We start from the raw sequence: 57,671 nt of genomic DNA on the forward strand, positions 1-57,671 counted from the left end.
CAGGGCCGCCGCACACTCGGCCAACCGCGCCGCGAACACCGGCGACTCCCCAGCCAGCTCCCGGCCCATCCCGATCCACTGCGAGCCCTGGCCGGGGAAGACGAACACCGTCCGCCCGACACCACCCGGAACGACCTGACCGGTCACCACACCGGCAGCCGGCTGACCCGTCGCCACCGACACCAAACCATCGGGATCCGCACCGATCACCACCGCACGGTGATCGAACACCGACCGCGATGTCGCCAGCGACCACGCCACATCCTCAGCAGGCAGTNGCTCCGCAAGCGCCACCGCCGTCCGACCGGAGATCGGCCACACCGGAACACCCGCCGTGAGAACTGACGGCACCACAACCGGAGCCGACACCTCGACGGTAGACGGTGCCTCTTCCAGGATCATGTGCGCGTTGGTGCCACTGATCCCGAACGCCGACACACCAGCACGCCGGGGCCGATCACCAGCCGGCCACTCCCGAGCCTGCGACAACAACTCGACACTGCCCGACGACCAGTCGACATGTGACGACGGCGTCTCGGCGTACAGAGTGCGCGGCAGTTTCCGGTTCTGCAGCGCCATCACCATCTTGATCACACCAGCGACACCCGCCGCCTGCTGCGCATGACCGATATTGGACTTGATCGACCCCAGCCACAACGGCCGATCGGCAGACTTCTCCTGACCGTACGTGGCCAGCAGAGCACCCGCCTCGATCGGATCACCCAACGCGGTGCCGGTGCCGTGCGCCTCCACCACATCCACATCAGCAGCGTTCACCTGCGCGTTCGCCAGAGCCGCACGGATCACACGCTGCTGCGACGGACCGTTCGGCGCCGACAGCCCGTTCGACGCACCATCCTGATTGACCGCGCTACCCCGAATGACAGCGAGAACCTCATGACCGTTGCGCTGCGCGTCGGAGAGCCGCTCCAGCATCACCATGCCGGCACCCTCGGCCATGCCCATGCCGTCCGCACCATCACCGAACGCCCGGCAACGGCCATCCGACGACAACGCCCGCAACCGCGAGAAGCCGACGAACTCGCTCGGATCGGCCATCACCATCACACCGCCGGCCAGCGCCATCGAACACTCGCCACCACGCAGCGCCGACACCGCCTGATGCAACGCGACAAGAGACGAGGAACAGGCGGTGTCCACCGACACCGCCGGACCGACCAGACCCAGGGTGTACGAGATCCGGCCGGACAGCACACTCAACGCGCTTCCGGTGATCAGATGCGCCTGAACGTCCGGCTCCCCACCCACAGCCGCGGCGTAATCAGACGTGGTGGCACCCACGAACACCCCGGTGCCGGACCCCTTCAACGAAGCCGGATCGATACCCGACCGCTCGATCGCCTCCCACGACGTCTCCAACAGCAACCGCTGCTGCGGATCCATCGCCAAGGCCTCACGCGGGCTGATCCCGAAGAACTCCGCATCGAATTCCGCGGCCCCGGTGACGAAGCCGCCCTCGGTCACATACGTCGAGCCCTCGACATCCGGATCGGCGTCGAACAGCGCCGCCGCGTCCCAGCCACGATCCGCCGGGAAACCCGAGATCGCGTCACCACCCGCGACGAGCAGGTCCCACAACTCCTCCGGAGTGCTCACCCCACCCGGATACCGGCACGCCATGCCCACGATCGCGATCGGCTCCGACGGGGCAGCCGCGGTCACCGACGTGACCTGTCGCGAGGTGGCACCCAGCAGCCGGGTCAGGATCTCCTCGGCCAGAGCCGTCGGATTGGGGTAGTCGAAGACGACGGTGGCCGGTAGCCGTACCCCGGTCGCGGTGTTCAATCGGCCCCGCAGCTCGACGGCGGTCAGCGAGTCGAAACCGACGTGCCGGAACGCGCGGTCGGCCGGCACTTCCGCGGCAGATTCGTGCCCCAGGACGGCCGCCGCCAGCGAGCGCACCAACTCGATCACCGTACGCCGCTGTTCGGCCGCCGGCATCGTGGCCAGCCGGGACGCGTACTCGCCGCGGTTCTCCGGCTCCGCGACAGCGCTATCCGTCTCCCGTACCTCGGGAATCGTGTCCAGCAGTGGACGCGGACGGGCCGCGCGGAACACCGGAGCGAACTTCGCCCATTCCACGTCGGCGACCGCGATGAACGTCTCGTCCTGGGTGAGGATCCGCCCCAGGGCCGCCAGCGCCTTGTCGGTGTTCATGAAGTTCATGCCCTGCCGCAGCAGGCTGCTCGGGGTCACCCGGCCGGGCGCCTGGTCCATCGTCGCGTCGACGGCGGCCCAGTCCTGGGAGTTCCAGACACCCCAGGCGATGGACGTCGCGGGCAGACCCCTCGCCCGGCGCTGCTCGGCGAACCCGTCCAGGAAGGCGTTACCCGCGGCGTAGGCGCCGTGATCGTTACTGCCCCAGGTCGCCGAGATCGACGAGAACAGCACGAACTCGTCGACATCGATACCGGCGGTGGCCTGATCGAGATGTACGGCCCCGGCGGCCTTGGCGCCCATCGCGTCGGCCAGGTCCGCACGGCTGGTGTCCTCCACCCGGGCCAGCGATGCGAGGGTGGCGGCGTGGATCACCGTCGACAGTCCGGGCCCGGTCTCCCCGATCCCGGACACCATCCCGGCCACCTGCTCGTACACACCGAGGTCGCAGCTGATCAGCTCGACATCGGTGCCGGCGTGCGCGATCGATGCCGCCAGGCCGGCCGCACCGGGGGCGGACGGGCCGGACCGGGAGGTCAGCACGAGTCGGGGGGTGTCCTGTTCGGCGAGCCACCTCGCCACGTACGCACCGACGGATCCGGTGGCGCCGGTCAGCAGTACCGTCCCGCGGGGTGACCACCGCTGACGTTCGGTAGCCGGCGCGGCCTCGGCCCGGATCAGGCGCCGGACCAGCGCGCCGGGTTCCCGCAGCGCGATCTGGTCCTCGTGGTGCCCGCGCGCGAGGACGGCGGTCAGCCGGCTACCGGTCCGTGCGTCGAACTCGGTGGGCAGGTCGATCAGCCCACCCCAGAACTCGGGGTGTTCCAGCCCGACGGCCCGGCCCAGTCCCCACACCGCGCTCTGCGCCGGGCTGATCGCCGTGCCGTCGCCGTCGCCACTGCGCACGGCGCCTCGTGTCAGCAGCCAGAGGGGCGCGGTGGAGGATGCCCGGTGCAGCGCGTGGACGAGGTCGAGCGTCGTCGCCGTGCCGCTCGGCACCCACGGGTGGCCGGGATCCGGGGTCTCGTCCAGAGCCAGCAACGACAGCACGCCGGTAGCGGTCGCCAGCACGGATTCGTCGAGGTCGCCGGGGCCCGCCGCGGTGACGATCGTGGCGCCGGCACGGGTCAGCGCGCCGGCGATCGCGGGTGTCTCGGGTGTGTCGCCCAGCAGCAGCCAGGTTCCGGAGAGCGCGGGTGTGGCCGGGCCGAGGTCCATCGGCTGCCAGGTGACGCGGTAGCGCCAGTCGTCCAGGGTGCGGGTGGCCGGCGCGGCGGCCTGTCGTGCCTCGGTCCAGAAATGGCGTCGCTGGAACGCGTACGTCGGTAGACCGACCGTTCTCCCCCCGCCCAGCACCAACGACCAGTCGACGGCGACGCCGTTGACGAACGCCTCAGCGAACGACGCCATCAGACGCCGCGCGCCACCGTCATCACGACGAAGACTGCCCACCGTGACAGCGGCGTCGACAGCCTGGATCAAGACGGGATGCGGGGAGACCTCAACGAAGACGCCGTGACCGGAATCGGTCAGCACCCTCACAGCCCTGTCGAACTCTACGGTCTCCCGCAGCGAGGAGTACCAGTAGCCGGCATCCAGTTCCGGACCGGCCAGCCAGTCTCCGCTCAGCGCCGACACCATCGGGATCTCCGCCGGGCCAGGCACGATCCCGTCCAGCACGGTCAGGATCTCGTCCCGCAGCTGCTCGACCTGCGGACCATGCGACGCGTAATCCACCGGGATCAACCGGGTCCGCACCGCATCACCGCAGGCGGTCTCAAGCTCCCGCAACGCCGAAGGCTCACCCGACACCACCGTCGCCGACGGACCATTCACCGCCGCGATCGACAGAAGATCACCAAAGGAGGCGATCCTGCCCCGGACCGCGTCCACCGACTCCGCGATCGACAGCATCCCGCCATGACCCGCCAGAGCCGTCAAAGCCCGGCTGCGCAAAGCGACAACCTTGGCCGCGTCCTCCAACGAAAGGATCCCCGCCACCGCAGCTGCGGCGATCTCACCCTGCGAATGACCCACTACGGCATCTGGCTCGACACCGGCGGCACGCCACACCGCGGCGAGGGAAACCATCACCGCCCAAAGTGCCGGCTGGACCACGTCAGCGGACTCAAAACCATGACGACCAGCCAGTACGTCATCCAGTCGCCAGTCCACGAACGGCTCCAAAGCCGCCCCACACTCAGCCAACCGCGCCGCGAACACCGGCGACGACTCCGCCAACTCCCGGCCCATCCCGATCCACTGCGAGCCCTGACCCGGGAACACGAAGACGGTGCTCCCGGCAGCGCCCGAGGTGACCGCGCCGGTCACCACGCCGGCGGCGGGCTGCCCGGTGGCCACCGATGCCAGACCGGCCAGCAACTCGTCACGGCCGGCACCGACGACCACCGCACGGTGATCGAACGCCGACCGGGTCGTCGCCAGCGACCACGCGACATCCCCGGCCGCGAGTTCCGGCCGGGCCACCACGTGCTCGCGCAGCCGGCCGGCCTGCTCCGCCAGGGCCGCCCCGGTACGGCCGGAGACCAGCCACGCCGGCAGGTCCGCGGCCAGCACCGGCGGCGTACCGGCGGGGGTGGTCGTCTCGGCGGTTTCGGGGGCCTCTTCCAGGATGACGTGCGCGTTGGTGCCGCTGACTCCGAAGGAGGAGACGGCGGCCCGGCGCGGGCGGCCGGATTCGGGCCAGGGGGTGGCCTCGGTGAGCAGGCGCACGTGCCCGGACTCCCAGTCCACCTGTGGTGTCGGCGCGTCGACGTGGAGGGTCCGGGGCAGCCGGCCGTGGCGCATGGCCTCGACCATCTTGATGATGCCGGCGACTCCGGCGGCCGCCTGGGTGTGGCCGATGTTCGCCTTGATCGAGCCGAGCAGCAGGGGCCGGTCCGCGCCGTGTTCCTGGCCGTAGGTGGCCAGCAGGGCCTGGGCCTCGATCGGGTCGCCCAGGGTGGTGCCGGTGCCGTGTGCCTCGACCGCGTCGATGTCGGCCGCGGTCAGTCCGGCGCCGGCCAGGGCCTCCCGGATCACCCGGCGCTGGGCCGGGCCGCTCGGCGCGGTCAGCCCGTTGGACGCGCCGTCCTGGTTGACGGCCGAGCCGCGGATCAGCGCGAGCACCGGGTGGCCGTTGCGGCGGGCGTCCGAGAGGCGTTCCAGCAGCAGGATTCCGGCGCCTTCGGCCCAGCCGGTGCCGTCGGCGGCGGCGGCGAAGGAGCGGCAGCGTCCGTCGGGTGAGAGGCCGCGTTGTTCGCTGAACTCGATGAACGTCTCGGGTGTGGCCATGACGCTGATGCCGCCGGCGAGGGCCAGTCCGCATTCTCCGGTGCGCAGGGCGTGTGACGCCCATTGGAGGGCGACCAGGGAGGAGGAGCAGGCGGTGTCCACGGTGACGGCGGGGCCTTCGAGGCCGAGGGTGTAGGCGACGCGGCCGGAGACGAGGCTGCCGTCGCTGCTCGTCGCGCCGTAGTCGTGGTACATGGATCCGGCGAAGACGCCGGTGCGGCTGCCGCGCAGGGTGTTCGGGTCGATGCCCGCGCGTTCGATCACCTCCCAGGTGATCTCCAGGAGGAGTCGCTGTTGGGGGTCCATGGTCCGGGCTTCGCGGGGGCTGATCCGGAAGAACTCGGGATCGAACCGGCCGGCGTCGTACAGGAAGCCGCCCTGGCGGACGTAGCTCTTGCCGGGCGTGCCCGGCTCGGGGTCGTAGAAGGTGTCCGGATTCCAGCCGCGGTCGGCCGGGAACGGGCCGATGGCGTCGCGGCCCTGGTCGACGAGGGTCCACAGCTCTTCGGCGGTGGTGACGCCGCCGGGGAATCGGCAGGCCATGCCGATGATGGCGATCGGTTCGGAGGTGACGTCGGCGGCGGCGCGCAGGCTCTTGATGTCTCGGCGCAGACGCTCGTTCTCGACGAGCGAGCCGCGGAGCGCTTTGATGATCTCTTCGGCCTTGGCATCCATCGCCGTGTCAGCCTCCGTTCGGGTTCGTGGTCGGCGCGCCGGGGGCGCGGAGAGAGTCGAGAAAGGCGCCGAGCACCTCGGCGAAGCGTTCCGGTTCCTCGAACTGCGGGGCGTGGCTGGAGTTCTCGAGGAGTTCCCAGCGGGCGTTCGGGATGAGGTCGTGGAACGGCTGGACGGTGACCGGGGTGGCCTCGTCGTGGCGGCCGGAGACGATCAGGGTGGGCACGCTGATGTGGGGCAGGTCGTCGATGACCGACCAGTCGCGCAGGCTGCCGATGACGTGGAACTCGTTCGGGCCGTTCATCGCGTGGTAGACGGCCGGGTTCGCGTTCATCTCGACGAAGGTGGCCATCAGGGGCGCCGGCAGAGGGTCGAGGCGGCAGAAGTGCCGGCCGTAGAAGACGAGCATCGCCTCGGTGTACTCGTCGCTGTCGAAGGTGCCGGCGGCCTCGTGGCGTCGCAGGGTCTCGTCGACTCCGGGCGGGAGCTGCGCGCGCAGGACGTCCATCTCGGCGCGCCAGAGCCGGTACGAGGCGGGGGCGTTGGCGATCACCAGGCCGCGGAGTCCGGGTGGGCGGTGCGAGGCGTGCCGTGCCGCGAGCATCCCGCCCCAGGACTGGCCGAGGAGCACGTAGTCGTCGGCGACGCCGAGTCGCTGGAGCAGGTTGTCCAGCTCGTCGAGGAAGAGTTGCGGGGTCCAGAAGCCGGGGTCGGCGTCCGGCAGGTGGGTCGATCCCCCGTTGCCGATCTGGTCGTAGTGCACCACGGCGGTGCCGTGTTGGGCGAGAGCGGCCAGAGGGAGCAGGTAGTCGTGGGTGGCTCCGGGCCCGCCGTGGACGACGACCAGGGTGGGCCGGCCGGCTCGCGGGTGCCCGGTGACGCGGTACCAGGTCGCGTACTGCCGGAAGGGCACGGTGCCTCTGGCCGTGGGCGGGAAGGTCCTGTGCACGGTCATGTCAGGCCACGCGGAGTCGAGTCGTTTGCAAAACCACCCCAGGTCGAGAGGTCGCGTGGGGTGTCGGTGCACCCTCGATTACTTGGAACGAACGATAGGCAGCGGTGAAATCGTCACCAACCCCTGATCCCCCCTAGCCCGACCCCTTACCTTCGGCCGCGGATTGGAAAGCCATTTGCCACAAGGAATGGCGTGGGTCGTCATCACCGGGGAAGAAGGAATGGCGACGAGATCCGGCGCCGGCGCCGGATCAGCGGAGTGAATACTCAAAAAATCGGATAATTCACCCCTCGTCGGCATTCCTTTGTCCGGAACACCGCCCGCCCTGGTCACCCGGAGTGACCAGGGTTCGCACCCGCGAAATACCCTCAAAAACTGGGAACTAACTGAGAAACTGAGAGCTGACTGGGAGATCATCAATCAATCCAGTCAATGCACGTAAACACTTCGTCCGGATTGGACTCAGCGCTTGACCATGGCAGCGAATGACCGTTAACGTCACGGCGATTAAGGACCCTACGGGGGAGGTCCGCAGTGCTCGTAGAACGCTCGAAATTGCTGGCAGATCTCAGCGAACTACTGGTCCGGTCAACACGAAACAGGGGTGTCGTCGCCGCCATCAGCGGATCCACTGCGGTGGGCAAGACCACCGTCCTCAGCACTCTGGCCAGCCGGGCGTCGATGGCGGGCAGCATGGTGCTCAGCGTCGTCAACGCGCCGCACGACCGCGGCCATCCGTTCAGCGGGCTCGCCCAGCTCTTCCACGGGCTGCACGCGCACAAACTGGAGAACGGCGTCGCCGGTGCCGACATCCCCAGCGGCATCCATCTGGACGGTTCGGTGGAGATGGGCGCCCCGCCGCACCCCTCGACCACGATCCAGGACCGCCTGGCCGCCGTCGCCCAGCACACCCACCGGGTCGTCGCCGAGCTGGCCGCCGAACGAAGTCTGCTGATCACCGTCGACGACATCCAGCACGCCGACGAGGCCACGCTCTACTGCCTGCGCTACCTGGCCCAGCGGCTGACCCAGCCGTCGGTCACACTGATGATGACCCGCGGTCCCCTGCTGCTCGACGAGCCGGCGCCGCGCATCCTCGACGACCTCATCCACCAGACCAGCGTCCGGCGTTTCCAGCTGCACCAGCTCTCCGCCGAGGGGACCCGGAAGCTGGCGGAGAGCCTGAGCACCTCCGCCCTGCCCGAGCACTTCATGACCGAGGTCCATCGGCTGAGCCAGGGCAATCCACGGCTCGTCGAAGCCCTCGTCGAGGACTTCAACCTGCGCGCCGCCTCGGACCAGGTGACCTGCGGCGACGACTCGGCGATCCACCCCGGCCTCACCGACGACCTGTCCACCGGGCCGGTATTCCAGCAGGAGGTCCTCAGCTGTGTGCACCGGCTGGGCCCGTACGCGGTCCGGGTGGCCCGCTGCGTGGCGCTGCTGGGCGGCGCGGCCACCCCCCTGTTGTTGAGCCAGCTGAGCGGGATCAACAAGGAACTGGTCGAACGCTGCCGGGAACTGCTCACCAGCATCGGTGTGGTGGACGCCCGCCTACGGCATCCCAGCATGGGCCAGGCGCTGCTGCACGAGATGCCTCACGACGAGCTGGCCGACCTCCGGCACCGCGCGGCCGCCCTGCTGTACGACGACGGGGCCCCGCCCCGGGCCGTCGCGGCACACCTGCTCAACTCCGGCCCGCTGCACGAGGAGTGGGTCGTGCCGGTCCTGCAGGACGCCGCACAGCACGCGCTTATGGAGGGCGAGGTCAGCCTTGCCCTGAAGTGCCTGAAACTGGCCCGGGAGTCCAGTTCGGACGAGACCGAGCGCGTCTCGGTGATGTCGCGGTACGCCCTGGGCCAGTGGCAGCTCAAACCCGGTCATTCGGCCCAGCACTTCCTGCGGCTGAAACAGCCGATCACCGCGGGCAAGCTGCCCGGTGGGGACGCGCTGCGGATGGCCGAGGGGATGATGTTCCACCTCCACTTCGACGACGCCCTGGAGATCGTCCACCACGAACACGACGACCACGAGGGCACCCGGACGGCGCTGCACGGCACCCGGCAGCTGATGTCCGCGGAGTTCCCCGGGCTGCTCGAACGGCCTCGCCGGCCGGTGCCCGAGGTACGGCCGTCGGCGACCTCGCCGTCGGACGTGCGTGCCCTGCTCGCCATGACACTCGCCATGGAGCGGGGTTCGGACGAGGAGGCCGTCGACCTGGCCGAGCAGGTGCTACGCAGCAGCCACTCCCCCGAGCCGTGGAAACTGAACGGGCTTCCGGCCGCGCTCACCGCGCTCTGTTACGCCGACGAGCTGGAACCGGCCCGCAAGTGGTACAAGACCATCATGGCCGACTCCCGGACGTACGACGCGCCCGCGGAGCTGGGACTGCTGGAGTGTGTCGGCGCGCTGATCTCGCTGCGGCTCGGTCAGCTGCCCAGGGCGGTGCAGCAGGCCCAGTCGGCGCGCACCCGGTTGTCCGGACGCAGCTGGAACATCGGAAGCGCCATGGCGGTGGCGTTGCAGGTCGAGTCACTGACCGCGATGGGCGACCACGAGGCGGTGGTCAAGCTGCTCGCGGCGGAACCCCCGCAGGCGCTGTTCCTGACCCGGGCCGGGCTGCATTATCTGTACGCGCGGGGCCGGCACCACCTGGCGACCGGCAAGACGAGCATGGCGCTCACCGACTTCCTGGGCTGCGGCACGCTGATGCAGCGGTGGAAGGTCGACACGCCCACGCTGGCGCCGTGGCGGCTGGGAGCGGCCGAGGCCTGGATGCGGCTGGGCAACCCGGACCGCGCGGCACAGTTGCTGGAGAAGCAGCGGGCGGCGCACCCGACCGGGCTGACCCGGTCCCGGGGGATGACCCTGCACGCCCTGGCCCGGTTGCAGCCGATCCGCAAGCAACCACCGGTGCTCCTGGACGCGTACACCTGCCTGGAGGCGAGCGGCGCCTGGCACGAGGCCGCCGGTGTGCTCGCCGACCTGAGCCGCGCCTATCAGGAGATGGGTGAGACGGTGGTCGCGCGGCAGACGTCGCAGCGGGCGTGGCGGCTGGCCAAGAGTTGCGGTGCCGAGTTGCTGTGCCAGTCCCTGCAGCCGACCCGGGTGTCGCCGGCCAGCGAGCCCAGGGATACGGCCGGGCCGGGTGAGGGCCAGAACGTCGATCAGCACGACTTCGCGGGGCTGAGCAAGTCCGAGCGGCGGGTGGCCATTCTGGTCACGCAGGGGTACAGCAACCGGGAGATCGCCGATCGGCTGTTCATCACCGTCAGCACGGTGGAGCAGCACCTGACCCGGGTCTACCGGAAGCTGAATGTCAGGAATCGGGAACAACTGTTGAACGGGGACCGGAACCTGACCGGTGACAACGCCTGGTGAGATGTCGGTGGGCAGGACGGATGAGGTGAGGGGACAATGGTGGCGACTTCCACGATGACCGGAAAGGTCATTCGTTTCGACGAGATTCGCGGGTACGGTTTCGTGGCTCCCGACAATGGGACCGAGGACGTTTTCCTGCACGTCAATGATCTGGCGTTCGACAAACGGTCGCTGAATCAGGGGACGCGGGTGCAGTTCGTGCCGGCGGAGGGCGACCGGGGGCTGAAGGCCACGCACGTGCAGATCATCGAGACGGCCGCCCTGACGGTCCCGGCGGTCCCGGCGGCCCGGCCGGCCTCGTTCTCCGGCGGCACGGCCGACGACGAGCTGTGCGACATCCTGCGCGGCGCCGAACTGCGGGCGGAGATCACCGAGGCGCTGCTGACCTCGGTGCCGACGATGACCGCGGAGCAGATCGTCCGGGCCCGCGACGGCGTGCTGCGGATCGCGCGGTCGCACGGCTGGACCGAGGACTGACCGGACCCGCCGGGCCCGGGGGGGGGGGGGGGGGGGGGGGGGNGGCGAACGGCCGGAGGTGGCATCGCCCACCTCCGGCCGTTCGCCGTCGAGGGGTCAGGCCGGGTCGTCGGCGCGGCCGGCGGCCCGTAGCAGTTCGGCCAGGCTCATGCCGGCGATCTCCGCCGCGCGCTGCTCGAAGTCGCCCCCGGCCCCGGCCGCCTCGGGTTCCCGGTCCCCGGCCGGCTCGGGTTCCCGGTCCGGCGCCGGATCGGCCAGACCCATCTCCGTCAGCAGGTGGTGGGTGAGCGCGAGCGCGTTCGGATGGTCGAACACGAGCGTCGCCGGGAAGCGATCGCCGACCGCCTCGCCGAGGACGTTGCGCAGCCGGACGGCGGCGAGGGAGTCGAAGCCCATGTCCCGGAACGACTGCCCCGGGTCGACGTCGGCGGCACCGGCGAACCCGAGGGTGGCCGCGGTGTGCGTCCGGACCAGGTCCAGCAGCGTCTGCTCGCGGCGGGCCGGGCGGAGCCGGGCCAGCCGGTCCCGTAGGGCCTCGGCGGGTTCGGCCGGGCCGGCGGCCGGATCGACGGTGCGGCGTCCCGGGCCCCGGACCAGATCACGCAGCAGGTAGGGGACGTCGGAGCGGTCCATCCCGGCCAGGTCGAGCGCGATCGGCACCGCCAGCGGTGTGCCGATCGCGCCCGCGGTGTCCATCAGCGCCAGGGCGTGCCCGGTCGCCAGCGGGACCACGCCGTCGCGGCGCTGGACGGCCAGGTCGGCGTCGCTGAGTGTCCCCGTCATGCCGCTGCTCTGCTCCCACATGCCCCAGGCCAGCGATTGTGCGGGCAGTCCCCGGGCCCGGCGGTGCGCGGCCAGGCCGTCCAGGAAGGTGTTCGCCGCGGCGTAGTTGCCCTGGCCTCCGCCGCCGGTGACCCCGGCGGCGGAGGAGAACAGCACGAACGCGGTGAGCGGGTGGCCGGCGGTGAGATCGTGCAGGTTCACCGCGGCGTCGACCTTGGGCCGCAGCACCCCGGCCATCCGCTCCGGTGTCAGCGAGGCGAGGGTGGCGTCGTCCAGGACACCCGCGGTGTGCACGACGCCGGTGAGTGTCCGGCCGGCCAGCGCGGCGGCCAGCGCCGACCGGTCGGCGGCGTCGCACGCCACCACCTCGACGTCGGCGCCCCGCCCGGCCAGGTCGGCGGTGAGTGCCGCGATGCCCGCGGCTCCGGGGCCGCGACGGCTGGTGAGCAGCAGTTTGTTCACCCGGTGTGTGCTGGTCAGGTGCCGGGAGACCAGCCCGCCGAGGGTGCCGGTGCCACCGGTCACCAGAACCGTGCCGGGCCGGTCGCCGAAGCCACCGGCAGGCGGTCCGGACGGCACGCCGGTCACCCGGGACAGGCGCGGGCAGAACGGTGTCCCGGACCGGATCGCGATCTGCGGATGACCGGTGGCCAGGGCCGCGCCGAGCCAGGTGGGGGCGGGCTCGTCGCCGGGGACCGGTTCCGGGCCGGTGGGGTCGAGATCGATCAGCACGATCCGGCCGGGGTTCTCCGTCTGGGCGCTGCGGGCGAGCCCCCAGACGGCGGCGCCGGCCAGGTCGGTGACGTCCTCCCCGGCCACCGACACCGCCCCCCGGGTGACGATCGCGAGGATGCCGGCCCCGGGCCGGTCATCGGCGAGGAAGGACTGCAGCCGGGTGAGCGCCGCGGTGGTCTGGGCGTGGACGGCGGCCACACTGGTGCCGCCGTCGCAGCGGTGCACGACGGTCTCGCGGACCGGGCCGCCGTCCGGTGCGGCCGGAATCCATTCGAGCGCGAACAGGGCGTCGTCGCCGGTGGTGGGCTCCGGCCGTCCGGCGGTGGCCGCGACGGGGCGCAGGACGAGTGACTCGACCGCGGCGACCGGCCGGTTCTCGGAGTCGCTGAGCAGCAGGGCGACCCGGTCGTCACCGAGCCGGGTCATGCGCAGCCGCAGCGCGGCGGCGCCCGAGGCGTACAGGGTGACGCCGGTCCAGGCGAACGGCAGGGTGACCCGGTCCGCGTCGGCGGTGAACAGCGCGGTGGCGTGCAGGGCCGCGTCGAACAGTGCCGGGTGCAGCCCGAACAGCGAGGCCGTGGCCGGATCCGGCAGGGCGATCTCCGCGTACACGGTGTCCCCGCCGGCCCGCCAGGCCGCGCGCAGGCACCGGAACGCCGGGCCGTACCCCAGGCCTTCGCCGGTGAGCCGCTGGTAGAAGCCGGTGAGGTCGACCGGTTCGGCGTCGAGCGGCGGCCAGACCGTGATGTCGGTGGCCGGTTCCGGGCCGCTGTCGGCGAGGGTGCCGGAGGCGTGCCGGGTCCACGGCGTCCCCGCGGCGGCACCGTCCGGCCGGGAATGGATCACGACGGTCCGCCGGTCGGCCGCGACGTGCACCTGGACGGCGACGCCGCCGTGTGCCGGCAGGGTGATCGGGGCCTCCAGGGTCAGGTCCCGCACGGATCCGCGGCCGGCCTCGTCACCGGCCCGGACGGCGAGTTCCACCAGGGCGGTGCCGGGGACGATGACGGCGCCGCCGACGACGTGGTCGGCGAGCCAGGGCTGGCCGGTGGTGGAGAGACGGCCGGTGAGCAGCACCCCGCCGTCGCCGGCGACCGGCACGGCGGCGCCCAGCAGCGGATGGCCGGTGACGACCTGGCCGACCGCCGAGACGTCGCCGGCGGGTGGGGGCGCCGGCAGCCAGTACGTCCGGCGCTGGAACGGGTAGGTCGGCAGGTCGGCGTGGCGGGCGCCGTCGAAGCGGCCGGGCCAGTCCACGCTCGCGTTGTGGACGTACGCCCCGGCCAGCGCGGTGAGGAAGGCGGACAGGTCACCGGCGTCGCGGCGCAGGGTGCCGACGAGGGCGGCGGGTGTGCTGGCCGACTCGGCGGTCTCGCCGAGCCCGACGAGCATCCCGGGGTGCGGGCTGGGCTCGACGAACAGTGTGAAGCCGTCGGCGAGCAGCGCCCGGGTGGTCTCCTCGAAGCGGACGGTCCGGCGCAGGTTCGTGTACCAGTACTCGGCGTCGAGTCCCGCGGTGTCCATCGGCCCGGCGGAGACGGTGGAGTAGAAGGGCACCGGCGAGGTGCGTGGCATCAGCCCGGCCAGCTCGGTGCGCAGCCGGTCGCGGGCTTCGGCGACGAGCGCGGAGTGGGAGGCGTAGTCGACCGGGATGCGGCGGGTCGCGACGCCGGCCGCGTCGAGTTCGGCGCGGACGGCGTCGACGGCGTCGACCGGGCCGGACAGCACGACCGAGCGTGGGCCGTTGACGGCGGCCAGATGCAGCCGGCCACCGGCGTCGGTGAGGTATCGGGAGACCTGCGCGGCCGGCAGCGCCACCGACAGCATGCCGCCCCGGCCGGCGAGTTCGTCGCGGATGATCCGGCTGCGGCGGGCCACCACGAGCGCGCCCTGTTCCAGGGTGAGCGCGCCGGCGACGCACGCGGCGGCGATCTCGCCCTGGGAGTGTCCGACGACGGCGGCCGGTTCGACGCCGGCCGCCCGCCAGGCCTCGGCCAGCGACACCGTCATCGCCCAGAGGGCGGGCTGGACCACGTCGACGCCGTCCAGGGCCGGCGCACCCGGTTCCCCGCGCAGCACGTCGAGCAGATTCCACCCGACGTGCGGCTGGAGCGCCGCGGCGCACGCGGTGAGCCGGCTCGCGAACGCCGGCAGCTGCTCGAACAGCGTGACGCCCATGCCCGGCCACTGGGAGCCCTGACCCGGAAAGACGAACACGGCGCGCCCGTCCCCGCGGGCCTCGCCGGTCACCACGGACGCCGACGCGGCCCCGGCGGCCAGGGCGTCGAGGCCGGCGAGCAGGTCCGCGCGATCGGTGCCGACGACCACGGCACGGTGCCGGAGGGCGGCACGGCCCCGGGCGAGGGTGGCGGCGGCGTCGTATTCGTCGATGCCGGGGTTATCGCGCAGGTGGGCGGCGATCCGTACGGCCTGGGCCCGCAGCGCGACGGGTGAGTCGGCCGAGACGATCAGCGGGAACGCCGGGGGCCGGGCCGGGCGGGTGTCGTCCGGGGCGGCCGGGGGTGCCTCCTCGACGACGATGTGCGCGTTGGTGCCGCTGACACCGAACGAGGAGACACCGGCGCGGCGCGGTCGTCCGTCGTTGGGCCACGGCCGCGCCTCGGTGAGCAGCCGGACGTCGCCCTCTGTCCAGTCGATGTGGGGTGAAGGGGTGTCGGCGTGCAGGGTGCGGGGAAGTGTCGCGTGACGCATCGCCATCACCATCTTGATGATGCCGGCCACCCCGGCCGCGGCCTGGGTGTGCCCGAGGTTCGACTTGATCGATCCGAGCCAGAGCGGGGTGCCCGCCGGCCGGTGCCGGCCGTAGGCGGCCATCAGCGCCTGGACCTCGATGGGGTCGCCGAGGGTGGTGCCCGTGCCGTGGCCCTCGACGGCGTCGACGTCGGCCGGGGTCAGTCCGGCCCGGGTCAGCGCCTGCTGGATGACCCGCTGCTGGGACGGCCCGTTGGGTGCGGTGAGCCCGTTCGACGCGCCGTCCTGGTTGACCGCCGACCCGCGGATCACCGCGAGCACCGGATGTCCCGCGCGGCGGGCGTCGGACAGCCGTTCCAGCAGCAGCAGCCCGGCGCCCTCGGCCCAGCCGGTGCCGTCGGCGGCGGCGCCGTACGCCTTGCAGCGCCCGTCCCCGGCCAGTCCGCGTTGCAGGCTCATCTCGACGAAGGTCTCCGGCGTGGCCATCACGGTGACCCCGCCGGCCAGGGCGAGGGCGCACTCACCGGACCGCAGGGCCTGTGCCGCCCAGTGCAGCGCCACCAGGGAGGAGGAGCAGGCGGTGTCGACGGTGGCGGCCGGGCCCTCCAGCCCGAGGGTGTAGGCGACGCGCCCGGACACGACGCTGCCCATGCCGCCGCGTCCGGCGAACCCGGCGGAGTCCTCCGGCACGTCGGCGGTGCGGCGGGCCCAGTCGTGGTACATGACGCCGGTGAAGACCCCGGTGTCGCTGCCCTTCAGCGACTGCGGGTCGATGGCGGCGCGTTCCAGGGTCTCCCAGGCCAGTTCCAGCAGGAGGCGCTGCTGGGGGTCCATGACCTGTGCCTCCTTGGGGCTGATGCCGAAGAAGGCGGGGTCGAACTCGGCGGCGTCGTGCAGGAAGCCGCCTTCGCGGGTGGAGGTCCGGCCGTGGCGGCCCGGTTCGGCGTCGTAGATCTCGTCGGTGGGCCAGCCCCGGTCGTCCGGGAACGGGGTGATGGCGTCGGTGCCGGCGGCGACCAGCCGCCACAGGTCCTCGGGGCTGGTGACGCCGCCGGGGTAGCGGCAGGCCATCGCGACGATGGCGACGGGTTCGTCGGCGGGCGCCCGCCGGACGGCCGGGGCCGCGACGGCGGTGGTGCCGCCGCGGAGCCGGCCGAGCAGGTGGGTGGCCAGCGCCTGTGGTGTCGGGTGGTCGAAGATCAGGGTGGAGGTGAGGCGCAGCCCGGTCGCCGAGCCGAGGGCGGTGCGCAACTCGACGGCGGCCAGCGAGTCGAATCCCAGTTCGCTGAACGCCCGGCGGGGGTCGACGGCGGTCACGTCGTCGTGGCCGAGGACACCGGCGATCCGGGCGCGGACCACGCCGAGGACGGTGTGTGCCTGTTCGGTCTCGGACTGCCCGGCGATCCGCTGGGCCAGGTCCGGCGCGCCGCCTCCGGCCCGGGTGCCGGCGGTCCGGCGGGTGGACGGGCGGACCAGGCCGCGCAGCACCGGCGGGACACCCTGCGGCCGGGCGCGCAGAGCGGCGGCGTCGATGCGTAACGGCACCAGCGTCGGTACGTCGGTGAGCAGCGCCTGATCGAGCAGGGCCAGGTTGTCCGCGCTGCTGAGCGCCGGCAGCCCGGAGCGTGCGGCGCGCCGTACGGTCAGGTCGTCGAGGCGGGCGCCCATGCCCGCGTCGCCGGCCCACAGATTCCAGGCCAGTGAGGTGGCCCGCAGTCCGTGTGCCACCCGGTGTTCGGCCAGGGCGTCGAGGAACGCGTTGGCGGCGGCGTAGTTGCCCTGCCCGGCCGCCTCCAGGGTGCCGGCGGCGGAGGAGAACAGCACGAACGCCGAGAGCGGCAGGTCGCGGGTCAGCTCGTGCAGGTGCCAGGCGCCGTCGGCCTTGCCGTGGAAGACGGTGTGCACCTGCTCGGGGACGAGTGCCGCCACCAGCCCGTCGTCGACGACACCGGCGGTGTGCACCACGGCGGTGAGCGGGCGGTCGGCGGGGATGGCGTCCAGCACTCCGGCCAGGGCGGTCCGGTCGGCGGTGTCGCAGGCGGTCACGGTCGTCGCGGCGCCCAGTGCCGCCAGTTCGGCGGCCAGCCGGCGGGCGCCGGGGGCGGCGGCGCCGCGACGGCTGGTGAGCAGCAGGTGCCGCACACCGTGCCGGCGCACCAGATGCCGGGCGACCAGGCCGCCGAGCCCGCCGGTGCCGCCGGTGATCAGCACGGTGCCGTGCGGGTTCCAGACGGCGACGCGCGGCTGGTCGGCCACGGGCACCGGCACGAGCCGTGGGACGTACAGGGTGCCGTCGCGCAGCGCGAGTTCCGGCTCCCCGCTGGACAGGGCCGCGAGCTGGTCACGTTCCGGCAGGTCACGGTCGGTGGCCAGGAGCATGACGCGGCCGGGGTGTTCGGTCTGGGCGGCACGCACCAGGGCGTGCACGGGCGCCGTGGTGAGGTCGGTGGCGGCGCCGCGGGTGACGACGGCGAGCGGGACGTCGTCACGCAGCGCGTCCTGGATCAGCCGCAGCACGTGTACGGTCGCCGCGCGGGCGGTGTCGGCCGGGGAGCCGCCGGTTCCGGGCGGGCCGGCGGGCACGTGGGCGATCCGCAGGCCCGCCACGGCTGCGTCCGGCTCGGCCGGGATCGGGATCTCGGTCCAGGCGGTGCGCAGCAGGGTGCCGCCCTGTTCCCCGATCAGCGGGATGCCGGACAGCGGGACGGGCCTCTGGACCAGGGATCGGACCGTGGCGACCGGCGCCCCGGTGGCGTCGGTCAGGTGAAGGGAGACGGCGTCCGGTCCGGCCGGGGCCACCCGGGCGCGGACGGCCGTGGCGCCGGTGGCGTGCAGTTCGACGCCGAGCCAGGCGAACGGGAGCCGCACCTGGCCGTCGTCGGCGGTGGTCTCCAGGGCGTGCAGGGCGGCGTCGAGCAGTGCCGGGTGCAGGCCGAAGCGTTGCGCGCCCACGTCGTCGGCGGTGACCTCGGCGTACACCTCGTCGCCTCGGCGCCAGGCGGCGCGCACCCGCTGGAAGGCCGGCCCGTACGCGTACCCCTGCGCCGCCTGTCGTTCGTAGAGCCCGTCGACGTCGATCGGTTCGGCGCCCGGGGGCGGCCAGGATCGCGGTGTGGGGTCCGGTGCCGGGACCGCCGCACTCCGCTCGGTGAGGATGCCGCCGGCGTGCCGAGTCCAGCCGTCCTCGCTGGTGGCGGGCCGGGAGTGGATGTCCACCGGGCGTACCCCGGAGGTGTCCGCCGGACCGACGGTGACCTGGATCTCGACGCCGCCGGGGTGGGCCAGTGAGAGCGGGGCCTGGAGGGTGAGCTCCTCCAGGACGCCGCAGCCCGCCTCGTCGCCGGCCCGGAGGGCGAGTTCCACCATGGCGGTGCCGGGCAGCAGCACCGCTCCGGCGATGACATGGTCGGCCAGCCACGGATGGGAACGGGTGGACAGCCGGCCGGTGAGCACCAGGGCGCCGGATTCGGCCAGGCTGACGCTGGTGTCCAGCAGCGGGTGCCGGTCGGTGCCGGGTGCCGCCTCGGCGTCCAGCCAGTACCGGCGGCGCTGGAACGGGTAGGTGGGCAGGTCCACCCGGCGGGCTCCGCGGCCGGCGAAGAAGCGGTGCCAGTCGACGGTGACGCCGCGCGCGTGCGCCAGGCCGAGCGCGGTGACGGTCTGGCGTTCCTCGCTGTGCCCGCCGCGCAGCAGGGGGGCGAACACGATGTCGGCGTCGGCGTCGGCCAGGCAGTCCCGGCCGACGGCCGACAGCACGGCGTCGGGGCCGAGTTCCAGGTAGGTGGTGACGCCGTAGGCGTCCATCCAGCGCATGCCGTCGGCGAACCGGACGGCCTCGCGGGCGTGCCGTACCCAGTGACCGGCGTCGAAGGTGGTCACCGGTTCGCCGGTCAGGTTGGACACCACCGGGATACGCGGTGGTTCATGGGTCAGTGTCTCGGCGACCCGGCGGAAGGCGTCGAGCATGGGGTCCATCAGTGCCGAGTGGAAGGCGTGCGAGACGCTCATCCGCCGGGTCTTGCGGCCCCGTTCGGCGAAGTGGGCGGCGACCGCCGTCACCGCGCCGGTGTCGCCGGAGAGCACCACGGCCGACGGCCCGTTCACCGCAGCCAGGTGCACCCGGTCGGTGAGGAGCCCGGCGACCTCCTCCTCGCCGGCCTGCACGGCGATCATCGCACCGCCGGGCGGGAGTTCGTCCATCAGCACGCCGCGGACACCGACCAGCAGGGCCGCGTCGGCCAGCGAGAGGACTCCGGCGGCATGGGCGGCGGCGATCTCGCCGACCGAGTGCCCGGCCAGCACGTCGGGCCGCACCCCCCAGGAGGTGAGCAGCCGGAACAGTGCGGTCTCGACGGCGAAGATCGCGGCCTGGGCGTACCGGGTGCGGTGCAGCAGCGCGGCGAGCGGCGATCCGGGCTCGGCGAACAGCACCTCTCCCAGCGGTTCGTCGAGGTGCAGGTCGAGGTGGTCGGCGGCTTCCTGGAGAGCCTCGGCGAACACCGGGAAGGCCCGGGCGAGCTCGCGGCCCATCCCGGCCCGCTGGCTGCCCTGGCCGGTGAAGAGGAGGGCGGTCCGGCCGGCCGCCAGGGTGGTGCCCCGCGACACCCCGGGCGCCCCGGCGTCGTCGGCCAGGGCGGTGAGGGCGCGGGCCAGTTCGGTGTGGTCGGCGGCGACGACGGTGACCCGGTCGCGCAGCGCGGCCCGGGTGGTGGCGGTGGAGTAGGCGATGTCCAGGAGACTCTCGCCGGCCGTGGCGGTCAGCAGCCGCCGGGCCTGGCCGGCCAGCGCCGGGCCGCCACGGGCCGACAGGACGACCGGCACCGGGCGGGCGGTCGGCCCGGGCTCCGGCGGAGGCGCGGCCCGCGGCGGCTCCTCGATGATGACGTGGGCGTTGGTGCCGCTGACACCGAAGGCCGAGATCCCGGCGCGGCGCGGCCGGTCCCGGCTCTCCCACGGCACCGGTTCGGTGGTGAGCCGGACCGTGCCGTCCGACCAGTCGACGTGCGGGGTCGGCTCGTCGACGTGCAGCGTGCGCGGCAGCACGCGGTGCCGCATCGCCAGCACCATCTTGATGATGCCGGCGGCTCCCGCCGCCGCGCCGGTGTGCCCGATGTTCGACTTCACCGACCCCAACCACAACGGTGTACGGGGGGATCGCCCCCGCCCGTACGCGGCGACCACGGCCCGGCCCTCGATCGGGTCGCCGAGTGTGGTGCCGGTGCCGTGCGCCTCGACCGCGTCGACCTGGTCGGGGGTGAGACGGGCGTCGGCGAGCGCCTGCCGGATGACACGCTGCTGGGCGAGGCCGCTGGGCGCGGTCAGGCCGTTGGAGGCGCCGTCCTGGTTGATGGCCGTGCCCCGGATCACCGCCAGCACCGGATGCCCGTCACGCAGCGCGTCGGAGAGCCGGGCCAGCACGAGCACGCCCGCGCCCTCGGCGAAGCCGGTGCCGTCGGCGGCGGCGGCGAACGCCTTGACCCGGCCGTCCGGGGCCAGGCCACGCTGCCGGCTGAAGGTGGTGAACGTTCCGGGGGTGGCGATCACGGTGACACCCCCGGCCAGGGCCAGGCCGCACTCGCCGCGCTGCAGGGCCCGTACCGCCAGGTGCACCGCGGTCAGCGAGCCGGAGCAGGCGGTGTCGACGGTCAGCGCGGGCCCCTGCAGTCCGAGGACGTAGGAGACCCGGCCGGAGACGACACTGGGCAGGTTGCCCAGCATGACGTAGGCGTCCGGGCCCTCCGGGGCCTTATGGGTACGCGGCCCGTATTCGTGGGGCTCGACGCCGATGAACACGCCCGTGTCGGAGCCGTGCAGGCGGTCCGGGGCGATGCCGGCCCGTTCGATCGCCTCCCAGCTGGTCTCCAGCACCAGGCGCTGCTGCGGGTCCATGGCCAGCGCCTCGCGGGGGTTGATGCCGAAGAAGCCGGCGTCGAAGTCGGCGGCGTCCGGCAGGAATCCACCGCGCCGGACGTAGCTGGTGCCGGTGGTCGCGGGGTCCGGGTCGTAGAGGCGGTCGAGGTCCCAGCCGCGGTCGGCGGGGAAGTCGGAGATGGTGTGCACGCCGTCGGCCAGCAGGCGCCACAGGTCGTCGGGGGACGCCACCCCGCCGGGGTAGCGGCATCCGATGCCGAGGATCGCGATCGGCTCGCCGGCCGTGTCGGCCCGCCCGGCGCCGGCAGCGGCTCCGTCGTCCTCGGGCATGGGGTCCCCGTGCCGCAGGCGGGTCAGGTGGGCGGCCAGAGCCTCCGGGGTGGCGTGGTCGAAGCCGACGGTGACCGGCAGGTCGAGACCGAGTGCGGCGCCGAGCCGCCGCTGGAGCTGGACCAGGCCCAGCGAGTCCAGGCCGGCTTCCTGGAACGGGCGGTCGGCGGCCAGGTCGGCGGTCGCGCCCGGATCGGCGTCGCGCAGGACCTCGGCGGCTTTCACCAGCACCATTTCCAGCATGGCGGTCCTGGAGTCCTGGGTCATGGGGGTACTCCTCGGAGATCGTCAGCGTGGCTTCTTTCTAACAGGGCTCATTCACCTGCCACAAGAAATGCCGATGCCGCACGGTGCGGTTAGGAGGCGTTAGGGGTTCTGCCGTCGAGGCGGCGTTCACAACACTATCCAGAATCGAATTGAGGGTATTCCGCGAAAGCGCGGCGACACCCGATGAAAGGGAAACAGAATGACGAAGGCATCGACGGCTTTTGTCTTTCCCGGAATCGGGCCGATGCGGCTGGACGGCTCGGTGCGCTACCTGACGGCCCATCCGGTGGCGCGCCGGCTCGTTGCCGAGGCGGACCGGGCACTGGGCTATCCGCTGATCGACCGTTATCGCGAGGCGGAGGCCGGCGACGGCGGGGCGTTCCCCGAACCGGCACGGGTCTCGTTCCTGGTATCCTGCCTGGCGCTGGCCGAGAGCGCGAGCGCCGAGCACGGGGAGCCGCCGATCGCGTACGCGGGCGCCAGCTTCGGTGGCACGGCGGCCGCGGTCCGGGCCGGGGCGCTGTCGTTCGCCGAGGCCGTCGTCCTGACCGCCGAGTGGGGCCGCCGCGCGGACGCCTACTTCACCACCGAGCACCGCGACGTCGTCACCCAGTCGTTCGCCCGGGTGCCGGCGAGCCGCCTCGCGGAGATCCGCGGGGAGCTGGACGCGCGCGGTGACTTCAACGAGGTCGCCTGTCAGGTCGACCACGACTTCCACATGCTCACGGTCCGTGCGGGTGTGCTGGACTGGCTGCAGAACCGGCTCCGGGCCGTGGGCGGTCTGCCGCTGTACGTGATGCGGCCCCCGATGCACTCGCCGTCGTTCGGCGCGCTGCGCGCGGAGATCGCGGCGGAGGTGACCGCGGGACTGTCGTTCGCCGACCCGCACACTCCCCTGATCTCCGATCACGACGGCTCGCTGGTGACGACGGCGGCCGGGGTGGAGTCGCTGCTGCTGGACATGGCGACCCGGCCGGTGCGGTGGCCCGCGGTCGCCGGCGCACTCCGTGAGCTGGGCGTCGAGCGGGTGCACATGCTCGGCGAGGACCGGCTGTGGGGCCGGGTGGAGGTCATGACCGAGGCGTTCGACGTGGTCGCCGCCAATCCGGTGACCGCCATGCGGCCGCGCCGCCGCTCACTGATCGCCTAGGCCGGAACATCCCGGGCGCCGGGCCGGCGCGATCGGCCCGGGGTCGTACCGCGATCAACCGATCGATTGATTTTTCCTCGAGCGCGATGGGCGATGTGATGAGCACTGCACGCGACAAGACTTTCGGCATGACCACGACAACGCATCCACGGACCACCCGAGGGCCGGTCATCGAAGTCAAGGACCTCCGCAAATCGTACGGCGGCCGGACCGTCGTCGACGGCGTCTCGTTCACCGTCGAGGAGGGTGAGATCTTCGGCATCCTCGGCCCGAACGGCGCCGGCAAGACCACCACCGTGGAGTGTGTCGAGGGTCTGCGTGTCGCCGACTCCGGCCAGATCCGGGTGGCCGGGCTGGATCCGGTCGCCGACCACGCCGAGGTCACCCAGGTTCTGGGTGTCCAGCTGCAGGAGAGCGCGCTGCAGGCCAAGCTCACCGTGCGCGAGGCGCTGGAGCTGTACTCCGCCTTCTACCCGCGCCCGCTGGACTGGCGTCCGCTGACCGAGCGCCTCGACCTGACCGCCAAGCTCGACACCCGGTTCGGCAAGCTGTCCGGTGGGCAGAAGCAGCGGCTGTTCATCGCGCTCGCTCTGATCGGTTCGCCGCGGGTGGTGGTCCTGGACGAGCTGACCACCGGGCTCGATCCCCGCGCCCGCCGGGACACCTGGTCACTGATCGAGGACGTCCGTGACAGTGGCATCTCGGTCCTTCTGGTCACGCACTTCATGGAAGAGGCCCAGCGGCTGTGCGACCGGATCGCCGTGATCGACAAGGGCCAGGTCACCGCGCTCGACACCCCACAGGGCCTGATCAGCCAGTCGTCGATGTCGACGGTCATCTCGTTCACCCCGTCCCAGCCGATCGAGCAGGAGATCCTGGCGGCACTGCCCGGGCTGGCGACCATCGAGCGCCAGGACGCCCGGATCACACTGCGCGGTACGGAGGAGACCGTCAACGCGGTGATCTCGCTGCTCGCCCACGCGCACATCCTGACCCACCAGTTCCGGGTCACGGACGCGACGCTGGACGACGCCTTCCTCGACCTGACGAAGTCTTGATCACCGCGACCACGCCCGGATCCCCGACAGGAGCAGCCCGATGCCCGAACCAGTGACGACACTCGCCCCGGCCGCTACCGACCGTGGTCCCTCACCCCGCGCCGCGGTGCTGCGTGCCGAGATCACGCTGTTCCGGCGGGACATCTTCAACGTGCTGCTGGCCATCGCCTTCCCGCCGGTGCTGCTGGGCATCCTCGGCGCCATCCCGTCGTTCCGGGAGTCCGTCCCGGAGCTGGACGGCCTGCGGGTCATCGATCTCTACGTGCCGGTGGTCGTGCTGATCTCGCTGGTCACGGCCGCCTTGCTGATCTATCCGCCGATCCTGACCAGTTATCGCGAGCTGGGCATCCTGCGGCGGATGTCCACCACCCCGGTCCGCCCGTCCACCCTGCTCGTCACCCAGATGTGGCTGAACGGGGTGATGGCCCTGATCGCCTCGGTGCTGTCGGTCCTGGTCGGCCGGCTGGTCTTCGACGTGGCCCTGCCTCGCCAGGCCGGCGGGTACGTGCTGGTGCTGGTGCTGGCCGCGGCGGCCAGCCTCGCCCTGGGATCGCTGGTGGCGGCACTGGCCCGCAGCGGCCGGCACGCGTCCGGCATCGGTGTGGCGGTGTACTTCCCCGCGCTGTTCTGCACCGGCCTCTGGATCCCGGTCCGGGTGATGCCCGACGCGCTGGCCACGGTCGTGGAGTTCACCCCGTTCGGGGCGGCCGCCACCGCTCTCGGCCAGGCCGCCGCGGGTGACTGGCCGGCCTGGTCGCACCTGGCCGTGCTGGCGGTGTGGGCGGTGGCCGCCACCGTCGCCGCCGTCCGATGGTTCCGGTGGGAGTAGACACTCGATGATGCAGACTGAGGGCGTGACGATGGCAGTCAGCAAGATCGACCGGCATTGGGACACCGTCCTCAGGTGGCATCCGTACTGTCTGCTGGCGATCAGCGTCCTGCTCGCCGTGGCGGGGCCGGCCCTGACCCCGGGGACCGGCGAACGGTTCGTCGTCGCCACGGCGATCGTCGCGGCGCTCGGTCTGCAACTGTGGTGGGAGCGGGTGGGCCGGGCGCACCGCGGCCCGGACACCGTCTCGGCGACGTATTTCACGCTCCGCTGGGTGATCAGCGTCGTGCTCACCTGGATCAACCCGTTCTTCGCGTTCTACGCGGCCACCGGCTACATCGACAACACCGTCCTGGTCCGCGGCCGGCGGTGGCAGGTGCTGGCGGCCTTCGCCCACTCCCTGCCGCTGGCCGTCGCCCAGGCCGGCGGGGTGCCCCTGCGGGGGTTCCGGGACTGGACCATGTTCCTGGGGCTGCTGCTGGCCAACAACGCGCTGGTGACCCTGATCTCCAACCTCGTGCTGTTCGAGGAGGAGCGGTCCCGGGACCGGGCGGCGACCATCGCCGAGCTGGAGCGCACCAACACCGCCCTGCAACAGGCGATCGACGAGAACGTGAGCCTGCAGGCCCAGCTGCTGCTGCAGGCCCGGGAGGCCGGTGTCGTCGAGGAGCGCCGGCGTCTGGCCGCGGAGATCCACGACACCATCGCCCAGGACCTGACCGGCATCGTCACCCAGCTCCAGGCCGCGGTGACCACCGCCGATCAGCCGGCGGCACGCCGGCACATCGATCTCGCCGCCGAACTGGCCCGGCACAGTCTGGGCGAGGCCCGCCGCTCGGTGCAGAATCTGGCGCCGCTGAGCCTGGCCAACGCCGAACTCCCCCAGGCCCTGCGCACCACCGTGCTGCAGTGGGCCGAGCGCAGCGGCGCCCGCGCCGAGTTCACCCTCACCGGCACGATCGTGGATCTGCACGGCGAGCTCCCCGCCACCATCCTGCGCATCACCCAGGAGGCGTTGACGAACGCCGCCAAACACTCCGGCGCCACCCGGGTCGGCGTCACCCTCAGCTACATGGCCAGCGAGGTCACCCTGGACATCCGGGACGACGGCCGGGGCTTCGACCCGCGGCGGCCGCCGCGACGCGACCGGACCGGCGGCTTCGGCCTGGAGGGGATGCGCAACCGCGCCGAGCGGGTCGGCGGCACCCTGACCGTCGAGTCCGAGCCCGGTTACGGCACCGCGATCTCCACCCGCCTGCCCGTGACCGGCACGCGTCCCGGCGAAGAGTAGGGCACATAGGGGGTGCCGTGCCCGGTGCCCCGAGGCGACGATTCTCCTGTGACCGTTGGTGATCCGACGGCGTCATGGGCGTCCGGGCCCGACCTCCAGCGGGTGCGCCGGCCGGGTGTTCCCGCTCGTCCGCGTCCCGGCGCCAGCACGCCCGGCGGTCAATCCACACGATAAGGAGCAGCCAGTCATGGGGCACCAATTCGCACTGATCCTGGACCGGGAACTCACCGAACAGGAGTCGGTCACGCTCAAGGAGAGGAGCAGCGCCGACCTCACCTTCGCCGGCGCGGCCCTCCCCACCGACGCCAGTGTCGCCGTCACCCGCGTCACCTTCGAGGACGAGGTGACCCCGACCCTCGCCCAGGCCATCGAGGCCGGTTTCGAAGCGGTCAAGGCCATTCCGGACCTCGGCATCCCCGGGCTCAGCGTCCCGGCCCAGCCGGCCGGGACCGACTCCGGTGACGACGCCCGGCCCGCCGAGGAGAAGACCGAGGCCCATTCGTGAACATCTCCCGCGAAGAACTCGTCATCGACGGTCTCAAGCCGATCTCCGAGGCGGAACTGGTCGCCAACTACTCGCCGGAGATGCCGTCCGGCTACGAGGACCCCGCGCAGGAGCGCCGCTACCGCAAGGAACGCCTGGTCGGCGCGCTGCGGCTGTTCGCCGAGTACGGCTTCGACGAGGGGGTCGCCGGGCACATCAGCGCCCGTGACCCGGAGTTCCCCCACCTGTTCTGGGTGAACCCGTTCCTCATCCCGTTCGCGCGGGTGAAGGTCAGTGACCTGTCCCTGGTGGACGAGCACGGCAACGTCCTGAAGGGCAGATACCCGATCGCCAAGCCGGCCTTCGTCATCCACGCCTGCATCCACCGGCTCCGCCCGGACGTGGTGGGCGCCGCGCACGCCCACTCGATCTACGGCAAGGCGCTGTCCGCCACCGACCAGATGATCGAACCGCTCACCCAGGACGCCGCCGTCTTCTACAACGACCAGGCGTCGTTCGACGACTACACCGGCGTGGTGGTCGACCTGGACGAGGGCAACCGGCTCGCCCAAACACTCGGTGACAAGAAGGCCATCATCCTGCGCAACCACGGGCACCTGACGGTCGGCAAGACCGTCGACGCCGCCGCCTACTGGTACATCAACATGGAACGCTCCGCGCAGACCCAGCTCGCGGCGAAGGCGGCCGGCGAGACACGGGAGATGAGCCAGGAGTACGCGAAGCTCACCTACGACCAGACGGGCATGGACGAGGCCGGCTGGTTCCAGTTCCAGCCGCTGTACGACCGCATCGTCCACGAGCAGCCCGACATGCTCGACTGACAGTGATGATCGTGGTGAGCCCTCCCGCCGTGGTCTGACTTCGGGTCCTCGGCACACAGCAGTTCCCGCCACGGCGTACTCCCGGAAGGGTCCGGGCGTACGCCGCCGGGGTGTCGTTTGTGGACCTGAAGTCATCTACCGTGACGGGATGGCTACCATCCGCACCCTGTTCCGTGGTGACGCCGACGCCGACGAACCCGCCGCGCTCATCCCCGGGCTGTTCCTGCTCCGGAATGCCGAGGAGTGGGACTCCCACTGGCGGTTGATGAGCAGAGACCGGGAGCCGGCGCCGGTCTCCTGGGACACCGAGCTGGTCCTGCTGCTGGTGCTGGGGGTGCGGCCGACCACCGGCTACCACGTGACGATCGAGGACGTGGTGGGCCGGGTCCGGCGGCTGGAGGCGCACGCCGTCGAGCAGCGGCCGGGCGGCTTCACCGGCCCGATGCGGACGGTGCCGGTGCACGCGGTCGCCATCCCGGCCGCCGGCGACCGCGACGAGCTGACCCTGATTCAGCGGATCGTCATCACCGGCTGACGGCGCCGAGCATGCCGAGCAGGCGTACGGCGTCCGCGTCCGCACTGTCCGGGGCCGCCCGGTAGACGACGAGCCGCTCGGCCACGGAACCGGCCATCCGCAGATGGGCCACGCACGCCTCGGCGGCCTGCTCCCAGTCGGTGAAGAAGACCCGACCGGCCGGGTCGAGGAACGTCATCCGGGCCAGGTTGGCGGTGTCGGCGAAGTCGGAGTACAGCGCGTCCGCGATCGGGTTGCGGGCCAGCAGGTCCAGCCGCCGGTTGATGATCACGGCGGGCAGGTGCGGCCACCTTCGCGGTGATCAGAACCGACGATCAACGGCCTTGGGAGTACGTCATCTGGCGCCCCGAACATGCCGTCCACGTGCTCGTCGACGGCGTCACCCGGAGCACCGTCCCCACGGTCGGGGCGAGCGCGTCGGTCAGCCCGTACCTCGGCATGTGGGTGGACCGCACCGGCTACCTGCACCAGGAGCTGACCGCCGACGGCCGCTACGACGAGACCCGCGCCGGGCGCAAGCACGCCTACCGGGGCCGCTTCTGGATCACCGGTGATCGCATCGTCTACCTCGACGACCAGGGCTTCTGGGCGTACGGCGAATTCCTCGACGGCATGCCGCACCACGCCGGCTACCGCCTGGAGAAGTGATGAGCATCCTGTTCACCGGTGGCGCCGTGGTCTCGACGTCGAGGTAGCCCTGGCCGGCGACATGTCGGCCCCGAGGGGATACCGGCGTCTCCCGCGGATGCGGCCAGCGCTCACGAACAGATTCGCTGGTCACCATAGGTGACCGCGGCGGCTGCCGTACTGGAACAGGCCGGGTCAGCCGAAGGTCTCCGAGTCGGTGCTCACCAGGGGGCTGGCGTCGCCCACCGCCAGGGTGACCCGGATGAAGTACGGGCCGGGGAACTCCGGGCCCGGCATCGGCACCCAGAACGGGATGCTCGCCGTGTCGTTGTTGCTGGTCGGCACCAGCTGGTAGCCGAGGTCCCGGTTCTGCCAGACCTGCGACAGGCGGACGCCGGACTTCTTACTGACCATCGACCAGTTCAGCCTCACCGACTTCTTCCGCAAGCCTTTGAGGGTCATGTTCGCCATCACCTGGACGCCGTCCTCGGTCTCCGGGACGGGGCGCCGCGGGGCCGGCCGGGTCGTCGGCGCCGAGGACCACGGGGCCGCCCACTTCTTCCTGGGCCGCAGATCCGCGATCGCACCGATCTGGTCCTCCGAGGCGGCTTTCCGGCTGATCGGCTTCTCCGTCCTTCCTGGCCGGACCGGAAGGACGGTCGACCCCGCGATCGTCCCGTTCGGTGCGCCGGGATCCGTGTCCGGACTACACGACGGGGAAGGGGGCGGCGTGGGCGGAGACGCGGTGGAGGAGGACTCGGCGGGCGGCTGCATCGTGGGTTCAGCGGGGCTTTCGCTGGGGTTCGGGGTGGGGATCGAATCGGGCGCCCGCGTGCCCGAGATCTCCGGGACGGCCGTGGGAACCTGTCCGGCTGTGGGAACCGGGCACGAGGACGGGACCGGTGTCGGCGAGGTGTAGGCGACGGGACGGAACACGGGCAGCGCGACCGGGCGGGGATGTGGGGCCTCGAAGGCGGCCACATGCTCGGCGAGTGGCATCCCTTCGACGATCGTGAGCCGTAGCTCGGCGACGTCCTCGACATCGGCCGGCGGGCGCAGCGCCAGCACGGCGGCGATCGCTGCGGCCAGGGCCCCTACCCCGAGCACCCCTTTGTAGAGCAGTTTCGCCCGGTGCCAGCGCCCCGGACTCCTGGGTTCTCCGTCGTCCTCGTTGTCGAGGTCACCGGGCATGACACGCCACCATCCCGCGATAAGGTTTAAACCGGACTTTAGCCCCTAATGGTGCTTTTGGTGGGGAGATCGCCGGTGCGGATCATCGGAGGAGTGATGCGACGTACCCCTATCGGGCTTTCGATCTTTCTTTGCCGGCGCCCCACCGGCCGAGGCGCCGTCCACGTCAGCGGATGCCACTACTCAGCCGGCCAGTGACAGCCGGCCGTTCGCGGAGCTGGAGGAGCGGTTCGGGGGCCGCTCGGGGTCTACGCCGTGGAGCACCGGGAACGGGCGGGAGGTCGCGCACCGGGCCGATGAACGGTTGCGCATGCGTCGACGTTCAAGGCGCTGCCGGCCGCCGCACTGCCGCGCCGCCTGCCCGACGACGAGCTGGACGGGTAGTCCGGTATTCGACATCGGACCTGCGAGAGTTCGTCTTCGGCGACGTGCTGCCCGAGCGGCGCTGTCGGCTGTTCACCACGTTGCCGGCCGGGAACACGACCGGGGATCCGTACGTCCGGGCCGGTGACAAGACCGGCAGTGGGGACTTCGGCACCCGCAACGCCATCGCGGTGGTGTGGCCGCTGGTCATCGCGGTGCAGTCGGATCGAGGGAGGCCCGGCGCGGCCTCCGACGACGAGTTGATCGCCGAGGCCACCCGGGCGGTGCTGAAACAGCTGCGCTGAGTGGGTTACCGGAAGGTGACCGGGTTTCGGAAAAGTGCCTTCTTCCCAGGCCAGCACCGGTCTCTTACGGTTACTGAGGAACCACAAGAGAGGAGATTCGGATGGCTGTGACACTCATCAACCCGCCCGGCCTGCCGGTGGTCGAGGTCTATCACCAGGTGTCGGTGGCCACCGGTTCGAAGCTGGTGCACGTCGCCGGGCAGGTCGCCCGGACCGCGGACGGCACGCTCGTCGGGGAGGGCGACCTGGCCGCGCAGGTCGAGCAGTGCTACGTCAACGTGGCGGCCGCGCTGGCCGGCGCCGGGGCCGGGTTCGACGACGTGGTCAAGCTGACCGTGCACGTCGTCGACTGGCGGCCGGAGAAGATGGGCGCCCTGGTCGAGGGCATCGGCCGGGCCGCGGCCCGGCTCGGGTTCACCGCGGCCCCGCCGGCCTCGCTGTTCGGGATCGTCACCCTGGACGTGCCCGAGCACCTGGTGGAGCTAGAGGTGACGGCCGTCGTCGACTGACCGGCGGGCGGCCTCGATGTGCGGCAGGTACTCCTGGGTCCAGCCGCACATCCCGTCCACCACCGAGCGCAGGGCCTGCCCCGCCTCGGTCAGCTGGTAGTCGACGCGGGGCGGGACGGTCGGGTGCACGGTCCGGGTGATCATGCCGTTGCGTTCCAGCATGCGCAGGTTCTGGGTGAGCATCTTGTGGCTGATCCCGCCGATCTCGTCACGCAGCTCACTGAACCGCATGGTGCGCTGCCCGACGAACTCGATAATTAGCAGCGCCCACTTGTTGGCGATCTCGGAGAAGATCTCCCGGGCCAGTGAGTCGGCGCGGGCCAGGTCGGCGTCGGGCGGCAGCTGGCTGATCTCCTGGCGGGTTCCCACCGGGCCACTCTCCAGCAGTTCCCCGGTCACCGCAAGAGAGCGCGGTGAGCGGGTCGACCCGGGTGCCGATTTCCGGCTCGATCCGAGCCGGAAATCGGCACCCGAACGGAGTGCGGCTGTCAGTCGGCGTACGAGAACTCCGCGTCCGGGCCGCCGTAGACCAGACGGGCGCCGATCCGGTCCGATTCGGTGAACCGCAGTTGCGGGTCGCCGACGTTACGGCCGAGGTAGTGCATCACCGATCTGGGGTCGTACCCGGTCAGCTCGATGACGTGATCCATGTTCTCCGGTGCGAAATCCTCCGGCGTCTCCGGGCGGATGTGCTCGTGCCGGAATCCGAGGGTGTGCCCGAGTTCGTGGCGCATCACCCCGACCGGCGAGAACGGCCCATCGGTGTCGAAGAAGCCGTCGAACGCCCACACCACCCGGCGGTCCAGCGGCTCGTCCGGGAAGAACGCCATCGCCACCGTGGTCCCGCCACCGGCCTGCCGCAGCACCGGGAACGTGACATCACCGAGTTTCAGCCCCTCGTCGGTGTCCTTGGCCGCCACGTGTTCGAACCTGATCCCGCAGATGCTCTGCCAGTCGCTGACCGCCGACGCCATGCCGTCGACCACGGCCCGGTATTCCTGGTCGTTCGGGAACGACGGACGCCATACGACGTACGTCAATGTCTTTCCCGGCCGCCACCGCAACGTCCGGCCGTCCCGCTCGATACCGAGAAGGCCCTGTTTCTCCGCGTCCGGATCGGCCTGCAGCGCCTCGGCGATCTCGATCCGGCGGGCGGCGTAGGAGAGCACGTTCTGTTCGGTGAGGCCGACGTCGCCCTCCACGACGAGCCGTTCGGTGTCGATGCCCAGTCGTTCGCAGATCAGCGGGACGCGGGGTGCCTCCGCGCGGATCCGCTCGACGAGTTCACTGGTCGGGATCATTGACGGCTCCTTCTGGTGACGAGTAAACGGGCGAATTCCGCGCCGGCCGAACGGTCGGCGTCGCGCAACCGCCGGGCCGGGTCGACGTCGTGCGGGGTGTGCTCGCGGGTCATCGCCGCGGCCCGGGTCGATTCGGACGAACGGGTGCCGGCCCGCCGCTGGTCCACGATCCGCCGGGCCAGCAGGGCGTCGAGGCCGCCGGCGGCGTACCGGGCCGGGTCCAGCCGGTAGGCGTGCATCGCCGCGGCGGCCCACACCCGCACGTCGAACCGGACCGGCACCGGGCGGCGCAGCGACTCCTTGCCGCCGACGGTGTGCGCGTCCTTCTCCCGGCCGGCGTCCCAGGGCAGCACCTCGGCCAGGCGTTTCCCGCCCAGCCCGGCCCAGGCGTGGTCCGTCAGCGCGGCAACGACAAGATCCACATCTGCGGCGTACGCGTCCGACGGCCCACCCACCGGCCCATACGTCTCGGCCCAGCCACCCGGCACGGTCAAACCCAGCCGGGTCAGCACCGACGAACACAGGGCGACCCGCAGCACCCGCGTCGGATAACGCCCCGGATTACCGGTTCTGATCGGCGCGTCCCGGATCTCGGCGCGGGTGTCGGCGAGTTCCACGGTGAGCGCGTCCAGATAGGCGGTCCCGGTGGCCAGCACCCCGATCACGTCGGCGAAGACCTCGTCACACCAGGAGATCCAGACCTTCTGCCGTACGCCGTCCGAGATCGCCGCCGACACCACCGACCGGGCCTCGGCCGCCAGCCGCAGGTCCTCGGCCACCACATGCCCGGCCTCGTGTCCGACAAGGGTCAGCTCCGGCATCCGGTTGGCCAGCTCCCACGGCACCCCGATCACCGGAACCGGCAGCCGCTGCAGAGCAGCCTCGAACACCACCAGATCCTTGGCGTCCAGCCCCGGCGGATGCAGCGTCCGCGTCCGGGCCTGCGCGAACGGCGTCCGGTCGGTGCTGTAGAACACCAGCGGCGGCTCCCGCACGTCGGCCGCGCTCAGTGTCCCGGCCGCCGCGTCCAGGAACGGCTGGTAACACGCCCAGGCCAGATCGTCGGCGGCCCCGAGATGGTCGGCGAACGCACCGGTGTCACGCTGGGTGAGCTTGTCCCGGTAGAAGTCCCACACCAGGTGCACGCTGCCCACCCCGCGCCGCAGCGTGGGCAGGTCGTCCACTCCCCCGGCGGCCGCGGTGCCCGGCATCACCTCGGCGAGCATCCCCTCCAGGAAGTCCCCGAGCCGCAGCACCTGCGTGTGGTGCTGCGGCAGATCGCCGTTCTCGGCGGTCCGCTCCCGCCACCATCGCAGGTCCGCACCGAGCCCGGCGGCCCGGTCCCGCAGCCGCCACACCACATCGTCGAAGAGGCTCATGCGGACCCGTCCAACCGGTAGGCACGCCGGGGGTGGCCGGTGCTGACCGCCACCGCGTTGCGCCAGCCGAGCCGGCCGTTCTGGAAGTCCGCGGCGATCTCGGACAGCGTGCTGCCACGGCGCAGATGAGTGATCAGCCGGGTCAGACGGTCCGGGTCGTCGCTGAAGGAGCCGCAGATCACGTCCACGTTCGGGGCACTGGCGACCAGGTGCCAGCAGAACTCGCCGGCCACCATCATCTGCTCGGAGGCGTCGATGTCGCTCTGGGACAACGCCACGTCGAGGATCAGAAGCCGGGGATCGGCGCCGGTCAGGAGCCGGGCCACCGATTCCGCGGGGACGAGTTCCTGATCGGACATCAGTGTGGGAAGACCGCTACGGCTGACCGGAACCGCAACGATATGGATGAGCGACCCCGCCGAGATGCTCAGCCCGTATCCGTGATTGACCTGGATCCCTGTTCCGGCACGATAGGAACTCGCGATCAGGGATCCGGAGAGCTCGGATCTCATGACGACGTCGACATCGACCTGATCCACATGGACCGGCTCCGACGTGCCGGTGCCGGAATGCCGGCGGATCAACGCCCGGTGCTCTCCCGCGATCGCCTCCCACGGCCAGCGGGCCGCGGCGGCGTCGTGCAGCAGGAGATCCATGTGTTCGCCCTCGGCGGCCAGCGCCGCGGCCAGAGGCTCGGGGAACCCCGGTGACCGCAGCAGCAGCCGGGGACCACCGGCGATGTCCTCCGGAGCGACGGTCGCCTGGCTCCGCGGGCTTTCGATCCGCAGCCCCCCGGCCGAGTCAGCTCGGATCGACACCATGCGGGCGCCGTCCTCGGGTACCGGCGGCTTCGGTTGCGGGGTCGTGCCGTGGATCCGGTCGGCGGCCTCGCGGGCGGCCCGCGCGATCGCGTCGTCCGGGTCGTCGTATCCGAGCAGCTCGGCGAGTATCTCCAGGGCCTGTTCGCGGGCGCCGATGACCCGGGCCAGCTCGATCCGGGCCAGCATCAGCACCGCCGGAGCGCCCGGCTCCAGGGCCGTCAGCTCCAACAGCCGCAGATGCTCCCGGGGCACCGTCTCCCACGGCGGCTCGCCGACATCGGTCAGGCCCCGGGCGGCGAGCAGTCGCGGCCCGGCGCCCTGAATGCTCTCCAGGTCGGATGCCAGCCACCGTAGTCGCTGGTCGGAGACGCCCCGCAGCGCGAGCCGGACGACCGCGAGTTCGGCGTCGACCGACGGCGGCGCGGTCTCCAGCCGGGCCCGGATCATCCGGGCCTCGGAGAACGGATCCACCTGGGCGAACAGCCAGGACTCCAGGGCGGCCGCGCGCAGCGACACGACCGGATCGGCGAACGTCCGCAGCCGCAGCAGGTGTGACCGGGCGGTCTGCGGATTGCCGACCCGGGCCAGATACCGGGCGAGCACCAGCCCGGCCTCGATCGCGGTGGTGTTGTCCGGGCCGGCCGCCGCCTGGCTGAGCTGGTCCAGCGCCTCGGCCTGCTGATCGAGCAGGGCGAGGGCCTGGCCCATCAGCAGTGGCCGGGCCGGGTTGCGGGTCCGGTCCGACTGGAGTGCCCGCAGCGCGGCGGTCGGCTCGTACCGCAGCAGGTGTGCTCTGGCCCGCCAGATCCCACCGGCCTCGTGATCGGTGAGCACCTCGCCGGCCCGGCCGAGCGCGATCAGCGTCTGTGCCCGCAGCGCGGCCGACCCGGTGCGGTCCACGACGGCGGCAGCGTCGGTCCAGAGTTCGGCGGCGAGCAGCCCCCGGGTCAGAGCTTTGACCCCGGAGGCACCCGGAGCGTCCTCGGCCAGGCGCCGGGCCACCGCGAGCCCCGACCGCGGCGGTGTGCGCTGGCCGGCCCAGGCGGCGATCAGCGCCAGGCCGGTCCCGGACGACTCATCGTCGAGGGCCTGTCCGAGCAGCTGCCAGGCCTGGTCCGGGTGGCCGCCGGCGTCGGCGAGCGCGGCCCGCAGGAATGTCACCCGGCCGGGTTCACCGGCGGCGACGTCCGCGCCGATCTCGCCCAGGTGGTAGGCGAGGCCGGCCTCGTTGACCGCGGTCCGCTGGCGGTTCGAGCGGTGCACGGCGGCTTCGGCCAGTTCCAGATGGGCGCGGGAGCGGACGGTGCGCGACGGCCCCCGGACGTCGCGGTCCCCGGCCAGGTCGACGATCTCACCGGCCATCGCGATCCGGGCGTCGCGGGAGTCGGCGGCGCGGTCCAGCAGCTCGCCGAAGAGGCGGTCGCCGTCGTGGTCGGCGCCCCGCCACGGCTGGTAGGCGTGGAACAGCACGGCACGCAGCGCCGCCGACCGGGTGGTGCCGCGCGACGACGACGCCACGTACGACCAGTAGCGGTAGGAACGGTGGTGGATGTCGTCGTACGCCGGATGTCCCGCCTCGTGCAGCAGGCGCCGCAGCGGGCGGCGCACGTCGGGGTGGAAGACCACCGCGTCGGGCAGGGTGTCGGCCCGGCTCACCCACGACGAGTGCGCGGTGTAGTCCAGCAGGGTCTCCCAGGCCCGGTCCAGCGCGCCCGGCCCGGTCACCTGGTCGGGCCGTGGCTCCGGCCAGCGGCTGACGTCGGCGGGGGGTGGCGGCAGCGGGTCCCGGCTGGTGTCGTCGTAGCCTCGCCCGCCGGCGGCGAACGCGGTCAGCGCCGGCCAGATCACCTGCTCGACGGCTTCCCGGCTGAGGATCGGCAGCAGCGCGCCCCAGCGCAGCAGCCACTGCACCGGCCCGTCGGCGATCCGGTCGACGACCCGGTCGACCAGGTAGAACAGGTCGACCCGCTGGAACGAGGCGATGGTCTCGGCGGTGACGTCCGGCCGCCCGGTGACGTATTCGGCGAGCAGCGCCAGTTTCATCGGGTTGTCGTGCACCCGCCGCACGATCGCCTCGATGATCTCCGGGTCGCGCACTCCGCCCTGTTCGGACAGGTAGCGGCGGGCCTCGCCGACGGTGAACCCGGGCATCTCCAGGGTGGCCATCTCCCGGCCGACGACGACGGTGGTGCCGCCCATCTGCCGTTTCCGGCCCACGCCGAGCCAGCGCGGGCCGACGCCGGGTGCGCGTTCGCGGCTGCCGCCGGTGACCGGGCGGGAGCCGGTGATGTCGTACCGGCCGGTGATCAGCAGCCGCAGGCCCGGCACCTCGCTGCGCACGTCGCTGAGCGCGGCCAGCACCGAGCCGAGACTGGCGCTGTCGGCGTGCAGCACGTTCTCCACGGTGTCCAGGGCGATCACGACCAGGCCGGTGCCGGCGGCGCGGGCCAGGTGGCCGCGGAACTTCTCCGGCACCTCGTCGGCGGCGTCCACATCGAGCTGGTCGGTGCCGCCGCCCACCGCCGCCACCGCCCGGGGCAGGGCTTCCGGCGCGGTGACGCTCTCCACGGTGCGGTATTTGGCCAGCAGATACTGGAACGGCGTACCGGGCAATTGGGGGTCGAGTTGCCCGGCGATCGACAGCAGGAGCCGCCACGGTTCGGTGGTGGCGACGCCCAGCCGGGTGACGTGGTCGAAGTCGATCCGGGCGACCGGGATGCCGCGGGCCGGGCAGTCCCGGCCGAGCAGGTTCTTCACGAACATGGTCTTGCCGCGCCCGCCCGGCCCGTGCAGGTGCAGCATCCACGGGTCGCCGTCGGCGAGCAGCAGTTCCTCGACCGGGCCGTCGAAGCCCCGGCGCAGGTAGGTGCTTGTCGCCTCCCGGTCCCGCAGTGCCCGGGTGTGCCGGCGCAGTCCCGGGCTGAGGCGTTCGGCCAGTTCCCGCGCGGCCGGGTCGGCGGCCACCGGCCACTCGTCGAGCAGGCGCAGCAGGTCGTGGGCGCGGGGCACGTCGTCGCCGGTCAGCGCCCGGTCGACGGCCTCGGCCAGGTCGGTGAGCGCGGCCGGGCGGGTGGGTGCGGCGGCCAGCCGGGCGTAGAGCGGTTCCAGGCCGGTGGCCCGCTCGGCGACCCGGGCCCGGATGTCGTCGGCCTCGGCCCAGCCGGTCAGCAGCGCGCGCCGCAACGGCTCGGCGATGGTCCACTGCTCGTCGGCACGACCGTGGGCGCCACCGCGTACCACCGGATGGTCCAGAAGCCGTCGGGCCGCCGCCGGGGAGCCGGTGACCAGTTCGGCCAGCGGCCGGGTGATGTAGCGCAACACCGCGCCGCACCGCAGCAGCCACCGGTCGCCGTCCGGCAGGGCCTCGACCAGCAGCTCCTCCACCGCGTCGGCTGCGCTCACCGGGGCGTCTCCTTCGCCAGCGCCCGCAGATAGTGCAGGCTGGACGCGAACGGGGCGCCCTTCATCGCGGTGACGAACGGGATGAGCGCGTCCCGCCGTGCCGGGAACCGGTCGGTCCAGTACTCGCTGAACAGGTGGATGGCGTGCGGCCACTCGTCGGCGTCGAACGGGCCGACCTCGATCGGTTCCCAGCCGCGCGGCCGGCGGCCCCACGGGGGTTCGGCCGGCAGATCCTTGAGGGTGATCATCAGCCGGACCCGGGACGACGGTGCGGCCCGCAGATAGGGCGCGCACAGCTCGGGCAGGATCGTGCTGTCCACCTCGTCGCTCATCCAGTCGCTGAGCCCGTTGACGATGACCAGCAACGGTCCGGTGCCGAGTCGTTCCAGCCCGTGCCGGAACCGTTCGATCACCGGCGCGCTGGCCCCGCCGGAGGTGAGGGTGGCGGTCAGGTCGGCGGTGTCGAACCCGGCCCGCTCGGCGGCGGTCACCACATGCCGCAGCACATCGAACCAGCGGCCGGTGACACTGCCGGCCAGGTCCACGTAGAGCACCGCGTCCCCGGCCCGGTGCCGGGCCTCGGCCAGCGCCCGCAGCAACTCCCGTTTACCCTGGTCCGGGCTGCCGTAGAGAACCACCAGCCGGGCTTCGGCGCCGTCGGCACGCAGGCTGCCGTCCATCGCCGTCCAGGCCCGCCAGCGCTGACTCCAGCGGGCCACGAAGTCCGGGATCAGCCAGACGTCAGCGGCGCGGCTGCCCACGTACGGCATGCTCACCGCCGTAGCCGCGTCCCCGTGCACGGTCAGCCGGGGCAGCGCCCAGTTCGACTGGATCTCCAGCTCCCGCCCGGCGATCACCCCCGCCGCGACGGTGCTCAACGACCGGCGGGCGATCGCGACCGCCGCGTCCACCGGCTCGCCGTCGAACACCGCGCCGTAGAACCGTTCACTGAAATGCTCGGACGCGGCACCGTCGATCCGCCCCATCATGGCCACCACGGCGATGCAGCCGGCCTCGGTGAACGCCCGGACCAGCGCGGCCGACCCGGTCTGGCAGGCGTTCAGCACCACCAGCCGCGGCGGCGACTGGGCGAACACCTCGACGATGCGCCCGGCGTTCCAGGCGGTGCTGGATCCGGTGCTGGTGGAGACGTACACCTGGGGTGGCTCTGCGGGGTCGGTCTCGCCGTGCCCGATGAAGTGGAAGACGTGCGGCCGGAACGCCGTCAACGCCGCCTCGATCTCCCCCGCCGCCGGCCGGTGCAGGGCCCGCAGCAGCACCTCCGCGTTGTGCCGGCGGGCCTGCCGCTCGATGATCAGCAACTCCTGATCGGCCCGGATGGTCGCGTCGGACGGATCGTTGCCGAGCACCACCAGAATCCGCAGCGGATGATCCGGCGCGGGCGGCTCCCCCGCCGGATAGTCCCGGTGCGGTTCCGGACTGCCGAGGGCCAGGCGGGCGCCGGTGAAAAGATTCGCGTTCCCCAACCGCAGCAGTTCCCACGGCAGCCGCAGCAACTCGTCAGAGCGCAGGTCAAGATAGATCCGGTCGTTCTTGAGCAGCGATTTCACCGCCGCACCGATGTCACCGGCGGTCAGCCGCTCCCACAGAATCGCCCCGACGGCGGCATTGGTGTCCCGATCCATCAGCCCGTCCCCGGTGAGACAGGAATCCGGATCAACGGCATTCCCCCCGACCAGCAACGGCGAATCGTCGAACCCACCCACGAATTCCGCGATCGTTTCCCGGCTGCCGGCCAGCCACAACCGAACGGCGCCCTCCCCGGCCCGCCACACCGACAGAACGTGATCGGCCATCACTGCCCTCGCCTTCGCCTCACACGAAACTAGTGGCGCTGGAGTCGACGCTGATACATCCGATGTGGCACTCCACGACGAGGATCAGGCGAGGCATTCCGCTAGTGCATGGTGCTCCTCCACTCCCCCGGGCACGATGCACACGTCCCGCTTTTCACACCCCAGGATGACCCCGGATCCGGTACGCCCCACGGCCCCACAGAAAACGGGCCGCCCCGCCTCGTCCCCGCAAGCCAGGCGCCCCACCGGACCGCCCGGCGCCCACCGGGCGAATGCGCCGGTCACCGACACCCACTCCGCGCATCCCGTCGCCTGGGACCGTTCGCGGGCCCCACCGATCCTCCATCCGCGGTCTAGAGGATTCGGTCGGCCGGTTTCCCGACCCGGTCGGCTTCCGGGCGCAGAACGATCCAGCCGAGGTCATGGTCCACGAGGGCGGCAGCCAGCCGCCGGAGAACGGACGGAAACTCCTCCGGCCCGGTCGACACTTCGACATCGAGGTGCCAACGGTCAGATCCGGAGCCCGCACCCGTGACCTCACCGTCATCACCCAATGCGGCCACGAGGAGGTCCTCGACGTCGTCCCGATCGATGTCGTCCGGCAGTGAACGCGGTCCGATGACCTCGATGAACATGAAAATGAGCATGATCGTAGCGACGACCGCGGACGGGCTTCCGCCACCTCGCCGCCCGCGCCGGGCACCGCCGCGGGGCGTCGGCGGGGCTCGTAAGGTCTTCGGGTGAACGTCTACGACATCGCCGGCCGGCTGCCCTCGATTCCGGTGCTGCGCGACCGATGCCGGGCACTGGCCGTTCTGGAGCTGATCCAGGGCACCGGGTACGAGTACTACAGCTACACCGCCTGGGATGACGACGAAGCAGCGCTGATGAACAACGGCAGCGGCGACGAGTACACCATCGTCTTCGGTGAGGCGGGCGTGTTCATCCTGCTGTTCGACCACGAGTCCGCGATGTCGCCCTACGCCGCCGATGACGATATGGCGCTCTGGCCGGGCCTGCTCGACGGGTTGCCGCCGGAATTCGCCGGCCACATCACCGAGCCGGCGTTCTGCGACGGCGACGACCTCATCGCGACAGCGGTGCTGTGGCGGCGGGCCACCGACGACCGCTGGCATGCCGGCGCCGGCATCACGTTCCCGCCGTCCCGCGGCCCCTACGCCATCAGCCCGGACGGCACCGACCGGCTCGGCATCCTGTGCGCCGACATCGTCGACGACTACGTCGATTTCGCCGGCGACTACTACGGAACAGCGATCGACCGCGATGCGGTGGCGCACATCGCGGCGCTGCGGCCACTCACCGACGACGTGGTCCGGACGCTGAACCCGAAGTCGAGCCTCGCCACAGTCCACACCGAAGTGGCCGCGACCGGCTACCCGATCGCAGCGACGGCCGGCTAGCGCAGTCCGGGCCGAGGGCGCGGATGGCCGGTTCCCGTAGGCCCGACGCGCCCACTCGGCGGCATGAGCGGGTCGAGGACGTTCTTTTGTTCGGTACGGCGCGATGGTGGCCGAATCGTGTCGGTGGATCGTTTTGGTTCTGGTCCGGGAATGCGATTTGGCATGATCGACTTCTTACACTTCGCGGTCGGGGTCCGGGACAATTTCGGTATGGCTCAGATGTCGTTGTTCAGCCGGGCCCAAACTGCTGCGATGCGGGATTGGACCAAGGCCCGTAATTATGATCCGGATCGTGCGGAGTTTCGTCGTCAGCACAAGATTCGCCGTGACTGGGGTCTGCAGCGGCGCCATGCCGAGAAGCTTCGACGCCTCCGCGAGAGCGGCAACCCGCCGCGGACTCCCGCCGACATCGTCGGCACCCGGGCCCATCCCACACCGCGCCCCACACCGCCGCGCCCCACACCGCCGCCGCCCCCGCCGACAGCAGCCTCGACACCGGCCACCCCCGTCCCGCAGCATCCACCCGTGACGCGGCCGGCACCTGCGAGGCAATCGGCACCCGTCTCGCGCCCGGCATCCGCCACGCGATCAGTACCTGCGAGGCAATCGACACCCGTCTCGCGCCCGACGCCCGTCACACGATCCGTACCCGCAAGGCAATCGACACCCGCCACGCGCCCGACGCCCGTCACACGATCCGTACCCGCAAGGCAATCGACACCCGCCACGCGCCCGACGCCCGTCACACGATCGGTGCCCGCGTCATGTCCGGCGCTTGCGGCTTCACCTGGCGTTACGCGTCACCCGGCGGTTCGACGGCAACCATCGGCAACAAGCATGCCGGCTCCAGCAACCCGGTCCGCAACAGCCGCAGCGCCGGCGGTGTCCCGGCCGGCACCGCGAGCCCCGCAACCCGGCGGACCGAGCCGACGGCCGCAGACGAACCGACAGCCCGCGGCCCCAACGCCGGACACAGTCCCGGCACGGCACGGGCCGCCGACACGGCACCGGACACAGTCCCGGCCCCGTCACGGCACCGCAACCCGCCGGACCAAGCCGACGGCCGCAGACGAACCGACAGCCCGCGGCCCCAACGCCGGACACAGTCCCGGCACGGGCACGGGCCGCCGACACGGGGCCGCCGACACGGCACCGGACACAGTCCCGGCCCCGGCACGGGCACCGGCACCGCGAGCACCGCAACCCGCCGGACCGAGCCGACAGCCGCAGACGAACCGACAGCCCGCGGCCCCAACGCCGGACAGGGCACCGGCCCCGGCTCCGGCGCGGGCAGCGGTTGGGCGAGCGTGGGGTTGTCTTTTCATGAATGAGTGTGGCCGACGCAAGACGGTGGTCACGGTGACATTCGATAAGGGCCGAGACAGCCAGGTTTCCGAGGGTTTCCGTGCGGTGGCCGGGGAGATTTCCGTCCGGATTCCTTTGAGCACTTTCCGGTTTTCGACAGATTTTCCTCGCGGCTTCCAGGATTCACCAAAATGCCGGCCTGGCACGCGGCGGAGGACGAGGAGCGCCGGGTCAGGTCTGACTACTCGGCTCACCGGCAGCAGGGTCAAGCATGTTCATGGTCGGGAGAGGGAACGGCGGCGTCGGCCATCTCTTGGAATCGGGGACACTCGTGGTAGTCGGGGTGGCGGCATCGCACGGCGTGCTCCAGCATCGTCTGCGACAGCGTCAGTCGCGCGATCCGCTCGCGGACTTGGACGAGCTGGCTCCGCAGCAACGCGCGGCGCCCAGCCCGGTCCGGTGCGGCGAACAGCTCCCGCAACTGTTCGAGGCTGAAGCCTGCCTCCTTGCCCAGCAGGATCTCCGAAACCCGAGTCACGTCTGCCGGACCGTACACCCGCCGGCCCGTGGCCTGTCGGGTCGGGCTCAGCAGTCCCATGTCCTCCCAGTGCCGCAGCACGTGCGGAGCGAGGCCGAACCGCGCCGCCAGCTCACCGATCGCGTAGTCCACCGTCGCTCCTTTCGGTCGTCAGGCGTTGACTTCAGGTCGACCTTAAGTCGCACACTCGGCGACATGACTGAGACGCGTGCCCCGAAGCCGGACCTCGAGTGGCTGCCGGCCGCACTCGACGCCGCCGAAGCCGCACCTGACGCGGTGGCTCTACGCGCTCGCGACCACGCCCTGTTGCGGCTCGTCGCCGGGGCGACCGTCATCGACGTCGGATGTGGCACCGGGCGTGCGGTGGCCGACCTGGGGCGACTGGGTGCTCGTGCGCTCGGCGTCGACCTCGATGCCGGGATGCTGGCCGCGGCACGGGCCCGTCACCCTGGCATTGCAGTATGTTCGGCGGACGCCACCGCGCTGCCCTTGGCCGACGGAGAGGCCCGCGGATATCGGGCCGACAAGGTTTTCCACACCCTGCCCGAGCCGCTCGCCGCTCTGACCGAGGCCCGTCGTGTCCTCGCCCCGGGCGGACGCATCGTGCTGGTCGGCCAGGATTGGGACACGATGGTCATCGACTCCGACCGGCCGGCACTCACCCGGCGCATCGTCCACGCCCGCGCCGACACGATTCCCCAGCCGAGAAGTGCCCGTGCGTACCGCAATCTGCTCCTCGACACCGGCTTCCACGAGGTCAGTCTCGAGGTGCACACGCTGATCTTCACCGAAGCCACGACCCGGCCGCTTCTCGACGGGCACGCCACGGCCGCCCACGAGGCCGGGGCGATCACCGCCACCGAGGCTGAGGAGTGGATGCGCGAGCAAGCCATCCGCGCCACAACGGGTCGCCTACTAATCGCGGTCCCGATGTTTCTGGCATCGGCAACCCGGTGACGGCGAACGGGACTTTCATGACAGCGGCCGGTGGCGTCAGAACGCAGCCCCTGCGGCGGCGGGAACGCGTCAGGAGGCGTGTGGTTGAGGTCTACGGCCGCAAGTTCTTGGCCTGCGAGGTCGGTTACCCACCCGCCGGCGCCGTTGAAGTGCACGTGGATGCAACCTGGGAGGTAATCGACCTCGAAAAGCTCGTCGCCGCGGGCCGTGCCTGCCCAGATTTTTCGCCGCCCCCATGAGAAGTCCCCATGAGAAGTCACCATGAGAAACGGTGTGAATCGGCAACGACTCACCGGGCTGAAGCCGCTAGTCCCGGCCGTAGGGCTCGAGCACCACTTCAAAGCGTCCGGATCGGTGCTGAGGGCCCTCTCATCGGCACGATCGCGCGATGATCCTGCCCCGGAAGCCGCAGCCCGTATCCCGAAACCACCGCATTCGGCCCGGCGGTCGCCGGGCGGTCCGGTGGGACGACTGGCTCGCGCGGACCGGACGGGGCGATCCGATTTCTGTGGGGCCGAATGGCGTACCAGATCCGGGTCTGGAATTCGCCGGTCGCAACGCTGCGGTCATGGCGTCGCGGTGATCCTCGTTGACGTCACTGTGGGGTTCTTCGGGGGCGCCGGTGGCCGCGTGTGGCGTGGCCGGGTTCGGTGATGCGGTACGGGCCGAGACGGAAGTCCCAGCCGCGCTGGATGACCAGGGCGGCGATGTGCAGGCTGGTGATGGCGTGCGCGGTGCGGATCGACGTGGTGTCGGCCCACATGATGGCGCCGTCGCGGTGGAGCATGTCGGTGAGCTCCCGGGCTGCGGGTTCAGGCACCGGCAGGTTCTCCAGCTGCCGCAGTGACCGGGTGCCGTCGGTGCACAGGTAACCCCATCCGTGGTGGGCGCAGAACGTGCGGGCCGCGGCGGTCTTGGCCAGGTTGATCGCCATGGCCATCTCGATCTGCTGCTTCACCTCGACCAAGACGCAACGGTCATCGTCGGTGGTGATCAGGAAGTCCGGATAGTAGGTGCGTTCCCGGCCGTCGAAGGTGTAGCCGATGGCGACCGGCTGCTCGCAGAACCAGGCTATCCGCGGCGCGCTGTCGAGGGTCTTGATCATGCGGAGTTCGTCGTTCGACTCGTACACGACGTCCCGGCCGAGCGTCTTCGACGGCCATGTGCCGACGCCCTCCCGCTCCTCCGGGGTTCGCTGCGGTGTGAACAGGGACCGTTCCGGGGCGGCGGCCGGACGGGTGGGCCGGTCGGCGTCGGCGAGCATCCGGTCGACGCGCTGCCCGGCACGGCTGACGGCGGCGGCGTCCCGGGCGGCACGGGTCGTCTCGGCGCGGCGCAGCGCCCGGACGGTGGTCACTTCGGCGGCGAGGTTGTTCGCGACCTGCGGGCTGCGGCCGGTCAGCGCGGCGAGGAGACGGACCACCACGCGCGGCGGGGCGGCCGGTGCCACCGCCTCGGCGAGCACCGACAGGGTCTGCGCCAGACCGGATCCCGCCCCGGCTGCCTCGGTGACGACCCCGGCGAGGATGTCACCGGCGTACTCGGCGGGTTTCGGCGGCTGCCGGTGCTGCCGGAAGTGCCCGAACTCCTGCTCCTGCAGCTGCCGGACCCGCTCCCGGGTGATGTCCAGGTCGGCGCCGATGGCGTGCAGGGTGCGGGCGGGTTCGCCGTGCAGGCCGAGGCGTTCGGTGAGGATGCGCCGGCTGCGCGCGCTGGTGAGCCCGCCGACGGCCGCGGTGATCAGATCCCGGACGGCGATGATCGCATCGGGCTGCGCCTCGGCCAGCGGGCCCCAGGTGACCGCGGCCGTGCCACCGCCGTCCCAGGCGCATTCGCGCACCCATCGGCCGAGGCGCAGTTCGCCGGTACGCCGGTGAAGCTGCCGGGCCGCCGCGCGCACCCGGTCCTCGGGGTAGCGCCCGATGATCGCCGGATCGGGGTGGGCGAGGAAGCTCCCGGCGCGTTCCGGCTGCAGGACGGCGCCGACGACGTCCTGCCAGATTTCGAGGATCTGATCGGCGGGAACGACCACTGGGGCCGCCCGCCGACGGCGCGGTTCCGGGGACTCCGAAGTGACGGCCTCGTGCGGAAGAGTGTCCGGGGAGACGCCCGGGGAATCATCCGGAGACAGAACGTTCGTTCTCGTTGATCGTTGCCGTCGGTGCGCGAGTCGATCGGCGAGGACGGCACGCCAGTCATAACCGGGTTCGACGCCGAACCGGACCACCAGCCAGTTCGCCGCCTCGAATCGGTGCACACGCTCCTCCGTGGGAATCATGCGCGCCAACCGGGCCGCGACCCCACCAGCCGTGCGGCGCACCATCACGGCCAGCTCCTGGACGGACCTCCCGTCCCGCAGGCCCCGCACCATCACGGCCATCTCATCCATGGTCCAGGCGGCCCCGACACGTTCGTCCCCAGCCGGACGCGACCCGCTCCCCTCATCCTCGACCGACATGCCTGGACTCTATCCAGATTCGCCGATATCAGTGCGGACTGGACTTCGCCGGCAAGGGGTGAGGACGACTCACTGAAGGCGGGTTCGCAACTCGAGAGAGCCCCGCGACGGGATCATGTCGATCCAAACGGTTTTGGCCTGGCTCTCGATGCGCGCATAACACTGCTGGGGCAGTTTCCTGCTGATCTCCACGAGGGCGACCTCGGGCAGTTCGTCACAGCGCGGCTCCTGGCCGGCCGGAAAGCTACTCGCGACGGCTGCCAGAATGCCCGCGCGGGTGACCACGGTCTGCGTCGATTCGGCGGTCCACGAGAAGATGAGACCACCTTTCGGCTCGGTCTTCACCTGATGGGTGACCGTCAGGTTCCCGTAGGTCACGGTGCAGGGAAACCGCAGGCCTTTCCACCGGAGAACCCGGCGGGAAAGTCGCAGTGGCTCTTCGTCGGCGCGGCCACGCCCGCCGACTTCAGCGCCCACTCTTCGAGCTCATGCCGGATCTCCAGGTCTGGCTGAGGATCGAGGTACATGTTGGGCGGCTCCCAGGTCGGCTCGGGCGCCGTGGGGGTCGCGGTGATCACGGGGACCGGCTGCCCTTGCCCGGCCAGCGGATCCTGGCTGGTGTGGTCGACGATCAGCCAACCGCCTCCGCAGAGGACAGCAGCCACGATGACGGCTTTCCAGAGCTTCCGAGACGTACGTCTCCGGCTGCCCGGCCGAGGTTCGGGCGCGACTTCACCGGGGTTCTCCAAGATCACTGAAGCACGGTAGCGAAGCCCTCAACCGATGTGAATGCGAGGCGCTGAACCTCACAGCGATCACACGAGCCGGCCCGGTGATTCTCACACTCATCGATCAACGGCCCCCACCGAATCGGTTCGACGCGCCTGGAGAATCGCTTTCCTGAGCCGGTTCGAGCCTGGCTCGCAACGCGGCTGCCAAGGCGTCGCGGTGGTTTTCGTCGATGTGGTCGCCGACCGGCTGCTTCAGGTAGCCGAAGACGGCCGGGCCCCGGCGGTCGGCGGGGATGTCGGGCATGCGGGGCACGATGTGGAAATGGACGTGGGCGAAGCCCTCCAATTCGGCGAACTGGACCACGTAGGTCTTCTCGCAACCGGTCACCTCCTGCAGTGCGCGGGACAGACGGACCTGCCACGTGCCCAATGACGCCGCCTCGTCGTCGGTCAACTCGGCGATCGTGGTCACGTGGCGGCGCGGGATGAGGATCAGCCAGCCGGGCAACGCGCTGTTGAAAGCGTGGGCCACCCGCCAATACCGGTCGGCGGCGATTCGTTCGCGAGGGGGAAGGCGGTCGAAGCCGTTGTTGTGGTCGCACGAGTAGCAGGTCATCTCCGGAAGATAGACCGGCGGAGGCTGTGATCGGCCAGCGCGTCGGTGCTGTCCACGAACTGGTCGATGGCCCCGGTCACCGGGCGCGCGCGAACGGCCGGGTCGGTGACCGATTCCAGCAGGGCCCTGGTGAACCGTCCCGCGTCCAGGACCTGGAACGGGCGGTCGTGGAAAGGGCGGACGTGCGGGTCCAGCGATGCGGTCAGGCCTAGGCCGTTGTGCAGGGCGGCGACTATCTCGTACGCGGCGATCAGGTGTTGTTCCCGGTCACGCCAATCACCGGCGGCCAACGTCCGGGTCAGTGCGGCAGTCAGCGGTGCGGTGCCGGGCAGCCGGGCGAAAGCGCTGCCCAACCACTTGCTGTAGGGCGGATGGACCCGGCCGATCAGCAGCCGCAACCGCATCACGTCGCGGACCAGGCGGGCGGCCACCACCGCCGAGCCGAGTTCGTCGCCGACCTCGCCGCAGCGGCCCACGAACGACTCCTCCTGACCGATCCGCTGCCACTGACAGGCCAGTACGTAACGCCACACGTCGTCGGGGTACCAGTCCAGTGCCTGCCGCGCCGTCTCCAGGGCGCCGAGTCCGTCATGGAAGATCGCCCCGGCGGTGACCTCGGCCAACGTCTGCGCCGGGGTCGCCAGCCAATCCTCGGTGGTGACGCCCGCCAACGGGTTGAAGCCGAGATGACCGGTCAGCCAGGCGGCCGGTTCGGCGATCACCACGGCATGGTGGACGCGGCCGGTGGTGTGCCGCAGGTGCCGGGTGCCGAGTTCGTTGGGGACCAGGCTGGTGGGGTGGCCGGCGATGGTGGCGGGCAGCCGTTCACTGAGCAGGTCGTCGATCCGGGGGCCGTGCCGGGCCAGATCGTCCGCGCCCAGGAACAGCAGCAGCCGTGGACCCCAGTCGTGATCGGTCGACCGGGGTGTGTCGAAGCCGAGCACCTCGGAACCGTGGCCGATCAGCGCCGCGCTGTGGGCCAGATCGGACAGGAGCGGCCGGACCGCCTCCGTGTAGAGGCGGCGGGATAACTCGATGCCGGAGATGAAGTCCACGTGCATGATCATCTGATGTCGACGCTCTTGAACGACCTCATTGATGTGGAACAGGCCGATACCGTTACGGGATTGACGCTGATCAGTGGACGTTTTCCGGCCGGCGAGCACGATCGGGTCTGGCGGGCGTGGCGGGCGGAGCATGCCCGTACCGGATGGTGGCCGGTCCTGGGTTGGTCCGCCGGTGAGGCCGTCGAGCTGTCCCGGGCCTGGGACCGCTGGAACGGCGCGCCGCAGGGTCAGGCCCTGCTGGACGAATTGCGTGATGTGGACCCGGCGGGACGGGTGGCCGAGATCGTCCAGGGTCTGAAGGAGTGGTGGACCGAGGACGCCGAATTTGATGCCGAAGCGGTGGTCTCGGCGGCGGCCGCACTCCCCCGGGAACCCCGGCGGCCCTCGTCCCGGGCCACCCCGTCCGAGGTGCTGCTGGTTCCGGCCACCGCCGGCTACGAGGTCCTGGCGCACGTCCCCTGGATCCTGCCGGTGATGAGCAACTGGGTGGGCGGGCCCTCCCACCCTAATCTGCTCTACTCCGACCACCTCCTGACGTTGCGCCACTGGGAGGAGCGGTGGGGCGCGGAGTTCTATTACGGCCGGGGAAGCAATCTGGAGCTGGAGGTCTCCCGGCCGCCCCGTGACCCGTTGGCCGTCGCGGCGTGTGCGATCGAACAGTTCTCCTACTGCGACGACCTGATCCAGATCCTGGGTGACACCGCGGAGATCGCCCGCTACCAGGCGCCCGGCACACACTGGCGATTCTGGTGGGACTGAGCCGGTCAGGACGACACGACCCGCAGCGTGAGGGCGGCCACCGTCCGCAATGGGTGCGCGGCCTGGTGAGCGGACAGGCCGTCCCCGGCACCCGATCAAGCGCCACTCTCGGTTACAACGAACTGCGGCACGGCGCCATCGGCCTGGACCAGTTCCTGCCCGAACTCTTTCTCGGAATCTGGGTCGGGGACGACCGCGCCGAGACGGTGAGATTCGCCCGTGACGGGGACGATCTGATTCGCCCTCGTCACATCTTCGAGATCCAGTTGCGCAACGGCAACGAGCCTGACGGACAGATCTAAACTCTCCTCTCGGCGGTGAGGGCCGACAGCAGGTCCGGGCCGACCTGCTGGGGTGGGCGCGGGGTGGCCAGCAGCGGGGCCGCGGTGTCGGCGACCGGGACGATCTCCAGGGTGTTGCCGGCCCACAGCATCAGCGACAGGTCGACGCCGGGCAGTGGGGCCGGGGCCCGGGTGATGGTCCAGATCGCGGCGGCCGGGACCTGGGCGGCGGCGACCAGCGCGCCCGGCCCGGCGAGCAGGAAGTCCAGGTCGAAGTCGCACAGCATGCGCAGCATGATCGCCCGGTTGGTCGGGTCGACGCCTTCGAACGCCTCGTCCAGCCACAGCGGGCGCGGCCCGGACGGGTTGTCGGAGTAGAGCGCGACCAGGGTGGCCAGCAGCGGCTGCATCAGGGTGACCACCTTGCCACCGCCGGAGTCGACGGCGTGGATCTGTTTGGTCAGCGGTTTCCACTTGGGGTCCTCGGCGGCGCCGACCCGGAATTCGCAGACCACGTCGAACCAGTCCCGGTAGTCGAGCAGGGCGGCCAGCCGGTCGGTCCAGTCGTCGGCGCCGGGCAGCCCGGACTCCTGCACCTCCTGGAGGCGTTCGACCAGGAACTCCTGGAGTTGTTCCTGGGCCTCGTCGGATTCGAAGCTGCCGGATTCCAGGGCCCGCAGGATCCGGTAGCCGGCCTGCTGTTCGGCCCGGGGGTGCCGGCGCAGCCGCAGGGTGGTGCGGTTGGCGCCGGTGGGATGCCGTTCGAGCACCTCGTTGACGGTGGCGAGCAGGGTGAGCACCCGTTTGAGACGGTCACGCAGGTGGTTGATGAAGGTGGACGAGAGGATCTGCGCGTACATCTGATGCAGTTTCTCGTCGTGGGTCGCCGACAGTTTGGCGATCTGGTCGTCGAGGTGGGCGATCGCGTCGGCCGGGGTGAGTTGCTTGCCGGACGCCTCGACGACCATGGTGATCTCCGGCAGCGGCCGGGTGTCGTCGGCTTCGGCGGCGTGCACGGCCCGGCCGCCCTTGGCTTCCAGGCTGGTCTGCAGCTCGGTGTACGGGCCGGCGAACAGCCGTGCGGTGACCTGCCGGATCCGGTCCTCGCGCCCGGACGGGGTGGCCGGCCAGTTGACCGGGCGCAGCGCGCCGATCGCGGTGCGGGCCTGATCGAGGGCGTCGGCGGCGGTGCGCCCCGGGGTGGTGGGCAGGTCGCGGGCGGCGGCGAGCCCGGTGTCGACCGGCACCCACCAGGCGGTGACCGCGGCGGTGAACTCCTGCTCGGTGGTCTCCTGCTCGCGGCACCGCTGCCGCCAGTCGCTCTCCGCGGTGGCGGCCTGCCCGGCCAGCCGCAGTCCGTCGTGGTGGGAGCGGGCGATCGTCTTCTTCAGGTCGTCGGCCTCGCGTTCCAGCACCGCGGCCCGGTCGAACAGCTGCTGGTCGCTCTGCCCGACGGCCTCCTCGGCGACGGCGGCCCGCCGGGCCAGCAACTCGGCCTCGGTGACCGCGTCGTCCCGGCCGGCGATCCCGGCGTCCAGGCGGGCCCGGGTCTCGGCGGTCTTGGCCTCGGCCGCGGCGTACGCCTGCTCGGTGTTGTCCCGGGCATGCCCGGCCAGCCGCAGCCGGCCGACCGCGGACGCGGCGGTGTCGAGCGCGCCGGCGACCATGTCGAGGCGATCGTCGGAGTTGGGCAGCCGGTGGTCGAGGGCGTGGGTGGTGACGTCGGCGGTGGCGGACTCCCACACCCGGCGGGCGGCGTCGGCCCGGCCGGCCAGGGCGACGTGTTTGCGCTGGGCGTCGTCGCGTTCCCGGTTGGCGGCGGCCAGGGCCAGGGCGGCGGCGACCACGTCACCGTCGGTGGGGGCCTGGTCGGCGGCGGTACGCAGAGCGGTGATCTCGGCGGTGAGCGTCTCGGCGCCGGCGGTGGCCTCGGCGGCCCGCGCCCGGTGGCCGGTGGCCTGTTCGTCGAGTTCGGCGATGCGGCGCTGCCGGTTCGCGGCGCGGGCGGCGGCACCGATCAGTTCGGCGCCGTGTTCGGCCGGATCGGCCCGCCCGGCGGCCACCGGGGTCTGCCAGCGGCCGTCGGTGCCGACCGTGAGAGAGCCCTCGGAGCCCAGCCCGATCCCGGCGAGGACCGCCGTCACGGTGGCGGTCAGCGAACCGGCGTCGGCGGCCGGGACCAGCAGGGTGGACAGGGCCGGGCCGGTGACCGGCGGTGGGGCGGTGACGACCACGTCGGCGCCGTCGCGGCCGGCACTGTACAGACCGTCGGCGGTGACCCAGGCGTCCAGCAGCCCGGCGGCGGTCAGTGCGGCCTCGATCCGGGCCAGCACGTCCCGGGTGACACCGTCGGCCGGGTCGATCAGCCGCCACAGCGGTGCGCCGGTGGCGGCCGGGAACGCCGGCCGGGCGCGGCGGGTCCAGCCGGCCGGGGGCGGCGGGACCGGGTCGCCGTGCCGGGCGAGTGCTGCGGCGTCCCGGTCGGCGGCCTCGGCGTCCTCGGTGTGCCGGGCGGCGTCGGCCCGCAGCCGGGCGATCCGGGCGGTCCGCGGGTCGACGGCAGGGGTCAGCCAGTCCCGGACCAGCAGCTGTTGCAGCACCTGCCGGGGAGCGGCGGACACCGACAGGGTGGTGACCTGGTCCAGCCACTGCTGTCGCAGGCCCGGGTCGGGGGCCGGGCCGGGCAGTCCGGCACTCCAGCGTTCCACCTCGTCGGACAGGTGCTGCATGGCCTCGCCGAGCAGCCCGGCCGCGATGTCGGCGGCCTTGCGCCGGTGGGCCCGGTCGGTGTCCGCGCCGGACGCCAGATCGTCGGCGGTGCGGTGCTCGGCGGCACACCCGGCGGTCTTGCGCAGCAGCCGGCGCAGGGTGGCCACCGCGGTGCGGCGGGCCGCGACGGCGGCGTCCAGCCGGGTGGTGTCGGCGTCGGCGGCCCACTGCGCCGCCTGCTCGCCGAGGGTGGCGGCGTCGGCGGCCGCGACCGTCGCGTCCACCGCCGACCGGTGGTCGTCGCGGGCCGCGGTCAGGGCGTCGCGGGCGTCGGCCTGACGGGCGAGCGCCTGCTCGTGGCCGTCACGCAGGCCGGTCAGGGCGGCTCCGGCCGCTCCGGCCCGGCGGGCGGCGTCGGCGGCGGCCCGGCGGGCCAGGTTGGCGGCCTCGGCACGGCCGGTGGCGTCCTTGTAGGCGGCCGACTGCAGCAGCTGCCGGTGGGCCATCCGGTTGTGCTCGGCCGCCTTGTCGAGCCGCTGCGACTGCTCCGACTCCGCGGTGAGGGCCTCCCGCGCCTGATCCAGCACCCCGGCCGCGGTGTCGGTCGCCGAAGCCGCGGCACGCCGCCGGTCGTCCGCCTCGACCAGGGCGTCGGCGTGCCGGCGCAGCACCGCGTCGGCCCACGGCCGCCAGGCCCGGCCCACGTAGTCGACGATCGCGGCGCGGGCCTCCTCGGCGTCGGTCCGGTCCGCGCCGACCTGCTCGACCTGCTGCCAGCCGGTGGCCAGGCCCTCGATCTCGTCGCGGGCCAGTGGCGGCAGCGCCGAACGGATCTGGTTGGTGAACCAGTCCGGGTTCAGTTTCTGCCCGAGGTGCGGGGTACGCAGCGTCTTCAGCAGTTCCAGGACGGTGGCGTACCGGTCCTCGTCGGTGAACCCGAACAGCGCGGTGGTCAGCTTGCGCCGGTAGTGCGAGCCGGTCGGGAAGATCTGCACCCCGTCGACGCCGTCCAGCATCCTCGGTTCGGTGACCGCCTGACCGGTGACCAGGTCCAGTCCGGCGCGCACCCGGGCGGTGCCCTGGCAGGTCATCCAGGTCCGGGTCATCTGCGAGACCCCGCGCTTGGCCTGCGCGTACAGCAAGGTGGTGAAGAATTCCGGGGTGCCGTCGGCGGTGATCCGGCCGTATTCCACCCAGGCCCAGCCGCGGTGTGCGGTCGCCGAGTCGTCGCGCCGGTCCTGGTCGTTGGCGGACGGCTCGACGTAGTAGCGGAAGTCCTTGCCGGAGTCACCGAACGTGTCGATGTTCTGGCGCTCCAGGTTGCCGGCCAGCATGATCAGCGTGGTCAGGGTCATCAGCGTCGACTTGCCGGACTGGTTGGCGCCGACGAACTGGGCCCGGCCGTCGGCGAACACGTACTCCGCGACGTCGAACTCCCACAGCCCGATCACCCCGCCGCGCAGGATCTGCCACCGATCCCGCAGCGGCACCGGCAGCCGGCCGTGCGCCACCGCGTCCCGCCATCCGGCCAGCTGCGCGTCGGACAACTGCGGACCCGGCGACGGTACGGCCGGACCAGCGGTGACGGTCATCGATTCTCCACGGTCGGTTCGGAAAACAGGATGTCGGGGTCGCGGTACCGGGCCGCGGGCGGCAGCAGCGTCCACCCGCCGTCACCGGTGACCCGCAGCAGGCCCAGCTCGGTCAGGACCCGCTGCGCGTCGTCGAGGACCACCGCCGGATCGCTGCGCTGCCGGTCGTTCATGTAGGTGCCGCGGGACCGCAGCAGGTCGTCGATCAATTCACCGACCTGGTACGGGGTCAGGCGGACCGTCCCGTCGTCGTGCGGTGTGCCGTCCCGGCCGGCCTGATCGGCGGCGAGCAGGGCCACCCAGTCGGCGGCTCTGGCCCGCGGCCAGTCGGCGACGGTGGCCGGCCGGTCGTCGGTGCCGGCCAGCACCAGCACGGCACCCTCCTGCCGGCTCTCCACCGTGCCACCGGTCATCTGGGCGACCAGTCCCGCCCATCGGGGCCGGTGCCGGCGCAGCGCCTCGGCGTCGGACGGTTCCAGATCGGCGTACAGCACGGCGGGTGTCTCGACCAGGGCCCGCAGCAACCGGACGGTCCGGGTGGCGTCGGGGTCCGCCGGTTCCGGGTTGAGGGCCGCGGCCAGCACGTCCGGGCTGGTCATCAGCAGCAGCGCGTCGCGGTCCACCTCGTAGCCGGCGCCCGGCCCGGAGCCGTCCTCGGTCCACTCGTCGAGCATCTTCTCGTCGCTGGTCCGCCGGTTCAGCACACCCCAGCGGGCCAGCATGGCCGCCGCGTCACGCAGCTGCCGCCGCTCGGCCTTGACGTCCGGGTCGTACGGCGACACCTGCACGCCGGGCGCCGCGCACACGTCACGCACCATGTCGGACAGCCGTTGCAGGGTGACCGTCCCGGACACCTCCTCGCAGCAGGCCGCGATCAGGCACATCAGTGCCAGCAGCCGCCGCGACGGCGCGTCGGCCGGGCGGGGCGGGACCTGCACGACGCCGCCGACCGGCACCCGGATCAGCCGGGCCGCCTGGCCGACGCGCTGGATCCGGTAGCCGAGACGGCGGGCCGCCTCGGCGAGCGCCTGCTGATGCCGCAGCACCAGCCGGAACAGCTCACGGTCGGTGGCCGGGGTGACCATCGGCCGGGCCAGCAGACCGACGAACGCCCGCTGCGCCGCCACCACCTGCTCCGACGTCCGCGCGCTCAATCCAGACTCCCCGCGATGAACAGCACCAGGTCCGGGTGGACGAGCCGGCCCGCCGGGGTGTGCACCACCGCGTCGGCCCCACCGGGAACCGGCTCGGTGCGCAGCGACCAGCGGCCGTCGCCGGTGGTCGCGGTCCGTGCCCCGGACTCCTCCCGGACGCCGCGCAGCATGGTGGTCAGGAAGTGCAGCAGCAGGGTGGTCTCGGCGTCCGAGATGGGTGGCCAGTCGGACAGCCGCAGACCGGACCGGGCCAGCACCGCCGCCTCGGTCTGCGCGGCCTCGGACTGCCGGGCCTCGGCGGTGGCCCGGGCCGCCCGCCGGTTGCCGGTGTTGTCGGCCAGCCGGGCCGGTGAGCCGGTGGTCGACCGTGGGCCCTGCCGGCGCAGCCGGGCCTCCACCGGCACCGTCTCGCTCTGCCACCACGACGAGGCGGCCGGGTTGCCGGCCGGGGCCGGGGCCGCGCCGGGCAGGTGCCGGGCCGAGAACAGGCCGGTCGCGGCACACCACATCCGCCAGCCGGCCTCGTCGTCCGGGGCGGCCTCGACCCGGGCGGCCAGTGCCAGCAGCTCGGCCCGCCGGGACATGTGCCCGCCGACCGCGGCCAGGGTCCGCTGCCCGCGCAGCAGCGGGCCGATGGTGTCGCGCATCTGCCGCCGCAGCCGGCGGGCCTGGCAGTCCGGGCCGTCGAACCAGGACCGCAAGGTCTCCAGGGTCTGCCGGTACGACCCGACCAGGTCGGTCAGGGCCCGCTCGTCCGCGTTCGGCCCCAGGGTGCGGGCGGCCACCGCGCGCCACACCGGATCCGGCACCGCGCTCAGCTCGATGACCCGCCGGGTGATCGTCTCGGAGTGCACGTCCACCCCGGAACCCCACATGTCCACATATCGCCGGAGGGTCTCCTGCACCACCGTGATCTTGTCGACGGTGGGGGTGCCGGCCAGCGCCGATGCCAGCCGGGCCTGCCAGCCGGCCGCGGCCCGGGCCATCGCGTGGTGCGTGTTCAGAATGATGGACCAGGCGTTCGCCGCCTCGGCCGGATCGGACGCGGCACCCGCGCACAGCACCGCCAGGTTGGCCGTCAGGATGCCCGGCGCCAGGGTGGCCACCGCGGCGGTGGCGTCGTCGCGCCCCAGCCCGGTGACCGCCCGGTGCAGCTGGGCGGCGATCTCGGTGAGCTGGAACCGGTCCAGGTTGCGGATGAAGTCGGCGTCGCGCAGCGCGCGGTCCTGGAACCGGTCCACCACACCCCACCGCTCCAGGCTCATCATCCGGGCGGCCAGGTCGAACCCCGGCTCGTCGACCAGCCCCGGATCGGCGCCGGCCCCGGCCAGATGCGCCCGGACCAGCTCCGGCAGATCGGTGGCGGCCACCCCCATCAGGGTGTGCTCCTGCTGGCCGAGCAGCACGTCGACGATCGCCCGGTACTGCGCGGCATATCTGCCCGGCGTCAGATAACTCGCCTGCGGCAGCCCACCGGGCATCCCGCCCAGCTGCCACGCATCCGCACCGGCGACATCCTCGTCCGGACCTGACGGCCTCACTGCCCCGACCTCCCACTCGCCCCACCGGACCGGCGGGTCTCGCAGCATATGCGGACCCACCGACATTTCCCGGACTCCGCCCGGGGCCGCGTGATCAGGTCGGCTGGGATCCGACCCGATGGAGTGGGCGCGCGCCGGATGAGCTAGGCGCCGGACGTGGTGTCTGCTACCTCCGGCGGACCGACACGGTACTGACACACACCCGCAGACGTTCGGCCATCCCTGCTGGATACAAGTGCGGTGAGGCGAACACGAACGGAGGCGACATGATGACATCGCAGACCGGCGGACGGCCCCTCGTCGTAGGAGTGGACGGCTCGTCCGGCGCCGACCTGGCGGTCCGGTGGGCGGCCCGGCACGCCGCCGAGATCGGCGCCCCGCTCCGGCTGGTGCACGCGGTGGCCGCCGCCGAGACGGTGACCGCCCTGCTGCCGATCCCGGTCGGGGTGAGCAGCGTGGGCCTGCGCCGCCCCGGCCCCACCGCGAGCCAGGTGCTGGAGTCGGCGACGGCCGAGGCCGCCCGGCACCTCCCCCAGCCCCGGGTGACGGCCGAGCCGGTGTCCGCCGACCCCGAACGCGCCCTGCTGGACGCCTCGGCCGAGGCCGCTCTGCTGGTGCTCGGCTCCGGCGGCCATCATCGGGTGACGTCCACACTGTTCGGTTCGGTGGCTCTGCGGGTCATCGCGGACGCCGGCTGCCCCACCGTGGTGGTGCGCGGCGAATCCCCGCCGGACGCTCCGGTGGTGGTGGCCGTCGACAATTCGGAGAGCTGCGAGCCGGCGCTACGGTTCGCGTTCCGGGAGGCGGCCCGGCGGCGCCGCACACTGGTGGCGGTGCACGCCTGGCAGCCCCCGCTGCCCCGCACCGGCGCGGGCATGATGACCGTCGCACCGGCGTGGGAGAACCTGGCCGAGTCGGCCGGCATCGCCCTGGCCACCGCGCTGGCCCCACTGCGGGCCGCGTTCCCCGACGTCACGGTC

37 protein-coding genes (1 of these 37 running past the window's edge) are annotated in these 57,671 nt (G+C 72.0%); 17 read left to right on the top strand and 20 right to left on the bottom strand.

What is annotated here, in order from left to right; all coding sequences use genetic code 11:
* Positions 1-6,126 (bottom strand): SDR family NAD(P)-dependent oxidoreductase (locus ACQ0O7_RS38560; protein WP_430790454.1); only part of this gene is annotated, 6,126 nt, incomplete at its 3' end.
* A 28-nt stretch (positions 6,127-6,154) separates the two neighbouring features.
* Positions 6,155-7,102: a proline iminopeptidase-family hydrolase gene (locus ACQ0O7_RS38565; protein WP_430790170.1), complete on the bottom strand. Its 948-nt coding sequence runs from the start codon at positions 7,100-7,102 to the stop codon at positions 6,155-6,157.
* A gap of 534 nt (positions 7,103-7,636) precedes the next feature.
* Between ACQ0O7_RS38565 and ACQ0O7_RS38570 the strand changes: the two genes are divergently transcribed.
* Together ACQ0O7_RS38570 and ACQ0O7_RS38575 are read left to right on the top strand one after the other, a co-directional pair.
* The gene (locus ACQ0O7_RS38570) at positions 7,637-10,483 is read left to right on the top strand and encodes an AAA family ATPase (protein ID WP_430790172.1); all 2,847 of its coding nucleotides are present in this window, start codon (positions 7,637-7,639) and stop codon (positions 10,481-10,483) included.
* A gap of 36 nt (positions 10,484-10,519) precedes the next feature.
* Entirely contained in the window at positions 10,520-10,960 is a 441-nt protein-coding gene (locus ACQ0O7_RS38575; RefSeq protein ID WP_430790174.1) for a cold shock domain-containing protein, read from the top strand.
* 96 nt (positions 10,961-11,056) lie between these two features.
* On the opposite strand, the gene ACQ0O7_RS38580 is transcribed toward ACQ0O7_RS38575, so the two are convergent.
* The gene (locus ACQ0O7_RS38580; protein WP_430790176.1) at positions 11,057-21,658 is read right to left on the bottom strand and encodes an SDR family NAD(P)-dependent oxidoreductase; all 10,602 of its coding nucleotides are present in this window, start codon (positions 21,656-21,658) and stop codon (positions 11,057-11,059) included.
* A 199-nt stretch (positions 21,659-21,857) separates the two neighbouring features.
* Here ACQ0O7_RS38580 and ACQ0O7_RS38585 point away from each other — a divergent pair, with 199 nt between their 5' ends.
* The 7 genes from ACQ0O7_RS38585 (at position 21,858) to ACQ0O7_RS38615 (ending at position 27,847) form a co-directional block, all read left to right on the top strand.
* Entirely contained in the window at positions 21,858-22,808 is a 951-nt protein-coding gene (locus ACQ0O7_RS38585) for an ACP S-malonyltransferase (RefSeq protein ID WP_430790178.1), read from the top strand.
* A gap of 128 nt (positions 22,809-22,936) precedes the next feature.
* The gene (locus ACQ0O7_RS38590) at positions 22,937-23,866 is read left to right on the top strand and encodes an ABC transporter ATP-binding protein (protein WP_430790180.1); all 930 of its coding nucleotides are present in this window, start codon (positions 22,937-22,939) and stop codon (positions 23,864-23,866) included.
* Between the two features lie 40 nt (positions 23,867-23,906).
* The gene (locus tag ACQ0O7_RS38595) at positions 23,907-24,695 is read left to right on the top strand and encodes an ABC transporter permease (protein ID WP_430790182.1); all 789 of its coding nucleotides are present in this window, start codon (positions 23,907-23,909) and stop codon (positions 24,693-24,695) included.
* Positions 24,696-24,726: 31 nt separating this feature from the next.
* Positions 24,727-25,986, top strand: a complete 1,260-nt coding sequence (locus ACQ0O7_RS38600; protein ID WP_430790456.1) for a sensor histidine kinase — start codon at positions 24,727-24,729, stop codon at positions 25,984-25,986.
* Between the two features lie 187 nt (positions 25,987-26,173).
* Positions 26,174-26,491 (top strand): hypothetical protein, encoded by a 318-nt coding sequence (locus tag ACQ0O7_RS38605; protein WP_430790184.1) that lies wholly within the window; start codon positions 26,174-26,176, stop codon positions 26,489-26,491.
* The gene (locus ACQ0O7_RS38610; RefSeq protein ID WP_430790186.1) at positions 26,488-27,312 is read left to right on the top strand and encodes a class II aldolase/adducin family protein; all 825 of its coding nucleotides are present in this window, start codon (positions 26,488-26,490) and stop codon (positions 27,310-27,312) included. Before ACQ0O7_RS38605 ends, ACQ0O7_RS38610 begins: the two co-directional genes overlap by 4 nt.
* A 148-nt stretch (positions 27,313-27,460) precedes the next feature.
* Positions 27,461-27,847 (top strand): protease complex subunit PrcB family protein, encoded by a 387-nt coding sequence (locus ACQ0O7_RS38615; RefSeq protein ID WP_430790188.1) that lies wholly within the window; start codon positions 27,461-27,463, stop codon positions 27,845-27,847.
* Here ACQ0O7_RS38615 and ACQ0O7_RS38620 read toward each other — a convergent pair.
* Positions 27,837-28,118 (bottom strand): hypothetical protein, encoded by a 282-nt coding sequence (locus tag ACQ0O7_RS38620; protein WP_430790190.1) that lies wholly within the window; start codon positions 28,116-28,118, stop codon positions 27,837-27,839. The genes ACQ0O7_RS38615 and ACQ0O7_RS38620 overlap by 11 nt on opposite strands.
* Before the next feature lie 26 nt (positions 28,119-28,144).
* Here ACQ0O7_RS38620 and ACQ0O7_RS38625 point away from each other — a divergent pair, with 26 nt between their 5' ends.
* A complete protein-coding gene (locus ACQ0O7_RS38625; protein ID WP_430790192.1) occupies positions 28,145-28,495 on the top strand; it encodes an Atu4866 domain-containing protein in 351 nt (116 codons plus the stop codon).
* Positions 28,496-28,669: 174 nt separating this feature from the next.
* Here the strand turns inward: ACQ0O7_RS38625 and ACQ0O7_RS38630 are convergent, their stop codons facing one another.
* Positions 28,670-29,665 (bottom strand): hypothetical protein, encoded by a 996-nt coding sequence (locus ACQ0O7_RS38630; protein ID WP_430790194.1) that lies wholly within the window; start codon positions 29,663-29,665, stop codon positions 28,670-28,672.
* 428 nt (positions 29,666-30,093) lie between these two features.
* Here ACQ0O7_RS38630 and ACQ0O7_RS38635 point away from each other — a divergent pair, with 428 nt between their 5' ends.
* Both ACQ0O7_RS38635 and ACQ0O7_RS38640 read left to right on the top strand, forming a co-directional pair.
* Positions 30,094-30,333 (top strand): hypothetical protein, encoded by a 240-nt coding sequence (locus ACQ0O7_RS38635; protein WP_430790196.1) that lies wholly within the window; start codon positions 30,094-30,096, stop codon positions 30,331-30,333.
* A 101-nt stretch (positions 30,334-30,434) separates the two neighbouring features.
* Positions 30,435-30,842, top strand: a complete 408-nt coding sequence (locus ACQ0O7_RS38640; protein ID WP_430790198.1) for a RidA family protein — start codon at positions 30,435-30,437, stop codon at positions 30,840-30,842.
* On the opposite strand, the gene ACQ0O7_RS38645 is transcribed toward ACQ0O7_RS38640, so the two are convergent.
* From ACQ0O7_RS38645 to ACQ0O7_RS38670, 6 genes are all read right to left on the bottom strand, one after another.
* Positions 30,816-31,211: a winged helix-turn-helix transcriptional regulator gene (locus ACQ0O7_RS38645; RefSeq protein ID WP_430790200.1), complete on the bottom strand. Its 396-nt coding sequence runs from the start codon at positions 31,209-31,211 to the stop codon at positions 30,816-30,818. The two genes, ACQ0O7_RS38640 and ACQ0O7_RS38645, sit on opposite strands and share 27 nt — an antisense overlap.
* Before the next feature lie 119 nt (positions 31,212-31,330).
* Positions 31,331-32,143 carry a matrixin family metalloprotease gene (locus tag ACQ0O7_RS38650; protein WP_430790202.1) on the bottom strand — a complete coding sequence of 271 codons (813 nt, stop codon included), beginning with the start codon at positions 32,141-32,143 and terminating at the stop codon, positions 31,331-31,333.
* Complete coding sequence (locus ACQ0O7_RS38655; protein WP_430790204.1) at positions 32,140-33,522, bottom strand: hypothetical protein; 1,383 nt, start codon at positions 33,520-33,522, stop codon at positions 32,140-32,142. Before ACQ0O7_RS38655 ends, ACQ0O7_RS38650 begins: the two co-directional genes overlap by 4 nt.
* Entirely contained in the window at positions 33,519-37,745 is a 4,227-nt protein-coding gene (locus ACQ0O7_RS38660) for a hypothetical protein (RefSeq protein WP_430790206.1), read from the bottom strand. Before ACQ0O7_RS38660 ends, ACQ0O7_RS38655 begins: the two co-directional genes overlap by 4 nt.
* Entirely contained in the window at positions 37,742-39,562 is a 1,821-nt protein-coding gene (locus ACQ0O7_RS38665) for a CHAT domain-containing protein (RefSeq protein WP_430790208.1), read from the bottom strand. The genes ACQ0O7_RS38660 and ACQ0O7_RS38665 overlap by 4 nt, the downstream gene beginning before the upstream one ends.
* A gap of 353 nt (positions 39,563-39,915) precedes the next feature.
* Entirely contained in the window at positions 39,916-40,197 is a 282-nt protein-coding gene (locus ACQ0O7_RS38670; RefSeq protein WP_430790210.1) for a hypothetical protein, read from the bottom strand.
* A 105-nt stretch (positions 40,198-40,302) separates the two neighbouring features.
* Here ACQ0O7_RS38670 and ACQ0O7_RS38675 point away from each other — a divergent pair, with 105 nt between their 5' ends.
* Positions 40,303-40,983: a hypothetical protein gene (locus ACQ0O7_RS38675; protein ID WP_430790212.1), complete on the top strand. Its 681-nt coding sequence runs from the start codon at positions 40,303-40,305 to the stop codon at positions 40,981-40,983.
* Positions 40,984-42,553: 1,570 nt separating this feature from the next.
* Here ACQ0O7_RS38675 and ACQ0O7_RS38680 read toward each other — a convergent pair.
* Positions 42,554-42,958 (bottom strand): MerR family transcriptional regulator, encoded by a 405-nt coding sequence (locus ACQ0O7_RS38680; RefSeq protein WP_430790214.1) that lies wholly within the window; start codon positions 42,956-42,958, stop codon positions 42,554-42,556.
* Between the two features lie 63 nt (positions 42,959-43,021).
* Between ACQ0O7_RS38680 and ACQ0O7_RS38685 the strand changes: the two genes are divergently transcribed.
* Entirely contained in the window at positions 43,022-43,783 is a 762-nt protein-coding gene (locus tag ACQ0O7_RS38685) for a methyltransferase domain-containing protein (RefSeq protein ID WP_430790216.1), read from the top strand.
* A 595-nt stretch (positions 43,784-44,378) separates the two neighbouring features.
* Here ACQ0O7_RS38685 and ACQ0O7_RS38690 read toward each other — a convergent pair.
* The 5 genes from ACQ0O7_RS38690 to ACQ0O7_RS38710 all read right to left on the bottom strand — a co-directional run bounded on the left by ACQ0O7_RS38690 (position 44,379) and on the right by ACQ0O7_RS38710 (position 48,649).
* Complete coding sequence (locus ACQ0O7_RS38690) at positions 44,379-46,241, bottom strand: TnsA endonuclease N-terminal domain-containing protein (RefSeq protein ID WP_430790218.1); 1,863 nt, start codon at positions 46,239-46,241, stop codon at positions 44,379-44,381.
* A gap of 69 nt (positions 46,242-46,310) precedes the next feature.
* A complete protein-coding gene (locus ACQ0O7_RS38695; protein ID WP_430790220.1) occupies positions 46,311-46,619 on the bottom strand; it encodes a hypothetical protein in 309 nt (102 codons plus the stop codon).
* Positions 46,616-46,996 carry a hypothetical protein gene (locus tag ACQ0O7_RS38700; RefSeq protein ID WP_430790222.1) on the bottom strand — a complete coding sequence of 127 codons (381 nt, stop codon included), beginning with the start codon at positions 46,994-46,996 and terminating at the stop codon, positions 46,616-46,618. Before ACQ0O7_RS38700 ends, ACQ0O7_RS38695 begins: the two co-directional genes overlap by 4 nt.
* A gap of 97 nt (positions 46,997-47,093) precedes the next feature.
* Positions 47,094-47,588, bottom strand: a complete 495-nt coding sequence (locus ACQ0O7_RS38705; protein WP_430790224.1) for an HIT family protein — start codon at positions 47,586-47,588, stop codon at positions 47,094-47,096.
* Positions 47,585-48,649: a DUF4037 domain-containing protein gene (locus ACQ0O7_RS38710; RefSeq protein ID WP_430790458.1), complete on the bottom strand. Its 1,065-nt coding sequence runs from the start codon at positions 48,647-48,649 to the stop codon at positions 47,585-47,587. The genes ACQ0O7_RS38705 and ACQ0O7_RS38710 overlap by 4 nt, the downstream gene beginning before the upstream one ends.
* A 9-nt stretch (positions 48,650-48,658) precedes the next feature.
* Here ACQ0O7_RS38710 and ACQ0O7_RS38715 point away from each other — a divergent pair, with 9 nt between their 5' ends.
* Positions 48,659-49,414 carry a DUF4253 domain-containing protein gene (locus tag ACQ0O7_RS38715; RefSeq protein ID WP_430790226.1) on the top strand — a complete coding sequence of 252 codons (756 nt, stop codon included), beginning with the start codon at positions 48,659-48,661 and terminating at the stop codon, positions 49,412-49,414.
* A 65-nt stretch (positions 49,415-49,479) separates the two neighbouring features.
* Positions 49,480-49,716 carry a hypothetical protein gene (locus tag ACQ0O7_RS38720; RefSeq protein WP_430790228.1) on the top strand — a complete coding sequence of 79 codons (237 nt, stop codon included), beginning with the start codon at positions 49,480-49,482 and terminating at the stop codon, positions 49,714-49,716.
* On the opposite strand, the gene ACQ0O7_RS38725 is transcribed toward ACQ0O7_RS38720, so the two are convergent.
* Genes ACQ0O7_RS38725 through ACQ0O7_RS38735 form a run of 3 tightly spaced genes read right to left on the bottom strand, consistent with a single transcriptional unit; the run spans position 49,713 to position 56,691 of the window.
* Positions 49,713-53,996 carry a TIGR02680 family protein gene (locus tag ACQ0O7_RS38725; RefSeq protein WP_430790230.1) on the bottom strand — a complete coding sequence of 1,428 codons (4,284 nt, stop codon included), beginning with the start codon at positions 53,994-53,996 and terminating at the stop codon, positions 49,713-49,715. The genes ACQ0O7_RS38720 and ACQ0O7_RS38725 overlap by 4 nt on opposite strands.
* Positions 53,993-55,150 carry a TIGR02678 family protein gene (locus tag ACQ0O7_RS38730; RefSeq protein WP_430790232.1) on the bottom strand — a complete coding sequence of 386 codons (1,158 nt, stop codon included), beginning with the start codon at positions 55,148-55,150 and terminating at the stop codon, positions 53,993-53,995. Before ACQ0O7_RS38730 ends, ACQ0O7_RS38725 begins: the two co-directional genes overlap by 4 nt.
* Positions 55,147-56,691 carry a DUF2397 domain-containing protein gene (locus ACQ0O7_RS38735; RefSeq protein WP_430790234.1) on the bottom strand — a complete coding sequence of 515 codons (1,545 nt, stop codon included), beginning with the start codon at positions 56,689-56,691 and terminating at the stop codon, positions 55,147-55,149. Before ACQ0O7_RS38735 ends, ACQ0O7_RS38730 begins: the two co-directional genes overlap by 4 nt.
* Before the next feature lie 266 nt (positions 56,692-56,957).
* Between ACQ0O7_RS38735 and ACQ0O7_RS38740 the strand changes: the two genes are divergently transcribed.
* A protein-coding gene (locus ACQ0O7_RS38740) for a universal stress protein (protein ID WP_430790237.1) crosses the window boundary here: on the top strand, positions 56,958-57,671 show its 5' portion. The gene runs 180 nt beyond the window's last position; the window shows 714 of its 894 coding nt (coding positions 1-714); its start codon is at positions 56,958-56,960; the stop codon falls past the right edge of the window.

Source organism: Actinoplanes sp. G11-F43 (assembly GCF_050589265.1).
In the GTDB taxonomy this organism is placed as follows: Bacteria; Actinomycetota; Actinomycetes; order Mycobacteriales; family Micromonosporaceae; genus Actinoplanes.

What these genes read in the sequence shown, in the direction of transcription:
- ACQ0O7_RS38725 (WP_430790230.1), bottom strand. Translation starts at nt 53,996, where the DNA reads ATGACCGTCACCGCTGGTCCGGCCGTACCGTCGCCGGGTCCGCAGTTG.
- ACQ0O7_RS38575 (WP_430790174.1), top strand. Translation starts at nt 10,520, where the DNA reads ATGGTGGCGACTTCCACGATGACCGGAAAGGTCATTCGTTTCGACGAG.
- ACQ0O7_RS38715 (WP_430790226.1), top strand. Translation starts at nt 48,659, where the DNA reads ATGTCGACGCTCTTGAACGACCTCATTGATGTGGAACAGGCCGATACC.
- ACQ0O7_RS38710 (WP_430790458.1), bottom strand. Translation starts at nt 48,649, where the DNA reads ATGCACGTGGACTTCATCTCCGGCATCGAGTTATCCCGCCGCCTCTAC.
- ACQ0O7_RS38600 (WP_430790456.1), top strand. Translation starts at nt 24,727, where the DNA reads ATGGCAGTCAGCAAGATCGACCGGCATTGGGACACCGTCCTCAGGTGG.
- ACQ0O7_RS38650 (WP_430790202.1), bottom strand. Translation starts at nt 32,143, where the DNA reads ATGATCCCGACCAGTGAACTCGTCGAGCGGATCCGCGCGGAGGCACCC.
- ACQ0O7_RS38670 (WP_430790210.1), bottom strand. Translation starts at nt 40,197, where the DNA reads ATGTTCATCGAGGTCATCGGACCGCGTTCACTGCCGGACGACATCGAT.
- ACQ0O7_RS38630 (WP_430790194.1), bottom strand. Translation starts at nt 29,665, where the DNA reads ATGCCCGGTGACCTCGACAACGAGGACGACGGAGAACCCAGGAGTCCG.
- ACQ0O7_RS38605 (WP_430790184.1), top strand. Translation starts at nt 26,174, where the DNA reads ATGGGGCACCAATTCGCACTGATCCTGGACCGGGAACTCACCGAACAG.
- ACQ0O7_RS38580 (WP_430790176.1), bottom strand. Translation starts at nt 21,658, where the DNA reads ATGACCCAGGACTCCAGGACCGCCATGCTGGAAATGGTGCTGGTGAAA.
- ACQ0O7_RS38705 (WP_430790224.1), bottom strand. Translation starts at nt 47,588, where the DNA reads ATGACCTGCTACTCGTGCGACCACAACAACGGCTTCGACCGCCTTCCC.
- ACQ0O7_RS38585 (WP_430790178.1), top strand. Translation starts at nt 21,858, where the DNA reads ATGACGAAGGCATCGACGGCTTTTGTCTTTCCCGGAATCGGGCCGATG.
- ACQ0O7_RS38615 (WP_430790188.1), top strand. Translation starts at nt 27,461, where the DNA reads ATGGCTACCATCCGCACCCTGTTCCGTGGTGACGCCGACGCCGACGAA.
- ACQ0O7_RS38655 (WP_430790204.1), bottom strand. Translation starts at nt 33,522, where the DNA reads ATGAGCCTCTTCGACGATGTGGTGTGGCGGCTGCGGGACCGGGCCGCC.
- ACQ0O7_RS38665 (WP_430790208.1), bottom strand. Translation starts at nt 39,562, where the DNA reads ATGGCCGATCACGTTCTGTCGGTGTGGCGGGCCGGGGAGGGCGCCGTT.
- ACQ0O7_RS38565 (WP_430790170.1), bottom strand. Translation starts at nt 7,102, where the DNA reads ATGACCGTGCACAGGACCTTCCCGCCCACGGCCAGAGGCACCGTGCCC.
- ACQ0O7_RS38690 (WP_430790218.1), bottom strand. Translation starts at nt 46,241, where the DNA reads ATGTCGGTCGAGGATGAGGGGAGCGGGTCGCGTCCGGCTGGGGACGAA.
- ACQ0O7_RS38595 (WP_430790182.1), top strand. Translation starts at nt 23,907, where the DNA reads ATGCCCGAACCAGTGACGACACTCGCCCCGGCCGCTACCGACCGTGGT.
- ACQ0O7_RS38640 (WP_430790198.1), top strand. Translation starts at nt 30,435, where the DNA reads ATGGCTGTGACACTCATCAACCCGCCCGGCCTGCCGGTGGTCGAGGTC.
- ACQ0O7_RS38685 (WP_430790216.1), top strand. Translation starts at nt 43,022, where the DNA reads ATGACTGAGACGCGTGCCCCGAAGCCGGACCTCGAGTGGCTGCCGGCC.
- ACQ0O7_RS38590 (WP_430790180.1), top strand. Translation starts at nt 22,937, where the DNA reads ATGACCACGACAACGCATCCACGGACCACCCGAGGGCCGGTCATCGAA.